Source organism: Neorhizobium sp. P1_A6 (assembly GCF_056406795.1).
On the sequence record NZ_JBFTZM010000012.1, the window covers coordinates 103,371 to 158,229 of the forward strand.

52 protein-coding genes (1 of these 52 running past the window's edge) are annotated in these 54,859 nt (G+C 62.5%); 23 read left to right on the forward strand and 29 right to left on the reverse strand.

The features are described 5' to 3' along the window. From AC1D3C_RS22715 to AC1D3C_RS22770, 12 genes are all read left to right on the forward strand, one after another. Nucleotides 1–467 carry the 3' portion of a response regulator transcription factor gene (locus tag AC1D3C_RS22715; RefSeq protein WP_046628321.1) on the forward strand. 205 nt of this gene lie to the left of the window's left edge, so 467 of the gene's 672 nt are visible here — the last part of the coding sequence; its start codon lies beyond the left edge, outside the window; its stop codon occupies nucleotides 465–467. Further along, entirely contained in the window at nucleotides 457–1,881 is a 1,425-nt protein-coding gene (locus tag AC1D3C_RS22720; RefSeq protein ID WP_477484441.1) for an ATP-binding protein, read from the forward strand. The genes AC1D3C_RS22715 and AC1D3C_RS22720 overlap by 11 nt, the downstream gene beginning before the upstream one ends. Before the next feature lie 268 nt (nucleotides 1,882–2,149). Further along, on the forward strand, nucleotides 2,150–2,584 hold the full coding sequence (locus AC1D3C_RS22725; RefSeq protein ID WP_038548951.1) for a membrane protein: 435 nt from the start codon (nucleotides 2,150–2,152) through the stop codon (nucleotides 2,582–2,584). 147 nt (nucleotides 2,585–2,731) lie between these two features. Continuing rightward, nucleotides 2,732–3,868 (forward strand): c-type cytochrome biogenesis protein CcmI, encoded by a 1,137-nt coding sequence (ccmI, locus tag AC1D3C_RS22730; RefSeq protein WP_477484442.1) that lies wholly within the window; start codon nucleotides 2,732–2,734, stop codon nucleotides 3,866–3,868. Continuing rightward, complete coding sequence (gene ccmE / locus AC1D3C_RS22735) at nucleotides 3,865–4,365, forward strand: cytochrome c maturation protein CcmE (protein ID WP_477484443.1); 501 nt, start codon at nucleotides 3,865–3,867, stop codon at nucleotides 4,363–4,365. Before ccmI ends, ccmE begins: the two co-directional genes overlap by 4 nt. After that, the gene (locus tag AC1D3C_RS22740; protein WP_477484444.1) at nucleotides 4,362–6,353 is read left to right on the forward strand and encodes a heme lyase CcmF/NrfE family subunit; all 1,992 of its coding nucleotides are present in this window, start codon (nucleotides 4,362–4,364) and stop codon (nucleotides 6,351–6,353) included. Before ccmE ends, AC1D3C_RS22740 begins: the two co-directional genes overlap by 4 nt. Before the next feature lie 194 nt (nucleotides 6,354–6,547). Further along, on the forward strand, nucleotides 6,548–6,982 hold the full coding sequence (locus AC1D3C_RS22745) for a cytochrome c-type biogenesis protein (protein WP_038541338.1): 435 nt from the start codon (nucleotides 6,548–6,550) through the stop codon (nucleotides 6,980–6,982). A 145-nt stretch (nucleotides 6,983–7,127) separates the two neighbouring features. Further along, nucleotides 7,128–8,717: a Do family serine endopeptidase gene (locus AC1D3C_RS22750; protein ID WP_038541341.1), complete on the forward strand. Its 1,590-nt coding sequence runs from the start codon at nucleotides 7,128–7,130 to the stop codon at nucleotides 8,715–8,717. 77 nt (nucleotides 8,718–8,794) lie between these two features. Next, nucleotides 8,795–9,553 carry a response regulator transcription factor gene (locus AC1D3C_RS22755; protein WP_275452108.1) on the forward strand — a complete coding sequence of 253 codons (759 nt, stop codon included), beginning with the start codon at nucleotides 8,795–8,797 and terminating at the stop codon, nucleotides 9,551–9,553. A 27-nt stretch (nucleotides 9,554–9,580) separates the two neighbouring features. After that, complete coding sequence (locus AC1D3C_RS22760; RefSeq protein WP_477484481.1) at nucleotides 9,581–10,972, forward strand: sensor histidine kinase; 1,392 nt, start codon at nucleotides 9,581–9,583, stop codon at nucleotides 10,970–10,972. A gap of 32 nt (nucleotides 10,973–11,004) precedes the next feature. Further along, on the forward strand, nucleotides 11,005–13,956 hold the full coding sequence (locus AC1D3C_RS22765) for a bifunctional [glutamine synthetase] adenylyltransferase/[glutamine synthetase]-adenylyl-L-tyrosine phosphorylase (RefSeq protein ID WP_477484445.1): 2,952 nt from the start codon (nucleotides 11,005–11,007) through the stop codon (nucleotides 13,954–13,956). Between the two features lie 162 nt (nucleotides 13,957–14,118). Then, nucleotides 14,119–14,517, forward strand: coding sequence for a hypothetical protein (locus AC1D3C_RS22770; protein WP_477484446.1), 399 nt, complete (start codon nucleotides 14,119–14,121; stop codon nucleotides 14,515–14,517). 82 nt (nucleotides 14,518–14,599) lie between these two features. Here the strand turns inward: AC1D3C_RS22770 and AC1D3C_RS22775 are convergent, their stop codons facing one another. After that, on the reverse strand, nucleotides 14,600–16,942 hold the full coding sequence (locus AC1D3C_RS22775; protein ID WP_477484482.1) for a PAS domain-containing sensor histidine kinase: 2,343 nt from the start codon (nucleotides 16,940–16,942) through the stop codon (nucleotides 14,600–14,602). Between the two features lie 163 nt (nucleotides 16,943–17,105). Further along, nucleotides 17,106–18,308, reverse strand: coding sequence for an MFS transporter (locus AC1D3C_RS22780; protein WP_477484447.1), 1,203 nt, complete (start codon nucleotides 18,306–18,308; stop codon nucleotides 17,106–17,108). Between the two features lie 120 nt (nucleotides 18,309–18,428). On the opposite strand from AC1D3C_RS22780, the gene AC1D3C_RS22785 reads away from it, so the two are divergent. Beyond that, nucleotides 18,429–18,992 (forward strand): TetR-like C-terminal domain-containing protein, encoded by a 564-nt coding sequence (locus AC1D3C_RS22785; RefSeq protein WP_038541353.1) that lies wholly within the window; start codon nucleotides 18,429–18,431, stop codon nucleotides 18,990–18,992. A 16-nt stretch (nucleotides 18,993–19,008) separates the two neighbouring features. On the opposite strand, the gene pepN is transcribed toward AC1D3C_RS22785, so the two are convergent. Next, entirely contained in the window at nucleotides 19,009–21,648 is a 2,640-nt protein-coding gene (gene pepN, locus AC1D3C_RS22790; protein WP_477484448.1) for an aminopeptidase N, read from the reverse strand. A 339-nt stretch (nucleotides 21,649–21,987) separates the two neighbouring features. On the opposite strand from pepN, the gene AC1D3C_RS22795 reads away from it, so the two are divergent. Continuing rightward, entirely contained in the window at nucleotides 21,988–22,926 is a 939-nt protein-coding gene (locus AC1D3C_RS22795) for a DMT family transporter (RefSeq protein WP_247137329.1), read from the forward strand. 13 nt (nucleotides 22,927–22,939) lie between these two features. On the opposite strand, the gene AC1D3C_RS22800 is transcribed toward AC1D3C_RS22795, so the two are convergent. The 5 genes from AC1D3C_RS22800 to AC1D3C_RS22820 all read right to left on the reverse strand — a co-directional run bounded on the left by AC1D3C_RS22800 (nucleotide 22,940) and on the right by AC1D3C_RS22820 (nucleotide 26,972). Beyond that, nucleotides 22,940–23,089, reverse strand: coding sequence for a hypothetical protein (locus tag AC1D3C_RS22800; RefSeq protein ID WP_157885091.1), 150 nt, complete (start codon nucleotides 23,087–23,089; stop codon nucleotides 22,940–22,942). A gap of 27 nt (nucleotides 23,090–23,116) precedes the next feature. After that, the gene (locus AC1D3C_RS22805; protein WP_038541359.1) at nucleotides 23,117–23,308 is read right to left on the reverse strand and encodes a hypothetical protein; all 192 of its coding nucleotides are present in this window, start codon (nucleotides 23,306–23,308) and stop codon (nucleotides 23,117–23,119) included. A gap of 176 nt (nucleotides 23,309–23,484) precedes the next feature. Then, nucleotides 23,485–24,381: a uracil-DNA glycosylase gene (locus AC1D3C_RS22810; protein ID WP_477484449.1), complete on the reverse strand. Its 897-nt coding sequence runs from the start codon at nucleotides 24,379–24,381 to the stop codon at nucleotides 23,485–23,487. Nucleotides 24,382–24,633: 252 nt separating this feature from the next. After that, nucleotides 24,634–25,926, reverse strand: a complete 1,293-nt coding sequence (locus AC1D3C_RS22815; RefSeq protein ID WP_477484450.1) for an Hsp70 family protein — start codon at nucleotides 25,924–25,926, stop codon at nucleotides 24,634–24,636. Between the two features lie 155 nt (nucleotides 25,927–26,081). Further along, on the reverse strand, nucleotides 26,082–26,972 hold the full coding sequence (locus AC1D3C_RS22820; protein ID WP_477484451.1) for a LysR substrate-binding domain-containing protein: 891 nt from the start codon (nucleotides 26,970–26,972) through the stop codon (nucleotides 26,082–26,084). 104 nt (nucleotides 26,973–27,076) lie between these two features. Between AC1D3C_RS22820 and blaOXA the strand changes: the two genes are divergently transcribed. Next, nucleotides 27,077–27,901, forward strand: a complete 825-nt coding sequence (blaOXA, locus tag AC1D3C_RS22825) for a class D beta-lactamase (protein ID WP_477484452.1) — start codon at nucleotides 27,077–27,079, stop codon at nucleotides 27,899–27,901. A 197-nt stretch (nucleotides 27,902–28,098) separates the two neighbouring features. Here the strand turns inward: blaOXA and AC1D3C_RS22830 are convergent, their stop codons facing one another. From AC1D3C_RS22830 to AC1D3C_RS22850, 5 genes are all read right to left on the reverse strand, one after another. Beyond that, complete coding sequence (locus tag AC1D3C_RS22830; protein ID WP_477484453.1) at nucleotides 28,099–31,224, reverse strand: efflux RND transporter permease subunit; 3,126 nt, start codon at nucleotides 31,222–31,224, stop codon at nucleotides 28,099–28,101. After that, nucleotides 31,221–32,447, reverse strand: a complete 1,227-nt coding sequence (locus tag AC1D3C_RS22835; protein ID WP_477484454.1) for an efflux RND transporter periplasmic adaptor subunit — start codon at nucleotides 32,445–32,447, stop codon at nucleotides 31,221–31,223. Before AC1D3C_RS22835 ends, AC1D3C_RS22830 begins: the two co-directional genes overlap by 4 nt. Before the next feature lie 201 nt (nucleotides 32,448–32,648). Next, entirely contained in the window at nucleotides 32,649–32,852 is a 204-nt protein-coding gene (locus AC1D3C_RS22840) for a hypothetical protein (protein ID WP_038541367.1), read from the reverse strand. Nucleotides 32,853–32,952: 100 nt separating this feature from the next. Next, the gene (locus tag AC1D3C_RS22845; RefSeq protein ID WP_477484455.1) at nucleotides 32,953–33,321 is read right to left on the reverse strand and encodes a hypothetical protein; all 369 of its coding nucleotides are present in this window, start codon (nucleotides 33,319–33,321) and stop codon (nucleotides 32,953–32,955) included. A 126-nt stretch (nucleotides 33,322–33,447) separates the two neighbouring features. Next, nucleotides 33,448–34,236: an SDR family oxidoreductase gene (locus tag AC1D3C_RS22850; protein ID WP_477484456.1), complete on the reverse strand. Its 789-nt coding sequence runs from the start codon at nucleotides 34,234–34,236 to the stop codon at nucleotides 33,448–33,450. A gap of 258 nt (nucleotides 34,237–34,494) precedes the next feature. Here AC1D3C_RS22850 and AC1D3C_RS22855 point away from each other — a divergent pair, with 258 nt between their 5' ends. Then, nucleotides 34,495–36,156 (forward strand): electron transfer flavoprotein-ubiquinone oxidoreductase, encoded by a 1,662-nt coding sequence (locus AC1D3C_RS22855; RefSeq protein ID WP_477484457.1) that lies wholly within the window; start codon nucleotides 34,495–34,497, stop codon nucleotides 36,154–36,156. A gap of 46 nt (nucleotides 36,157–36,202) precedes the next feature. Here AC1D3C_RS22855 and AC1D3C_RS22860 read toward each other — a convergent pair whose 3' ends face one another. Continuing rightward, entirely contained in the window at nucleotides 36,203–36,424 is a 222-nt protein-coding gene (locus AC1D3C_RS22860) for a type II toxin-antitoxin system VapB family antitoxin (protein ID WP_247137906.1), read from the reverse strand. Nucleotides 36,425–36,611: 187 nt separating this feature from the next. Between AC1D3C_RS22860 and AC1D3C_RS22865 the strand changes: the two genes are divergently transcribed. Then, nucleotides 36,612–37,223, forward strand: a complete 612-nt coding sequence (locus AC1D3C_RS22865) for a L,D-transpeptidase (protein ID WP_038541380.1) — start codon at nucleotides 36,612–36,614, stop codon at nucleotides 37,221–37,223. Between the two features lie 76 nt (nucleotides 37,224–37,299). Here the strand turns inward: AC1D3C_RS22865 and AC1D3C_RS22870 are convergent, their stop codons facing one another. Further along, nucleotides 37,300–38,316, reverse strand: coding sequence for a zinc-binding alcohol dehydrogenase family protein (locus tag AC1D3C_RS22870; RefSeq protein ID WP_477484458.1), 1,017 nt, complete (start codon nucleotides 38,314–38,316; stop codon nucleotides 37,300–37,302). Nucleotides 38,317–38,439: 123 nt separating this feature from the next. Here AC1D3C_RS22870 and AC1D3C_RS22875 point away from each other — a divergent pair, with 123 nt between their 5' ends. Next, complete coding sequence (locus tag AC1D3C_RS22875; RefSeq protein WP_477484459.1) at nucleotides 38,440–38,835, forward strand: winged helix-turn-helix transcriptional regulator; 396 nt, start codon at nucleotides 38,440–38,442, stop codon at nucleotides 38,833–38,835. A gap of 194 nt (nucleotides 38,836–39,029) precedes the next feature. Here the strand turns inward: AC1D3C_RS22875 and AC1D3C_RS22880 are convergent, their stop codons facing one another. After that, nucleotides 39,030–40,271 carry an MFS transporter gene (locus AC1D3C_RS22880; RefSeq protein WP_477484460.1) on the reverse strand — a complete coding sequence of 414 codons (1,242 nt, stop codon included), beginning with the start codon at nucleotides 40,269–40,271 and terminating at the stop codon, nucleotides 39,030–39,032. Between the two features lie 271 nt (nucleotides 40,272–40,542). On the opposite strand from AC1D3C_RS22880, the gene AC1D3C_RS22885 reads away from it, so the two are divergent. Then, nucleotides 40,543–41,481, forward strand: a complete 939-nt coding sequence (locus AC1D3C_RS22885) for a diacylglycerol/lipid kinase family protein (RefSeq protein ID WP_477484461.1) — start codon at nucleotides 40,543–40,545, stop codon at nucleotides 41,479–41,481. Between the two features lie 39 nt (nucleotides 41,482–41,520). Here the strand turns inward: AC1D3C_RS22885 and AC1D3C_RS22890 are convergent, their stop codons facing one another. Continuing rightward, a complete protein-coding gene (locus AC1D3C_RS22890; RefSeq protein WP_477484462.1) occupies nucleotides 41,521–42,264 on the reverse strand; it encodes a GGDEF domain-containing protein in 744 nt (247 codons plus the stop codon). A 373-nt stretch (nucleotides 42,265–42,637) separates the two neighbouring features. Here AC1D3C_RS22890 and AC1D3C_RS22895 point away from each other — a divergent pair, with 373 nt between their 5' ends. Continuing rightward, on the forward strand, nucleotides 42,638–42,988 hold the full coding sequence (locus tag AC1D3C_RS22895; RefSeq protein WP_477484463.1) for a hypothetical protein: 351 nt from the start codon (nucleotides 42,638–42,640) through the stop codon (nucleotides 42,986–42,988). Further along, complete coding sequence (locus AC1D3C_RS22900) at nucleotides 42,954–43,352, forward strand: hypothetical protein (protein WP_477484464.1); 399 nt, start codon at nucleotides 42,954–42,956, stop codon at nucleotides 43,350–43,352. Before AC1D3C_RS22895 ends, AC1D3C_RS22900 begins: the two co-directional genes overlap by 35 nt. Nucleotides 43,353–43,361: 9 nt before the next feature. Here the strand turns inward: AC1D3C_RS22900 and AC1D3C_RS22905 are convergent, their stop codons facing one another. Next, a complete protein-coding gene (locus AC1D3C_RS22905) occupies nucleotides 43,362–44,696 on the reverse strand; it encodes a glutamine synthetase family protein (protein ID WP_477484465.1) in 1,335 nt (444 codons plus the stop codon). Between the two features lie 84 nt (nucleotides 44,697–44,780). On the opposite strand from AC1D3C_RS22905, the gene AC1D3C_RS22910 reads away from it, so the two are divergent. Next, complete coding sequence (locus AC1D3C_RS22910; RefSeq protein WP_477484466.1) at nucleotides 44,781–46,148, forward strand: aspartate aminotransferase family protein; 1,368 nt, start codon at nucleotides 44,781–44,783, stop codon at nucleotides 46,146–46,148. A gap of 133 nt (nucleotides 46,149–46,281) precedes the next feature. Here the strand turns inward: AC1D3C_RS22910 and AC1D3C_RS22915 are convergent, their stop codons facing one another. Then, on the reverse strand, nucleotides 46,282–47,781 hold the full coding sequence (locus AC1D3C_RS22915) for a glycosyltransferase family 39 protein (protein WP_477484467.1): 1,500 nt from the start codon (nucleotides 47,779–47,781) through the stop codon (nucleotides 46,282–46,284). Next, nucleotides 47,765–48,784, reverse strand: a complete 1,020-nt coding sequence (locus tag AC1D3C_RS22920) for a glycosyltransferase family 2 protein (RefSeq protein ID WP_038541401.1) — start codon at nucleotides 48,782–48,784, stop codon at nucleotides 47,765–47,767. Before AC1D3C_RS22920 ends, AC1D3C_RS22915 begins: the two co-directional genes overlap by 17 nt. 83 nt (nucleotides 48,785–48,867) lie before the next feature. Here AC1D3C_RS22920 and AC1D3C_RS22925 point away from each other — a divergent pair, with 83 nt between their 5' ends. Continuing rightward, nucleotides 48,868–49,833 (forward strand): lysylphosphatidylglycerol synthase transmembrane domain-containing protein, encoded by a 966-nt coding sequence (locus AC1D3C_RS22925; RefSeq protein WP_477484468.1) that lies wholly within the window; start codon nucleotides 48,868–48,870, stop codon nucleotides 49,831–49,833. Here AC1D3C_RS22925 and AC1D3C_RS22930 read toward each other — a convergent pair. From AC1D3C_RS22930 to AC1D3C_RS22970, 9 genes are all read right to left on the reverse strand, one after another. Continuing rightward, entirely contained in the window at nucleotides 49,830–50,258 is a 429-nt protein-coding gene (locus tag AC1D3C_RS22930) for a type II toxin-antitoxin system VapC family toxin (protein ID WP_477484469.1), read from the reverse strand. The genes AC1D3C_RS22925 and AC1D3C_RS22930 overlap by 4 nt on opposite strands. Further along, nucleotides 50,255–50,533: a type II toxin-antitoxin system VapB family antitoxin gene (locus tag AC1D3C_RS22935; protein WP_477484470.1), complete on the reverse strand. Its 279-nt coding sequence runs from the start codon at nucleotides 50,531–50,533 to the stop codon at nucleotides 50,255–50,257. The genes AC1D3C_RS22930 and AC1D3C_RS22935 overlap by 4 nt, the downstream gene beginning before the upstream one ends. A 48-nt stretch (nucleotides 50,534–50,581) precedes the next feature. Next, on the reverse strand, nucleotides 50,582–52,084 hold the full coding sequence (gene amn / locus AC1D3C_RS22940; RefSeq protein ID WP_477484471.1) for an AMP nucleosidase: 1,503 nt from the start codon (nucleotides 52,082–52,084) through the stop codon (nucleotides 50,582–50,584). A gap of 71 nt (nucleotides 52,085–52,155) precedes the next feature. Beyond that, complete coding sequence (locus tag AC1D3C_RS22945) at nucleotides 52,156–52,326, reverse strand: hypothetical protein (protein ID WP_157885092.1); 171 nt, start codon at nucleotides 52,324–52,326, stop codon at nucleotides 52,156–52,158. A 324-nt stretch (nucleotides 52,327–52,650) separates the two neighbouring features. Further along, nucleotides 52,651–52,947, reverse strand: coding sequence for a hypothetical protein (locus AC1D3C_RS22950; protein WP_247036788.1), 297 nt, complete (start codon nucleotides 52,945–52,947; stop codon nucleotides 52,651–52,653). A gap of 453 nt (nucleotides 52,948–53,400) precedes the next feature. Continuing rightward, a complete protein-coding gene (locus AC1D3C_RS22955; RefSeq protein ID WP_477484472.1) occupies nucleotides 53,401–53,661 on the reverse strand; it encodes a hypothetical protein in 261 nt (86 codons plus the stop codon). An 85-nt stretch (nucleotides 53,662–53,746) separates the two neighbouring features. After that, nucleotides 53,747–54,040 carry a hypothetical protein gene (locus tag AC1D3C_RS22960; RefSeq protein WP_477484473.1) on the reverse strand — a complete coding sequence of 98 codons (294 nt, stop codon included), beginning with the start codon at nucleotides 54,038–54,040 and terminating at the stop codon, nucleotides 53,747–53,749. An 85-nt stretch (nucleotides 54,041–54,125) separates the two neighbouring features. Continuing rightward, the gene (locus AC1D3C_RS22965; protein WP_477484474.1) at nucleotides 54,126–54,392 is read right to left on the reverse strand and encodes a hypothetical protein; all 267 of its coding nucleotides are present in this window, start codon (nucleotides 54,390–54,392) and stop codon (nucleotides 54,126–54,128) included. Between the two features lie 86 nt (nucleotides 54,393–54,478). Further along, on the reverse strand, nucleotides 54,479–54,694 hold the full coding sequence (locus AC1D3C_RS22970) for a hypothetical protein (protein WP_477484475.1): 216 nt from the start codon (nucleotides 54,692–54,694) through the stop codon (nucleotides 54,479–54,481). Nucleotides 54,695–54,859: the final 165 nt, after the last annotated feature.

The following is a 54,859-nucleotide window of genomic DNA, read 5'->3' on the forward strand; positions in this document are numbered from 1 at the left end:
GAGGCAAGGGCATGCCGGTTCTGATGCTGACCGCCCGTGACCGCTGGAGCGACAAGGTGGCGGGCATCGATGCCGGGGCCGACGACTATGTCGCAAAGCCCTTTCATGTGGAGGAAGTGCTGGCCCGTGTTCGGGCGCTGATCCGCCGGGCGGCGGGGCATTCATCCTCCGAAATCGTCTGCGGGCCCGTGCGGCTCGACACCAAGGCTTCCAAGGCGAGCGTCGAAGGCGTCGCCCTGAAGCTCACCTCGCACGAATTCAGGCTGCTGTCCTACCTGATGCATCACATGGGGCAGGTCGTTTCCCGCACCGAGCTTGTGGAGCATATGTATGACCAGGATTTCGACCGCGATTCCAATACGATCGAAGTTTTCGTGGGCCGGCTTCGCAAGAAGCTCGGAGTCGACCTCATCGAAACGGTCCGCGGACTCGGCTACAGGATGCAAGCGCCAAACGATGCGCCCTAAATTCCGGATGATCGGACCAAGATCGCTGACTGCCCGCGTGCTGCTTCTGGCCACGCTATGGTCGGCGCTGGCTCTGGTCGTCATTTCGATCGTCATCTCGCAGCTCTACCGGCAATCGGCCGAACGCGCCTTCACCGACCTCCTGCGCGCCCAGCTCTATAACGTCATCAACTCGATCACGATCGGCGAGGACAACAAGCTCGCCGGCAGTCCGCAGCTCGGCGACCTGCGGTTCTCGCAGCCCGAAACAGGCTGGTACTGGATCATCGAGCCGCTCGGCACCTTTGCGGCGACGCCGCTTTCCTCCTCCTCGCTCGGCACTTCGAACATCAGCGTGCCGTCGATCCTGGCGGTGCCCTTCAACAATCGCTACGAGCGCTTCTACCCGGCCATCGACGCCTACAAGAACCATGTCCTGGTCGCCGAGACGGAGGTCGTGCTCGACGGCGAAGGCCGGGCCGCGCGCTTCCGCGTCTCGGGCAACCTCGCGGTCGTCGAGGAGGATATCCAGGCCTTTACCCGCAGTCTCTACATTGCGCTTGCCGTTTTCGGTTTCGGCAGCCTGGTCGTCAACGGCCTAGCGATCCTTTACGGGCTGCAGCCGCTCGACGGCGCACGGCGCTCTCTCGAACGGGTCCGACGCGGCGAGGCGGAACGGCTGGAAGGCGAGTTTCCGCGCGAGATCATGCCGCTTGCCAGCGACATCAACGCGCTGATCGAAAGCAACCGCCGCATAGTCGAGCGGGCGCGCATGCAGGTCGGCAACCTCGCCCATTCGCTGAAGACGCCGATCGCGGTTCTGCTCAACGAATCGCGCGCCGTCGAAAAGGTGCAGTCGGACATGGTGCGGTCGCAGGCGGAGGGGATGCAGGCGCAGGTGCAATCCTATCTGAACCGGGCGCGCATCGCGGCCCAGCGCGAGTCGCTGCTTGCCCGGACAGAGCTCGAGCCTGTGCTGGAGCGCTTGGTCAGGGTGATGCGCCGGCTCAATCCGGAAAAGGAATTCCACCTCTCGGTTTTTCCCCCGGGCGTGGCGCTTGCCATGGAACAGCAGGACGTCGAGGAGACCATCGGCAACCTGCTCGAAAATGCCGCGCGCTTCTGCGAGACCGGCGTCTGGATCATCGCGACGCCGACATCCGGCCCTCAAGCCGGCGAAGGCGAAACTGCGCGGCGCTCCTGGGTCGAGGTCTCTGTCGAGGACGACGGCCCGGGGCTGGAGCCGGATCAGATCCGCGAGGCGATGAAACGCGGCAGGCGGCTCGACGAGAGCAAACCGGGCGCCGGGCTCGGACTTTCAATCGTGCGCGAGATCACCGGCGAGTATCAGGGTTCGGTCGAGCTGACGCGCGGGACGCGCGGTGGCCTCAGAGCGCAACTTCTGCTTCCGGGTGTCGCCAAGGAAGCCCCCTGATTGTCGCAGGTCTCGTACTTCAGCCCTTCGGGACTGTTGCCGATCGGCAACGCTGGCTTATTCCCTGCCTTTGGTTATGGACGGATGGATCGCCTGCTATATCTTTGCCCGAACGGACCTTCCTATGATCGTCTGCTAATGTGCGGGAGACTGAACGATCGCCGGATTTGTATGTTTTCCCAGTGACGCCATAATGATGCCATGCCGGGACCGGACCAGTCTCGGCACGATTTCCGAAGAAAGCGAGCCGCGACCGGTTTCCGACACGATGCGATTATTGAACCTCCGAAATACCGTTTCATCGCTTATGGTTGCTGGCCTGCTGGCCGGCTGCGGCACGACTTCGGCAACCGGCCCCGGAGGTGCACGCGGCCTGCTTTCGCCGCGGCCTTCGCCTTCGACCTCCTATATTTCTGCTCTTCAGGGGGGCATCGTCGGACGGAGCGGCGCGACGCTTTCGGCAAGCGACCGGTCACGCGCCCTCGAGGCGGAATATCGCGCCCTGGAAGGGGCAACCGGCGGCGAAGCAGTCACCTGGAAGGGTGACGACGCGAACGGCCAGGTGGTCGCCAACGCTCCCTATCAGGTCGGCACCCAGAACTGCCGCCAGTATCGCCACACGGTGACCATGAATGGCCGCGACATGACGGCGCGGGGCGCTGCCTGCCGCAATTCGAACGGCACGTGGACGCCGCTCACCTGATTTCCTCTGCTGCTGTTTGACATGGGTCATGGCCGCCGGATCGGATTGAGCCCATATGAGGCTTGAACTTGCGGCCAAACGCCTCAAATTCGCGTCAACGCCGGCTGCGCTGTTGGAAAGCACGAGCCGTTGCAGTAATGGGCCACTATGGTTTTATGGATCATCCTCGCAGCTCTGACGGCGGCCGTTGCGGCAATCCTCATTCTGCCCTTCGCCCGAGCCACCAAAACAGCGTCTGCTGACCGTGCCGGAGAGGTCGCCGTCTATCGTGACCAGCTGGCCGAACTGGACCGGGACCGAGCCCAGGGCCTGATCGAGCCGCAAGAGGCCGAATATGCCCGCGCGGAGATCGGCCGCCGGCTGCTGGCTGCGGCCGGTGCCGGGCAAGCCGACGGGATTGCCGCTCCGAAGAGGCGCAAACATCGGCTCGCCACCGCCGTCGTAACGCTGGTTCCGCCCGTCGTTGGGCTCTGTCTTTACCTGGCGCTCGGCAATCCAGGACTGCCGGACCAGCCGCTCGAAGCGCGGCTTGCCAATCCCGGCAACAATGTCGCGCTGCTGGTCGCCAAGGCCGAGCGGCATCTCGCCGAAAACCCCAATGACGGTGCCGGCTGGGACCTGCTCGCGCCGATCTATTTGCGCTCCATGCGGCTCGGCGATGCTGAAATGGCCTATCGCAACGCGATCCGCATCCTCGGGGCCAATCCGGTGAGGCTCGCGGGGCTGGGCGAAACGCTGGTCGCATCGAATGATGGGATCGTCACCGAGGACGCGCGTTCTGCCTTCGAGCAGGCCGTGAAGCTCGATCCCGACAATCCTCGTTCCCGCTTCTATGTCGGCCTTGGCTTGGAGCAGGCGGGCAGGGCGGCAGAAGCAAGGGCGCAGTTCGAGACGATCGCAAAAGCCTCGCCGGCCGACGCGCCGTGGATGCAGCTCGTCAACCAGCATATCGCCAAGAACGGCGGCACCATCGTGCCTGGGCGCGACACGGCGCAGGCGCCGGGAAATCCGAACCAGGCGGATGTGGCGGCAGCCGAAACCATGTCGCAGGGCGATCGTCAGGCGATGATCCGCGGCATGGTCGACAGCCTTGCGGAACGGCTGAAGCAGGATCCGAACAATCTCGAGGGCTGGGTGAGGCTGGTGCGCTCCTATTCCGTGCTCGGAGACAAACCCAAGGCAGAAGCGGCGTTGAAGAGCGGCCTCAAGCAGTTCCCGTCATCGGGAGAATTGGTGGCGCTGGCCAACGAGATGGGGCTTGCCGTCGAAGGAGTGGCCCAATGACCCGCAAACAGAAGCGGCTGGCGGTGATCGCGGGCGGCATGAGCTTCATCCTCGTCGCGGTGCTGCTCGTCATGTTCGCCTTCAGCCAGTCGGTCGCCTATTTCTTCATGCCGGCCGACCTTGCCAAGGCGGACATCAAGCCCGGCACCCGCATCAGGCTTGGCGGGCTGGTGGCCGAAGGCTCGGTGAAGCGCGGCCAGGGCTCGACCGTGAGCTTTACTGTGACGGACGGCACCGGCAATGTGCCGGTCACCTATACGGGCATCCTGCCGGACCTGTTTCGCGAAGGCCAGGGCGTGGTGACCGAAGGCGCGTTCGATGCGGCATCCCATGGTTTCGTGGCCGACAGCGTGCTCGCCAAGCATGACGAAAACTACATGCCAAAGGAAGTCGCCGACCGGCTGAAGGCGCAGGGCGTCTGGAACGAGGGCCAGGGGAAGCAGGGCCAGGCCAATCAGGGAAAATCCGGCGGTGCCAAGGGAGCGGTCACGCAATGATCATCGAGATCGGCCATTACGCGCTTGTGCTGGCACTTGCGACTTCCCTTCTCGTCTCCGTCCTGCCGGTGATCGGCGCAAGGCGCGGCGACGTGGCGATGATGGCGCTGGCGCCGACCGGAGCGCTGGTGCTGTTCGCGCTCGTCGCCTTTTCCTTCGGCGTGCTGACCTGGGCCTATGTGGTCTCGGACTTCTCGGTGATGAACGTCTGGGAGAATTCCCATTCTCTGATGCCGCTGATCTATAAATTCTCGGGCGTCTGGGGCAATCACGAAGGTTCGATGTTGCTCTGGCTGCTGATCCTGGTGTTCTTCAGCGCGCTGGTGGCGGTGTTCGGGCGGAATCTGCCCGATACGCTGCGAGCCAATGTTCTGGCCGTGCAGGCCTGGATCTCGACGGCATTCCTGTTCTTCATCCTCCTGACCTCAAATCCGTTCCTTCGCCTCAACCCGGCGCCGGCCGAAGGGCAGGACCTTAACCCGGTGCTGCAGGATTTCGGCCTGGCGGTTCATCCGCCGCTTCTTTACCTCGGTTATGTTGGTTTCTCGGTGTGCTTCTCGTTCGCCGTTGCGGCGCTGATGGAAGGCCGCATCGATGCCGCCTGGGCCCGCTGGGTGCGGCCCTGGACGCTGGCCGCCTGGACCTTCCTGACCGCCGGCATCGCCATGGGCTCCTACTGGGCTTACTACGAACTCGGCTGGGGCGGCTGGTGGTTCTGGGATCCTGTCGAGAACGCCTCCTTCATGCCGTGGCTCGCGGGCACGGCGCTCCTTCATTCTGCGCTGGTCATGGAAAAGCGCGAGGCGCTGAAGATCTGGACCGTGCTACTGGCGATCATGACCTTTTCGCTGTCGCTGCTCGGCACCTTCCTGGTGCGGTCGGGCGTGCTGACCTCGGTGCATTCGTTTGCGACCGATCCGACCCGTGGCATCTTCATCCTCTGCATTCTCGGCATCTTCATCGGCGGCGCCTTCGCGCTGTTTGCCTGGCGGGCGCCGATGCTGAAGGCGGGCGGCATCTTCGCGCCGATCTCGCGCGAGGGCGCGCTGGTGCTCAACAACCTGATCCTGACGGTGGCGACGGCGACGGTGCTGACCGGCACGCTCTATCCGCTGATCCTCGAAACGCTGACCGGCGAAAAGATCTCGGTCGGGGCACCGTTCTTCAACATGACCTTCGGCCTGCTGATGCTGCCGCTGCTGGTCGCCGTGCCGTTCGGGCCGGTGCTCGCCTGGAAGCGCGGCGATCTCCTGGGCGCCCTGCAGCGGCTCTATGCCTTCGCCGGCCTGGCGCTGGCTGCAGGCCTTGCCTTCTTCTATATCCAGAATGGCGGGCCGGTTCTGGCGATCTTCGGCCTGGTGCTCGGCTTCTGGGGTATGATCGGTGCGTTCGCCGCTCTCTGGTATCGCGGCAATTTTGCCAAGGTCGGGCTGTCGGTCGGGCTGAAGCGGCTGGCCGGCCTGCCGCGTTCGGTGTTCGGCACGGCGATCGCCCATTTCGGGCTCGGCGTCACGGTGCTTGGAATTTTCGCGGCGACGACTTTCGGCACTGAAACGGTGGTCGAGATGAAGCAGGGCGCTTCCGTCGATATCGGTGGTTATTCGCTGACCTATGACGGGCTGCGCGATGCGGTCGGGCCGAACTATACAGAACAGCGCGGCCATTTCGCCGTTAGCCGCGGCGGGGTCCAGGTGGCGGATGTCTGGTCGTCGAAGCGGCTCTATACGGCGCGGCGCATGCCGACGACGGAGGCCGGCATCCTCACCTTCGGGCTCAGCCAGCTCTATGTCTCGCTCGGCGACGCGATGGACGGCGGCGGCATTGTGGTGCGCATCTGGTGGAAGCCTTTCATCCTCTGCATCTGGGGCGGCGCCCTGGTGATGATGTTCGGCGGGTTCGTGTCGCTGTCGGATCGCCGGTTGCGCGTGGGTGCGCCGAGCCGGAAGGCGAAGCCGGTCAAGGCGCGGCTGGAGGCAGCAGCGGAGTGAAGAGGAGTTCAAGCACGTCACCCCCCTCTGCCCTGCCGGGCATCTCCCCCTCAAGGGGGGAGATCGACTCGTTGCAACGTCTTGCCCATAGCGAACATAGAGATCGGAGCGATGCCGACGCGTCTTGCCAATCTCCCCCCTTGAGGGGGAGATGCCCGGCAGGGCAGAGGGGGGTATTCTGGGTCGCTCTTGCAATGATTTTGGCTCTCCTAGCCCCCCTCCCGGCCTTCGCCGTCAACCCCGACGAAGTGCTCTCCAACCCGGTGCTCGAACAGCGCGCCCGAAATCTTTCGGCACAATTGCGCTGTATGGTGTGCCAGAACCAGTCGATCGACGACTCCAATGCGGAGCTTGCCCGCGACCTGCGCGTGCTGGTGCGGGAGCGGTTGACGAACGGCGATACGGACGATCAGGTGATCGATTATGTCGTGTCCCGCTACGGCGAATTCGTGCTCCTGAAACCGCGCCTCGGTGCCAAGACGATCATTCTCTGGGCAACACCCATCCTGCTACTGCTGGTCGGTGCAATCGCGATACTGGTCTTCGTCCGCACCCGTCCAAGCCAACGCGCAGTTGCGGTGCTTTCGGCCGAGGAGCAGGCGCGTATTGAAGAGCTTCTGAAAAAGTAGCTGCCTGAAACAGGCACGCTCGAACATTACGAATATTTCATTCGTCCGCCACCTGCAGTTAACCTCAGAGCGCCTATATCTTTGTCATCCACCGCCTGGCCAACCTCCGGCCATCATGACTGAAGAGAAGAAGGTAGCTTAAAACATGCGCAATATCGGACGTCCCTCTCTGAAGACCGTCTTGAAGACCACCACGGTTGCTGGTCTTGCCGCGGTCATGCTCTCGAGCGGCATCCCGGCTCAGATCACGCAGTCCTTTGCTGCTCCGGTCAGCGTCACCGCACCCCAGGCCCCGAGCTTTGCCGATGTCGTTTCGGCTGTTTCTCCCGCCGTCGTTTCCGTCCGTGTCCAGTCCGATGCTCAAGCCGTTTCCGATGACAGCAGTTCGTTCAGTTTTGGCGGCCGCGGCTTCGATCAGCTTCCCGACGACCATCCGCTGAAGCGGTTCTTCCGTGAATTCGGTGGCCAGATGCCGGGCGCTCCGGGTGCTCCGGGCGACCGCAACAACCGCAACCAGGATCGCGCCGATCGCAACGGCCCGCGGGGCCAGGACAGCAATCGTCCGCACCGCCTGCGCCCGACCGCCCAGGGCTCCGGGTTCTTCATCTCCGAAGACGGTTACGTCGTCACCAACAATCACGTCGTTTCCGACGGTTCGGCCTACACGGTCGTTTTGAACGACGGCACCGAACTCGAAGCCAAGCTGGTCGGCAAGGACAGCCGCACCGATCTCGCAGTCCTCAAGGTCGACGCCACCAGCCGCAAGTTCACCTATGTCAACTTCGCAGACGATTCGAAGGTCCGGGTCGGTGACTGGGTGGTTGCCGTCGGCAATCCGTTCGGCCTTGGCGGCACGGTCACCGCCGGCATCGTTTCGGCCCGCGGCCGCGACATCGGCTCCGGCCCCTATGACGATTACATCCAGGTGGACGCGGCCGTGAACCGCGGCAATTCCGGCGGCCCGACCTTCAACCTCTCGGGTGAAGTGGTCGGCATCAACACCGCGATCTTCTCGCCGTCGGGCGGCAACGTCGGGATCGCCTTCGCAATTCCGTCTTCGACCGCCAAGGATGTCGTTGCCAACCTGATGAAGGACGGCAAGGTCGATCGCGGCTGGCTCGGCGTGCAGATCCAGCCGGTCAACCAGGATATCGCCGACTCGCTCGGCCTGAAGGAAGCGTCGGGCGCTCTCGTCGTCGCTCCGCAGGAAGGCTCTCCGGGCCAGAAGGCCGGCATCAAGGAAGGCGACGTGATCACGGCCGTCAATGGCCAGCCGATCAAGGATGCCCGTGATCTCGCCAAGCGCGTCGCCGCGTTCGGCCCGAATACCAAGGTCGAGGTGGATCTGTGGCGTGACGGCAAGGCGCAGAAGATCCCGGTCACGCTCGGCAACCTCCAGAGCGACGAAGCCGCCAAGGCCGAGCCGAAGCAGCCCGACGCTCCGGCGCCCTCCAGCGACAAGGCGCTTGCCAGCCTCGGCATCACCGTCGCTCCGGCCGAGGACGGTTCCGGTCTCTCGGTCACCGATGTCGATCCGGACAGTGAAGCCGCAGCCCGCGGCCTGAAGACTGGGGAAAAGATCGTCTCGGTCAACAACCGCAAGGTCACCAGCGCCGCCGACGTCGGCAAGGTTCTCGACCAGGCCCGCAAGGACGGCCGCACCCGCGCGCTGTTCCAGGTGGCCGGCGAAGGCAATAGCAGCCGTTTCGTTGCCCTGCCGATCAATGAAGGCTGATTTCTAAAAAGTAGGTCGCAAGATCAAGGGCGCCGCCGGCAACGGTCGGCGCCCTTTTTCCTTCCATGGAGCGTGTGATGGAAACGGATACCCGATATTCTGCCGGTACCGCAGATTCCCGTAGTGCAAAGGCGGGCGCGGACGCTATTGTTCCGCACATGAAGATTCTGGTGATCGAAGACGACCTGGAGGCCGCGGCCTATATGACCAAGGCCTTTCGCGAGGCTGGGATCGTGGTCGACCACGCAAGCGACGGCGAGAGCGGCCTGTTCATGGGGACCGAAAATTCCTACGACGTGATGGTCATCGACCGCATGCTGCCGCGCCGCGACGGGCTATCCGTCATCAGCGAATTGCGCAAGCGCAGCATCAATACCCCGGTGCTGATCCTCTCGGCGCTTGGCCAGGTGGACGACCGCGTGACCGGCCTGCGCGCCGGCGGCGACGATTATCTGCCGAAGCCCTATGCCTTTTCCGAGCTGCTCGCCCGCGTCGAAGTGCTCGGCCGCCGCAAGGGCACGCCGGAACAGGACATGGTCTACCGGGTCGGCGATCTGGAACTCGACCGGCTGTCGCACGAAGTGAAGCGCGCCGGCAAGGAAGTGCTTCTGCAGCCGCGCGAATTCCGTCTGCTCGAATATCTGATGAAGAACGCCGGCCAGGTGGTGACCCGCACCATGCTGCTCGAAAACGTCTGGGACTATCATTTCGATCCCCAGACCAATGTGATCGACGTGCATGTCTCGCGGCTGAGATCGAAGATCGAGAAAGATTTCGAAAAGCCGCTTCTGAAGACTATTCGCGGCGCCGGCTACATGATCAAGGACGAGGGGTAAGCCGAGTTGCTGGCACGTGCCCGCCTGATGTTCCGCTCGACGGCCGTGCGGCTGTCGGCGCTCTATATCCTGCTCTTCGCCTTGTGTGCGGCATTCCTGGTCATTTACGTGACGGCGATGTCCGAACGGTTGTTGGCGCAGCAGACGCGCCAGTCGCTGCAAGAGGAAGTGCAGGAGATACAGCGCGCCTATGAACGAGGCGGCGTCAGCCTTCTCCTGCGGATGATGGAGCGGCGAGCCCGCCAGCCGGGCGCCAACCTCTATGTGATCGCGGGGCCAAACGGCGAAATGCTCGCCGGAAACGTCGCCGCGGTGCAGCCCGGCGTGCTCGACGAGCAGGGCTGGACGGAAATTCCCTTCACCTACGAACCCTATACCGAATCGGATCGACCTGGCCGGCATCTCGCCACGGCGAACGTGCTCCGCCTCGACAACGGCCTGCGGCTGCTGGTCGGTCGCGATCTCGGCGACCCGAGCCGCTTCCGCGGTATCGTACGCCGGGCGCTGATGGTGGCGCTGGCCATCATGGGCGTCGGAGCGCTGGTGATCTGGTTCGGCATCGGCCGCAATGCGCTGAAACGCATCGACCGGATGTCGGCGGCGAGCCAGAAGATCATGGCGGGTGACCTTTCGCAGCGCCTGCCGGTCGGCAAGTCCGGCGACGAATTCGATCGACTGTCGGATTCGCTGAACGCCATGCTTGGACGCATCGAGAAGCTGAACGAGGGTCTGCGCCAGGTTTCCGACAACATCGCCCACGACCTGAAGACGCCGCTGACGAGGCTGCGCAACAAGGCAGCCGACGCGCTGGGCGAGGATCGCGCAGATGTGCGCCGGACAGCCCTCGAAGGCATCATTGCCGAGTCCGACCAGCTCATCCGCACCTTCAACGCGCTTCTGATGATCTCCCGTGTCGAGGCGGGATCGATCGCGGCGGAAATGTCGGATGTCGATCTGTCGGCGATCTCCGCCGACAGCGCCGAGCTTTATGAACCCGCGGCTGAGGAAGCGGGCCTGTCGCTGACGACCGAGCTCGAACCGGGGCTCGTGGTCCACGGCAACCGCGAACTCATCGGCCAGGCGATCTTCAACCTCCTCGACAACGCCATCAAATACGCCTCCGAGGCAAAGGACGCGGCGCATATCCGCGTTCGCCTCGCGCGAAGCGACGGCACGCTCAGGCTCTCCGTCTGCGACAACGGTCCCGGCATTCCGGCCGACAAGCGCGGCGAGGTGACCAAGCGGTTCTTCCGGCTGGACGAAAGCCGCTCCAAGCCCGGCACCGGCCTTGGCCTCTCGCTGGTCGAGGCGGTGATGGAACTGCATGGCGGCTCGCTGGAACTCTCCGCCACCGACGAGACGAATACCGCGGCGCCCGGCCTGACGGTCACCATGGTCTTTCCCGTGCCGAAGCCCTAAGTTTCGCCAGGGAAGAATCACGGGAGGTGCCAGTGTCGGAGACCGGAAACCGGCTCGATGCGGTAAAAGCGGAGGTGATCCGCCCGCTGAACCAAGCGGAAGCCAAGGCAGCGATGGCGGCCTTGAAGGATATCGGCAAGTCCGAACCTTTCGTCGCGGAACTGCTTGGTAAGGATAGCGCGCTCAAGGATTTCATCACCGCTGCCTTCACCCTCTCACCTTACCTGCGCGACACGGCTGTCATCACGCCAAGGCTTTTGACGATCGCGGTTACCGAGCCGCTGGAGTCGACGCTGGAGCGATTGGTGGATACGGCCCGCCGGGCCTGGCAGAAGACGGACGGCAAGGCACCCTCCGAAAACGAGGTGATGACTGCGTTGCGCGCCGGCAAGCGGGCCTTGAGCTTCCTCGTCGCGCTTGCTGATCTCGCCCGCATCTTTTCCGCCAGGGACACGACGCGCTGGCTGAGCCTCTTTGCCGAAGCCTCCGTCGCGGCCGCGATCGACCACCTTCTGGTCGCCGGTCACGATAGCGGTAAGCTTAAGCTTGCCGACCTCGAAGAACCGAGCAAGGGCTCGGGCCTGATCGTGCTCGGCATGGGCAAGCTCGGCGGCCGCGAGCTCAACTATTCCTCCGACATCGATATCGTCGTCTTCTTCGACCCCGAAACGGGCATCCTTGCCGATCCGCTCGACGGGTCGGAAGTCTATGGCCGGATGATGCGCCGCCTGATCCGCATCCTGCAGGAACGCACGGCCGACGGCTATGTGTTCCGCACCGACCTGCGCCTGCGCCCGGATCCCGGTTCGACGCCGCTCGCCGTCTCGCTCGACGCAGCATTGATCTATTACGAGGGCCGCGGTCAGAACTGGGAGCGGGCGGCCTTTATCAAGGCGCGGCCGATCGCCGGCGACATTGCCGCTGGTGAAAATTTCATGCGGCTGCTCACCCCCTTCGTGTTCCGCAAATATCTCGACTACGCGGCGATCGCCGACATCCATTCGATCAAGCGGCAAATCCACGTGCACAAGGGCCACGGCGCGATCGCGGTGAAGGGCCATGACGTCAAGCTAGGTCGCGGCGGCATCCGCGAGATCGAGTTCTTCGCCCAGACCCAGCAGCTGATCGCCGGCGGCCGCATGCCGCCCTTGCGGGCGCGCGAAACGGAGGTGGCGCTGAAGGCGCTCGCCGAGGCCCGGTGGATCGCGCCTGACATCGCCGCCGAATTGACCGAGGCTTACTGGTTCCTGCGCGATGTCGAACACCGCATCCAGATGGTCCGCGACGAGCAGACCCATAATTTGCCGGAAACCGAGCCCGAACTGAAGCGCATCGCCTTGATGCTTGGTTTCGCCGATACCGCCGGTTTTTCCGCAAGGCTCGAATATGTGCTGAAGACCGTCGAGAAACGTTATTCGCGGCTGTTCGAGCAGGAGGCAAAGCTGTCCGGTGGCGACGGCAATCTCGTCTTTACCGGGCAGCAGGACGATCCGGGCACGCTGAAGACGCTTGCCTCTCTCGGCTTCGAACGGCCGGCCGACATTTCCCGCGTTATCCGCACCTGGCATTACGGCCGCTATCGCGCCACCCAATCCGCCGAGGCACGCGAGCGGCTGACCGAGCTGATGCCGGCACTGCTGATGGCGTTCGGCGAGAGCAAACGTGCCGACGAGGCGCTGCTGCGGTTCGACAGCTTCCTGAAAGGCCTGCCGTCCGGCATCCAGCTCTTCTCCCTGATCGGTAACAATCCGCCGCTCTTGGCGCTGATCGTCACGATCATGTCCTCGGCGCCGCGGCTTGCCGATATCATCGCCTCAAAGCCGCATGTCTTCGACGGCATGCTCGACCCCGGCCTGATGGCCGAACTGCCGACCCGCGATTATCTCTCCTATCGCCTGGCGGCATTCCTCACCGCCGGCCGGCATTACGAGGAAAAACTCGACCGGCTGCGCATCTTTGCGGCAGAGCAGCGATTCCTGATCGGCATCCGGCTGCTGACGGGGGCGATCTCAGGTGTCCAGGCGGCCCGCGCCTTCACCCATCTCGCCGACCTGCTGATCGACGCCGCCCTGAAGGCGGTGACCGCAGAAATCCGCAGCGCCCACGGCCTCTATCCGGGCGGCCGCGTCGCCGTCATGGGCATGGGCAAGCTCGGAAGTTTCGAGCTGACCGCCGGTTCCGACGTCGACCTCATCCTGCTCTACGACTATGACAATGAAGCCACGGAAAGCGAAGGCGACAAGCCGCTCGATTCCAGCCGTTATTTTACCCGCCTGACCCAACGGCTGATCGCGGCACTTTCAGCGCCAATGGCCGAGGGCGTGATCTTCGAGGTCGATCTTCGCCTGAGACCCTCCGGAAACAAGGGGCCGGTCGCCACCCGCATCAACGCCTTCGGCAAATACCAGCGCGAAGAGGCCTGGACCTGGGAACACATGGCGCTTACCCGCGCCCGGCTGATCTGCGGCGAGGAAAGCCTCGCCGACGAAGCGAAGGGCATGATCGGCGAAGTGCTGTCGACCAAGCCCGATATCGCCAGGATCGCCAAGGACGTGGCCGAGATGCGCGCGCTGATCGACAAGGAAAAGCCGCCGCGTGACATCTGGGATTTCAAGCTCATTCCAGGCGGCCTGATCGATATCGAGTTCATCGCCCAGTATCTGCGCCTGATTGCGCCAGCCAAAGGCGTAGCGCCCGATACCTACGGGTTCAGCACCGAGGAAGCCCTGAAGGCGCTCGGCGAAAAACTGATGAAGCCCGGCGATCTCGATACCTGCATCGAAGCGCTACGGCTATTTACCGAACTGTCGCAGATCGTCCGGCTCTGCGTCGATGGACCTTTTGATCCAGGTGATGCACCCGCCGGGCTTGTCGAGCGCGTCTGCCGGGCAGGGGATTGCCCGGATATCAGGACGCTGGAGGGCGAGGTGAAGCGTCTGTCGAAGGCGGTGCGGGCGGTGTTTCAGACCGTTATGGCAAAGTGAGGGGACGTATTGCTCGGTATTTGGCAGCAACCGCCAACACGACTAACAATGATAGCTCCACAGCAGCCCCGTGGATGTCTCGTTAGCGCCCGCTGCATCGGTCACTTCCTTGTTCTTTACATATGGGGATGCCATATTGAGAAGGAGTAGAGGATTTTCGAAGTGAGTGAAAACGAAGAGACAAAGTTGCTGGCGCTGATGGAAGCGATGTTCAATGGTCAAAAAAGAACGTTGGGCATGGTTGAAGCCGCCATTGAAAAATTTGGCTCGGTTGAGACAGAGATTACCAAGCTCAATCGCAAGATGAATGCTTTGCATGAGCTCGCACTTCGGCAGCACAGTGAGACTTCGGGAAGGCTCGAGGCAATCTCTTCAAGACTGGAAGAAACCGAGAGACTTCTCGATGACCGTGCTCGTGATCTTAGCCGGACCCAAATCGATGTCGTGGGTCAGTACAACGAAGTTTTGACCGCCTTGCAGGACGCGTCACATGCGTCTCGACTCGCCGAGGAGGTCAGTTCGAGGTTGACCGAAGTAGAGAACAAGATCTCCCATATGTAAGAAGATCTTTTTGGCGGTTGATGCCCGATAGCACTTCCTGGCAGAAGGCCGGGGGCGAGCTGAAGGCAAAGCCCTCGGCAATTCACGCCACCCGCTTGCGACTAACCAGCATGGGCTGGTCAGGGATCAGCAGCGAGACGACGGTGCCTTCGCCGACCCGTGAACGGATCCGCATCTTGCCGCCGTGCAGGCCGATCAGCGAGCGGGAAATGGCAAGCCCCAATCCCGAACCGCCCTTGCTCTTGGCATATTGGCTCTGCACCTGCTCAAACGGCTGGCCGATCTTGTTGAGCGCGTCCATCGGAATGCCGATGCCGGTGTCGGCGATGGTCAGCAGCACCCCTTTTTCCAGTTTGCGGGCTCGCAACTCGATCCTGCCGCCGTGGTTGGTGAATTTCACAGCGTTGGAGAGAATGTTGAGCATCACCTGTTTCAGCGCGCGGCGGTCGGCCACCATGTGGAGGCTGTCGCACAGGCGCTGATGGATGGCGATCTCCTTGTCCTGGGCGGAAATCGTGGTCAGCCGCAGGCTTTCCTCGATCAGCGGCTTCAGGTCAACCGCCTCGCACTGAATGCGCATATGGCCGGCCTCGATCTTCGACATGTCGAGGATGTCGTTGATGACATTGAGCAGATGTTTGCCGCTGTCGTGGATGTCCTTGGAATATTCCGAATATTTCGGCGAACCGAGCGGCCCGAACATGCCGTTGGCGAGGATTTCCGAGAAGCCGAGGATCGCATTGAGCGGCGTTCTGAGCTCGTGCGACATGTTGGCGAGGAATTCCGACTTGGCCTTGTTGGCGGCCTCGGCGCGTTCCTTCTCCGCCTGATAGTTGGCATTGGCGACCGAGAGCTCGGATTTCTGGCGCTCCAGCTTCTTCTGCGAGGAGGAAAGGTCGCCGATCGTCGCCATCAGCCGGCGCTCGCTGTCGCGCAGCCGCTCCTGGTGGCGTTTCAGCAGGGTGATGTCGGTGCCGACCGAGACCAGGCCACCGTCGCGGGTGCGGCGCTCGTTGATCTGCAGCCAGCGCTCGTCGGCGAGCTGCACTTCGGTGGTCCGCGAAAGGCCGCTGCCGTCCGGATCGGTGACGCGGCGTTCGATCACCGGGCGGGCGGCAGCCGAATTGACCGCGTGCCGTTCGGTGCCGGGCACCAGCACGCTGTCCGGCAGGCCGTATGCCTGCTGAAAATGGGTGTTGCACATCACCAGCCGGTCGTTCTTGTCCCACAGCACGAAGGCTTCCGACGTGCATTCGATCGCATCCGCAAGGCGCTGGTCGGCTTCGGCGTAACGCTGGGCGAGGCGATGCTGTTCGGTCACGTCCATGGCGATGCCGATGACATGGGTGCGGCCCTGGCTGGTCTTCACCAGCTGGGCGCGGGCGCGCATCCACACGTAATGGCCGGCCGCATGGCGCATGCGAAAAACCTGGTCGACCTGCTTGGCATTGCCGCGGCTGATGGCGCGGGCGAGCGCATAGATGTTGCCGTCGGTCGGGTGCATCATCCGCGCCGCGTCGGTAAACGAGATCACGTTGCCGGCAGGCGGCAGGCCGAGCATCTCGTACATCGATCCCGACCAGAACAGGCGCCGGTTGCTGACGTCGAAATCCCACAGCCCGCAACGGCCGCGCGACAATGCGGTCTCGATACGCAGATTGGATTCGACGAAGGTCTCGTCGGCCTCGCGGGCGCGTTTCACCTGCATGTAATAGGCGTAGAGGATGATCAGCAGGATCGCCGAGATGCCGGTGAAAAGCGTGACGTTGAGCGAGACGTCGTGCCGCCATGCAAGATTGATGCTCTCCAGCGAATAGGCCGCCACGATCAGCACACCTTCGGTGCCGACCGCCTCGATGGCCGCGTAATGCGGAATTTCGCCGAAATAGGTCTCGATCACGCCGCTCTCGTCGCCGAACCGCCTGAGCGCGGCGGTCTCCGGCAGGACGGAGGTCAGGCGCCTGCCGATATAGCTGGTCGCCTGCTTGGTGCCGCCGAAGATACGGCCGGTTTCGTCGACGAAAAGAAAGAACGCGTCCGCCCCCAGCCGCTCCTGCGGCAGGAAGGCGGCGAGGCGTTTTTCCGCTGCAGCGCGGTCGCGGCCGATGAGCGCCGTCGCATCACCGGCAAAGGCAGCACTTGCAGTGGCCGCCATCAGAGCGGTCGATTGCCGAGCGGCGTTTTCCATCCGCGTGTATTCGGAGACGATGCCGAGGACGCGGGAGGCAGCGACAACGGTGAGGAATGCGATGATGAGAAGAGGGATCGAACGCTTGAGAACCAGCTCCACCCGCGGCAGCTGCCGTGCGATGGGTTTAACGGAAAGCCGCGCCTCGTCAGGAATGACCCGCCGCAAATTTCCAAGGCTCGGAAACTTAAGACGCAGCCGCCCCTCGGCCGCGGTTGCCCGCTGCACGTCCGACATGGTTTTCATGGTGTCCCTCATGGTGATTCGGCGCGCCGCTCGCCCGAATCTGCCTTAATGAATCATTAGTGATTCTTCGTGTCCAGAGGCTTGCTAAGGTTTTTTTAACGTTTTGATTCAATTGCGAATCGGAAGAGTCCCGCAGGGCGGCAAACCGGCCGTCTCAGGAGACAGCCGGGCTTTCGGAAAGGCTGGTGCGGGTGGCCGCGATCGAAATCACCGCCAGCGTGATGATTGCACTGCCATAGACATACGCGGTATTGGAGAGGCCGAGCGTAGGCGCGATCAGTCCTGCGGCAATCGCGGGGATCGAGAAAGCGAGGTAGCTCTCGACCAGGAAGGCCGCGAACAGGCCGGCCCGTTCGTGGCTTTCGGCAAGCGGCAGGACGATTTTCAGAATGTTCGAGAAGATCGATCCGAAGCCGAGGCCGGCGGCCGCCGTGCCGAGGAAGAGGAGCCCGACGGCCTCAAGGTATATCCCGGAGAGCGTGATCAGGACGCCGATGATCAGCGTGGTCGCGCCGGTGAAGAGAACCCGCTGGGGCGCCCATGTGCGGAAGATGAAGACCGAGGCGGTGGCGCTGAGCATCAGCGCGGCGACGACCGTGCCGCCGACGAACGGTGAGGTAATGCCGGTCACAACGGCGACCAGCGTCGGCATCAGCGACAGATAGAAGCCCCCGAGCGCCCATCCGGCGATATTGACCGGCGTGACCTTCAGAAGCGTCGCGCGGGCCCGCTGCGGTACGCTGATATGCGGGCGCATGGCGGCGAGCGCTCCTGGCCGTCCGGTGATCGTCTCCGGCATGAAGGCAAGCGCGATGATGCCGGCCACCGTTGCGATGAAAAGAAGCGCGTAGATGAGATGCGTCGGCGCGGGCGCGAAAGCGACGAGCGTGCCGGCGGCAAGCGTACCGACCATCAGGCCGAGAAAGGCGGTGATGCTGTTGAGCGTCGAGCCTCTGCGCTTGTCGGTATCGAGGATCGTCGCCCCGAAGGTCGGAAAGGCGATGCCGGTCGCGAAACCCTGGACGATACGGCCGACGAGCAGCGTCGTGCCCGACTCAGCCAGCATGAAGACGATCAGCGCCGCGGCGTTGAAGATCAGCGCCAGCAGGATCAGCGGCCGGCGGCCGAGATAGTCCGAAAGCCCGCCGACCGTTAGAAGCGCCGCGAGCAGCGCGAAAGAATAGGAACCGAAGATCAGGGTGATCATCGCCGGGGAGAGATGAAAGAGCTGCTGGTAGAGATGGTAGAGCGGCGTCGGTGCGCTGCTGGTCGCGGAGATCAGCACCGCGAAGATGAAACTGTAGACCGTCATCCGGAAAGCGGCTGGGGAATTGGGCGAGGGGAGGATACTGCTCATGGCGGTTCACCTTAACGCAATTTTTTAGCGTTAGCCGGATATAGTTGCATTGCCGGATTAATGCAATATCTTTGCATTAAGGAATTTCATATTCCGGCATTTGCCGGCAAGGAGAACAAAATGGCCAGGGAAATGGTGCGCCAGGGTGGGCGCAGTGCGCGCATCCAGTCGGAGGTGCATCGCACGGTACGGGATATGCTGAAGACCATGGATCGCGGCGCGATCACTGTGCCGATGATCGCCGAAAAATCCGGTGTGACGCCGTCGACCATCTATCGCCGCTGGGGTGATCTGTCCGAACTGTTGGCGGATGTCGCGGTTGCGCGCATGCGGCCGGTTGCCGACCCGGAAGACACCGGCGCGATGGGGTCCGACCTCGAAACCTTCATTCTCCAATATGCCGAGGAAATGTCATCCAAGGTTGGCCGCTCGATGCTGGCGGACGTGCTGGGTAGCATGGAAGGCGCCGCGGCGGGCCGTTGCTGCCAGTTCACCTATGATCACCTGGAGACCTTGCGCGAGCGCGCCCTGACGCGCGGCGAGAAAGCCTTCGACGTGAGCGCAGCGATCGACGCCGTCATCGCGCCGATCATCTACCACATCCTCTTCCGCGACCGCGAACTGACGATCGACTATTGCCGCTCGCTGGTCTCCCGCTTCCTGGAAAAATGCGCCGGCGCTTGAAGCCGGCGCTTCAGGCTCAACCTTTCAGCATTCGCTCGACGATGTCGCGCACGTCGGTCGAAAGTGTTGCGGCCTGTTCGATCGTGGTCAGCGCTGCGCGCGCATGATCGGCGCGCTGCGGTTCCAGCGACCGCCAGGAGCGCATCGAGGTCAGGATGCGGGCGGCGAGCTGGGGATTGCGCGGATCGATCGAAAGGATCTGCTCGGCCAAGAACCGGTAACCTTCGCCGTCGGCCCGGTTGAAGCCGGTCGGGTTGCCGAAGGCGAACGTGCCGATCAGCGACCGCACCCGGTTCGGATTGCTGGCGATAAAGCGCGGATTTTCCATCAGCGCCCTGACGCGGGCAAGCGCGCCGTCGCCGGGAATGGTCGCCTGGGTCGAGAACCACTTGTCGATGACCAGAGCATTGCCGTCGAAGCGGGTCAGGAACGTCGCAAGTGCGCTTGCCGTTTCCGGCGTGTCCGGGAAACGATGGGCAAGCACCGCCAGCGCCTGGGCGAGATCGGTCATGTTGTCGGCGGATGCGAAGGCTGCGGCCGCGCGGGCCGGCGTTCCTTCCGCATAGGTGAGGTAGGACAGCGCGGTGTTGCGCAGCGAGCGCTTGCCGGCACTTGCCGCATCCGGCGTGAAGGCGCCGTCGACCTTCATGTCCTCGAACAGGCGCAGGAAAGTCTTGGTTCCGGCCTTGGCAATCTCCGAAAGAATGGCGTTGCGGCCCGCATGGATCGCATCGGGGTCGTTGTTGCCGCCGAGTTCGCGGGCAATGTCGGCCTCGCTCGGCAGCGCCAGCGCCTGGGCGCGGAAGGCGGGTTCGAGCGTCTCATCGCCGGCGGCTTCCAGAAGGGCCGCGACGAAAGACGGATCGCAGGCGATTTCCTTGCCGTCGCGCGCCGCCTGCATCAGGTTCGGAAGGGCAAGGTCGGTCAGCGCCTGCCAGCGGGCGAAGAGATCGGTGTCGTGGCGGGCGATATGGGCAAGATCGGTCGGCGTCTGGTCGAGATGCAGGTTGATCGGTGCCGAGAACGAACGGTTGAGCGACAGGACCGGGCGGGAGGAAATGCCCGAGAAGGTGAAGGCCTGCCGGCGCTCGGTCAGATGCAGCACGTCGCCGGTGACTTCGCCACCCGCGACCTTGGTTGGCACTGCCGCCGAGCCGTTGTCGAGGATGAGCGCGAAGGAGAGCGGGATGTGCATCGGTTCCTTGGCCGTCTGGCCGGGAGTTGCCGGGATCATCTGCTCGAGCGATAGCTTGAAGGTGCCGCTTGCCTGGTCATAGTCGCTCGACACGGTGACGAGAGGCGTGCCGGCCTGGTGGTACCAGAGCGAGAACTGCGTAAGGTCGCGGCCGCTCGCATCCTCGAACGACTTGACGAAATCCTCGACCGTCACGGCCTGTCCGTCATGGCGTTCGAAATAGAGGTCCATGCCCGCCTTGAAATCGTCACGGCCAAGCAGCGTGGCGATCATCCGGGTGACTTCCGAACCCTTTTCGTAGACGGTGGTCGTGTAGAAATTGTTGATTTCACGGTATTTGGTCGGGCGGACCGGATGCGCGAGCGGGCCTGCGTCTTCCGGGAACTGTTCCGACTTCAGGTGCCGCACCTCGGCGATGCGCTTGACGGCACGCGAGCGCTGGTCGGCGGAAAACTCGTGGTCGCGATAGACCGTAAGGCCTTCCTTGAGGCAGAGCTGGAACCAGTCGCGGCAGGTGATGCGGTTGCCGGTCCAGTTGTGGAAATATTCGTGGGCGATGATCGCCTCGATATTCGCGTAATCCTGGTCGGTTGCGATTTCCGAGTCGGCGAGCACGTATTTGTCGTTGAAGACGTTGAGACCCTTGTTCTCCATGGCCCCCATGTTGAAGTCGGACACGGCGACGATCATGAAAATGTCGAGGTCGTATTCGCGGCCGAATCGCTCTTCGTCCCATTTCATCGAGCGCTTCAGCGCGTCCATGGCATAGGCCGCGCGCGCCTCCTTGCCGTGCTCCACATAGATCTTCAGCGTCACTTCACGCTCGGACATGGTGACGAACGTGTCCTCGACCACGCCGAGATCACCGGCGACCAGCGCGAACAGGTAGGACGGCTTCGGATGCGGATCGAACCAGGCGGCGAATGCGCGGCCCTCGTCGTAACCGGCACCGCCCAGGAAATTGCCGTTCGACAGCATGACCGGATTGGCGACCTTGTCTCCGATGATGGTGATCGTATAGGGCGCCAGCACGTCCGGCCGGTCGGGGAAATAGCTGATACGGCGGAAACCTTCCGCCTCGCATTGGGTGCAGTAGATCCCGTTGGTGCGGTAGAGGCCCATCAGCTGGCTGTTGGCTTCCGGATTGATATAGGTGGTGACGGTGATTTCGAACGGAGATTCGGCCGGCAGGTCACGGATCGTCAGGCTTTCCGGCGTCACATCGTATTGCGCCGCGGGCACTTCGTTCTGGTCGAGCAGCAGTCCAGACAGCGTCAGTTCGTCGCCATCCAGCACCAGCGGCGCCGAGAGGTCGACACCTTCGCGCCGGTGGAAGATCAACCGCGCATCAACCTTGGTGTTGGTGGGGTCGAGTTCGAAGGTCAGATCGACGCGTTCCAGGACGAAGTCGGTGGGGCGGTAATCTGCCAGATGAACGATCTGGCCCGTATCTGTTCGCATGTTGCTTCCTGAACCGGCTCTTCAAATTGGTGTCGGGAGCTTTGCAGCACTCCCGTCGAACTGGCACACACCGTCGCCGCGCGGATAATTGCACGCAATGCTAAACGATTGTTGAAACTCTGGCTAAAATAAAGCGTCATTTCGATCCAGTATATGTCGCGCAACCTTTCACAAGGTCACGGATATTGATCGACCTATCATCAGATTTGATCCCCCTCACGGCACTTTTCCGTTACTTTGCCGCCAAACTGAATCTCCCCGGATTGCCTCTCCAACACGTCCTGTCAGCGCGGATCGGATTTCCGCCAAAATTCCCCCAGAAATCTCCATGAGTTGTTGATGTCCGCCGATGCCCTGAATCCCCTGCGCGGGATCATGTTCAAAGTCACCTCCGTGGTGATCTTCGTGATGATGCAGACCTGTATCAAATCGGCAGGTCCCGATATTCCGGCCGGGCAGATCACCTTCTACCGCTCCGCCTTCGCGCTCGTGCCGATCATGGTCTATCTCGCCTTCCAGGGCGAGTTGCGCGGCGCCTTCCACACGAACAGCCTGACCGGCCATGTGAAACGCGGCTTTCTCGGCATCCTGTCGATGGTTTTCGGATTCTACGGCCTGGTCCACCTGCCTATGCCGGATGCGATCGCGATCGGTTATTCCTCGCCGCTCCTGGCCGTGGTCTTCGCGGCGATCTTCCTGAAGGAGACGGTGCGCATCTACCGCTGGAGCGCGGTCATGGTCGGCATGGTCGGGGTGGTGATCATCTCCTGGCCGAAGCTCACCATGTTCGAGCAGGGCGGCATGGGATCGGAGCAGGCGGTCGGCGCCGCTTCCGTCATCCTCTCGGCAGTGCTGGCCGGCTTTGCGATGATCCAGACCCGCCAGCTCGTGCGCACCGAAAAGACGGCGACGATCGTGCTCTATTTCTCGCTGTCGGGGGCGCTGTTTTCTCTTGCGAGCCTGCCTTTCGGCTGGGCGGCGCTGACGATGCCGGAAAAGCTTTTTCTGATCGGCGCCGGCTTTTGCGGCGGCGTCGGACAAATCCTGCTGACCGAAAGTTACCGCAACGCGGATGTCTCGACGGTGGCGCCGTTCGAATACACCTCGATCCTGCTCGGGATCGGCATCGCCTATGTTTTGTTCGGAGATGTGCCGACGGCGGCCATGTTGGTCGGGACGGCGATCACTGTGTCGGCGGGGATTTTCATCATCTACCGCGAGCACCAGCTGGGGCTCGAGCGGAAGGCGGCGCGCAAGGCATCGCCGCCGGGGGCTTGATCAAGCCGGAGGTTTAGAGCGGAATGGCCGCGGTAACCGGATTGGTCTCGGCGCAGGCGCGGGCAGCACCCGCGCGGCTATATTCGCGCGAGGCGTTCACAGCAGCGCCGATGTGAGAAAAGTTCTCACGCAGGGTGCGGATCGGGTGGAAAATGGCCGTCATGGCTGATGCTTCCTTGAGGCCGCGCGATCAACGTTCGCGGAAATCGGCGAAGATCGAAGCGGGACGGGTGATGCCGACCGGGCGCGCCATGGCGCAGGAGGTCAGCTGTTCGTTCGTCGCAGAGCCGAAATGGTGATAACCCTTCGTCGAGCGCGGCGACAGGCCGGCGATGCGAAGAGTTTCAAAACCCGAATGGATCGGGCGGAAGCGGGTCGTCATTGGCCTTGGTTCCTTAAACCTAGAATTCCTCCCAAGACACACCGCTTATATTGCAGCGCAGCATCGATTCTGCAATGCAGCGAAACGCTGCACTGCCATGCATGGCTTGCATGGCATTCTTCATATTTCCGTAACTTTGCATCAATTGCCGGGAAATTTGCCTGGAATGCGGGCAGTCAGTGCCCGTGAAAACGCATTTTGAACATCAAAAGGTCCTGCCAGGCGAGGGCCTTGTTGGCGGGGGCTGCCAACAGTTCCTGCGGATGCAGGGTCGCGATCGCCGAGCAACTGATTCCACCGAAAGTAATCTCCCGCCATTCGCCGCGCATCGAGTGGATCGTGCCATTGCCGCCGAAGAAGAAGCGGGCGGGAAAATTGCCGAGCAGCAGCAGCAGTTTCGGTTCGGCGAGCGCCACCTGGCGCTCCAGGAACGGCCGGCAGATATCCATCTCGGCCTGCGACGGCATGCGGTTGCCCGGCGGCCGCCAGGGGATCACATTGGTGAGCAGAACGCCGTCGCGGGAAAGCCCGATCGCGCCGAGCATGCGGTCCAGCAACTGCCCTTGCCGCCCGGAGAAGGGAATGCCGTCGCGATCGTCGTCCGCATTCGGCATCGGACCGATCACCATGATGCCGGAAGCTGAGTTGCCGCTCGCGAATACCGTGTTGCGCGCGCCGTTCTTGAGGTTGCAGCCGTTGAAGGCTTCGAGCGCGGTCTTGAGTTCATCGAGCGAGCGGGCGCTTTCGGCCGCGAATCGCGCCGAGGCGACCGCCTGTTCGTCAGGTACCGATACGGGCGCGGAGGCGGGTGGAGGTGCTGCGGCGCGCGCCGTCGGAGCGGTGCGTTTCGGCGTTGCCGCGGCTGCCTGGGAGGTCGGCGCCTGCTCATAGTTCGTCGGCTGCTGCCGGGCAGACGCGGGCGCTTTGGCATCGGCCTGGGCCGCCTTCTGGGCAGCAAACTGCGCGAACCGATCGACCGGTTCATCCTCGACAAGCCATTCGACGCCAGCATCCGCATAGAAATGCAGAAGCGCGGCGAGCTCGGGGGCGTCCATGTCTTTGGCGACGTTCATCTGATTCACACTACAGCATGTGGCGCGGGAGAGGGAACCGGTTTTGGGCTCCAATGGGCGATGGTGTGTGGAAGGAGGCGGTGCGGCTGGCCGATCTCCCCCCTTGAGGGGGAGATGCCCGGCAGGGCAGAGGGGGGTAACCTCTCGGCTTATTCATTGGCCGAATGTTTTGCCGCACCGTCGCCACCCCCCTCTGTCACCTTCGGTGACATCTCCCCCTCAAGGGGGGAGATCAGTGGGAGTATGCCGCCCTCAAGCCGCCCATTGCGCGACATTGTCGCTCTCGCCGATCAGCGCCAGGCCGTGGGMGATCGACAGCAGTTCGCCGCCGGTCTCGATCTTGCCGGCATCGAATCGCTGCGTGAAGATCCGCCGCACCGCCGGCACGAAGGAGGTGCCGCCGGTCAGGAACACCTTGTCGATCTCGGAAGGCGCAGTTCCGGTCTTTTCCAGCACCTCGTCGAGCGCGCCTTCGATGCGGCCGAGGTCCTCGGCGATCCAGCCTTCGAAATCGGTGCGCTTGACCGTCTTGCGGCCGGCCTTGCCGAGCGGGGCAAAGTTGAATTCCGCTTCTTCCGCACCCGACAGCGCCATCTTGGTCGCCGAAATCGCCTGGTAGAGCGGATAACCCTCGTCGTGGTCAACGAGATCGACGAACAGTTCGAGCTTTTCCGGCTCCAGCGCCGAGCGCACCAGCGACTTCAGGTCGGTGAATTCGCGCGTGGTCTTGAAGATCGACAGCTGGTTCCAGCGGCCGAAATTGACGTAATAGCCGGCCGGCACGTCCAGCACCTTGTCGAAACTCTTGAACTTGCTGCCCTTGCCGATTTCCGGCGATACCAGGTTGTCGATCATCCGGTAATCGAAATGGTCGCCCGCAACGCCGACGCCGGAATGGCCGATCGGGGTGGCGGTCAGCTTGCCGGCCCTGGTTTCGAAGCGGATCAGCGAATAGTCGGTGGTGCCGCCGCCGAAGTCGGCGACGAGAACGGTGGCGTCGCTCTTGAGCGTCTGGGCGAAATAATAGGCGGCCGCGACCGGTTCGTAGACATAGTGGATTTCCGGGAAGCCGAGCCGGGTCAGCGCCTCGTTGTAGCGTTCGGTCGCAAGCTTCGGATCCGGATTGGCGCCGGCGAAATGCACCGGTCGTCCGGCGATCACCCGCGACACGTCGGTCGGCCAGCTGTCGTCTGCGTAGATCTTCAGGCGCTTCAGGAAAATTTCCATCAGGTCCTCGAAGACGTGCCGGCGGGCAAAGACGAGCGTGCCCTGGAAGAGCGCGCTTGCCGCAAACGTCTTGATCGACTGCAGGAAACGACAGTCGCCGGGATTGTCGATGAACTGGCGGATCGCCGCCTGTCCGGCCTCGACCTTCAGCGCCTGCGCCCCCATCACCGGATCCTTCATGAAGGAGAGCGCGGTGCGCATCGAATCGCTCTCGCCGGCGCTGCTGGTGAAGCGCATCGAATGCGTGCTGCTGCCGCCATCCGCCAGTGCCAGAACCGTATTGGTCGTGCCGAAATCAAGCCCGAGCGCCCGTGCCATCGCCGTGCTCCTTTTACCCATCGAAAATCATTGAACCGGAACCCCCGGCAATCCGCCGGCAGGTTCCGAATGCGAAAAGGGCGCTTCTGGCACCCCGGAATTTTTGAGAGGGCGCGTGATCGCACAAGGCCGCCGGGATGGCAACCCCGGAAGCCCTAGATTTCCAACTGCCGCCGCGTCTCCGCCGCCTGTTCCGCCAGCCAGTTCCTGAACATTTCCATGGCCGGTGTCACGCTGCGGGATTTGAGCCGCGTCAGCCAGTAGCTGCCCTTGGAAATAGTGATCGGAAACGGCTGTTCGATCATGCCGGCGGCCAGCTGGCGGGAGAACATCAGGGGAGGGGCAAGCGCCACGCCGGCCCCTTGCATCGCCGCCTCGACCATCAGCACGGAGCTGTCGAACACCAGCCCGCGGATCTGCGGCGGGGCGACATGCGCCGCCTCGAACCAGCCCGGCCATTCGTCGGCGCGGTAGGAACGCAGCAGCACCTGGTGCGCGACATCCTCCGGGGTTTTCAGCTGCCTTGCGATCGGCGGAATGCAGAGGACGGAAAGCGGCGTCTCGAATAGTGCTTCCGCCTCGATGTCGTGCCAGGCGCCGTTGCCGAACTTGATCGTGTAGTCGAGTCCCTCGGCGGCAATGTCGACGCGGTTGTTGTTGGTCGAGAGCCTCAGATCGATGAACGGGTATTTTTCCCGGAAGTCGGAAAGCCGCGGCAGCAGCCAGCCGACCGCAAGCGTCCCGACCGCACCGAGCTTCAGCACCTCGCGCACATGTCCGTCTTCGAAGCGTTCCAGCATGGCGGCCATGCGGTCGAAACTCTCTTGCAGCGCCGGCAGCAGCGCCAGGCCTTCCTCGGTGATCATCAGCCCGCGCGGCAGGCGCCGGAACAGCGTCACGCCCAGCCGCTCTTCGAGCAGCTTCACCTGATGGCTGACGGCCGCCTGGGTGACGCAGAGCTCGATCGATGCGCGGGTGAAGGAGAGATGCCGCGCGGCCGCCTCGAAGGCCCGCAGCGCGTTCAGCGGCAAATATGGTCGAACCATGGCCATGCCCTAATCTGATTCATGCCTGACCGCAGATATCATCGTTTGATTGGGGCTTGCAAGCCGACCTAAAAAAGCTGTGTCACCCCAATTGGAGCACCTCGATGGCTTTCAGAAATTCTTTTCTTCTGGCATTTTCTCTCGGAATTACCGTGACTTTTCTCGATTGCGCCTCCGCCGGTGCCGCCGATCCGATCCGCTGCACCGTCATCATCGACGAGGACAGCGGCGACGCGCTTTACCGCCAGGGTACCTGCGATCAGGGCTTTTATCCCCAGTCGACCTTCAAACTGCCTTTGGCCATGATGAGCTATGATGCCGGCATTTTGACCGACGCCCAGAACCCCCGCTGGAAATACCAGGCGAAGTTCGGTGGCCCGGAACGGGTGAAGAAGGATGTCGATCCGCTGATCTGGGAAAAGGATTCGATCGTCTGGTATTCGCAGGAAGTCGCCCGCAAGCTCGGCAAGCCCAAGTTCGCGGACTACATCCAGCGTTTCGGTTACGGCAATCGCGATGTCTCCGGCGGCCCGGGCAATACCGACGGACTGACCGAATCCTGGCTGATGTCGTCGTTGAAGATTTCGGCGGACGAGCAGGTGCGGTTCCTGCGCCGGTTCCTGAATGGCGGCCTGCCGATCTCCGAACACGCCGTCGACATGACGCTGGCGATCGTGCCGCATTTTGAGGCTGGCGACGGCTGGGACATCCAGGGCAAGACCGGTTCCGGTTGGCTGCGCGACAAGGCCGGCAAGGTGGATTACGACCGCCCGCTCGGCTGGTTCGTAGGATGGGCAATGAAGGACGAACGGCGCGTCATCTTCGCAAGGCTGCTGGTCGATACCAAGCGGTATCCGAACGAGCCGATCAGCTTCGTGGTGCGGGATGGGCTGATCAGGGATTTCCCGAAACTGGCGGAAGGGTTCTAGGCTCTCGGCCTGAAGCTGAAAGCGGCCGGGCGACCCCCAAGCCCGACCGCCCAGCGCGTACGCAACACTGCGCTGCGCCACCTATAAGAAGCTTTAGCAGTGACTAATGCAAACGGAGTCGTCCGTTCAGGTTATCGGTTAAGGTTACCTGCGCTGGCGCCCGTCCGCCGTCTCTTTTCGGGCGGCGGTCAGGGGCGTCACTCCGCAGCGATCTGCGTCGGCGCGTCGTCGTTTGCCTCGTGCAGGTCCTTGTCCTTCTTCGTCCAGAGCCTTCCGAGGAAGCGGCCAAGCCTGTCCATCTCCACGAAGATGACGGGCGTGATGAACAGCGTCAGCGCCTGGGAAACGATCAGGCCGCCGACCACCGCGACCCCGAGCGGCTGGCGCAGTTCCGACGAGGCACCGGTGCCGAGCGCGATCGGCAGCGCCCCGAGCAGGGCGCAGAAGGTCGTCATCATGATCGGCCGGAAACGCCGCACGCAGGCCTCGTGGATCGCGACGGCCGCCGTTTCTCCCTTCGAGCGCATCGTCTCCACCGCCACGTCGATCATCATGATCGCGTTCTTCTTGACGATGCCGATCAGCATCAGCAGCCCGATCAGTGCGATGATCGACAGGTCGAAACCGAACAGTTTCAGCGCCAGCAACGCTCCGAAGGCCGCAGCCGGCAGGCCCGACAGGATCGTCAGCGGGTGGATGAAGCTCTCGTAGAGCACGCCGAGGACCACATAGATGGTCAGCACCGCAGCGAGAATCAGCAGCGGCGTATTGCCCTGGCTCTGCTGGAAGATTTGCGCCGTGCCGCCATAGGAGGTGAACACGTCATTCGGCATCTGCAGCTGTGTCTTGATCTGGTCGATCGCCGCCGTCGCGTCCGAGAGCGACACGCCGGCCGGCAGGTTGAACGACACGGTCGTCGAGACCAGCTGGCCGGTCTGGTTGATGGTGACCGGCGCCGTCTGGCGCACGACCGTCGCAAAGTTCGAGAGCGGCACCAGTGAGCCGTTCGAGGACATCACCCTGACACCCTGCAGCATCTGGTCGTTCCACTGCTGGGTATTGTCGAACTCGGTGATGACGTCGTAGCTGTCGCCGGTCGACTGGATTTCGGCGGCCGTATAACCGCCGAAGGCCATCTGCAGCGTCTTGCGCAGTTGGTCGTCGGTAATCCCGAACGACGCCGCCTTTTCCGGATCGACCTTGATATTGGCTTCGATCGCGTTGTTCTGGGCGTCGGAGGTGACGTCGGTGAAATGCGTCCGGTCGGCGCGCATCGCGGTCTGAATCTTGTCCGACCATTCGCTGGTCTGCGAGGCATTCAGCGCCTGAACGACGAGCTGGTATTGGCTGGCCGTCGCGCGCCCGCCAAAGCGCAGGCTTTGCTGCGGCGTGATGAAGGTCTTCATGCCGGCGAACCTGGATGTCGCCTGCCTGAGTTCGCGCAGCGTCTGGTCGAGCGGCGGACGCTGGTCGCGGTCCTTCAGTTCCACCCAGATCGTGCCGTTGTTGAGCGAGCTGCGGCCATTGCTGCCGACGATCGAGGTGACGTGGTTGACCGCCGGGTTCTTCTGCACCGCTGTCGCCACCTGTGCCTGCAGGTCGCGCATCGCCGGATAGGAAATGTCCTCGCGGGCGCGGGTCGAGATCGTCAGGCGGCCGATATCCTCCTGCGGGAAGAAGCTCGTCGGCAGCGTCGTGAACAGGTAGACCGAGGCGCCGACCGAGGCGAGGAAGACAAGGAGGATGACCCCCCGGTTCCTGAGGCACCAGCCGACCGACCGGTCATATCCCTTGAGCGTGCGGCTGAAGCCCGCGTCGAAGATGCGCACCATCAGGCCTGGGTGATGTTCGGCGCCGGACAGACGCGAGCCGAGCATCGGCGTCACCGTCAGCGAGACGACCGCCGAGGCGACGATGGCGAGCGCCACCACCATGCCGAACTCATTGAACAGCCGCCCGACCACCCCGCCCATCAGCAGGATCGGGATGAACACGGCAATCAGCGACACCGACATGGAGATGATCGTCGAGCTGACTTCGCCGGCGCCTTGCAGCGCCGCCTGCATCGGCGGCATGCCGTCCTCGACATGCCGCATGATGTTTTCCAGCATGACGATCGCATCGTCGACCACGAGGCCGACCGAGAGCGTCAGCCCGAGCAGCGATATATTGTCGATGCTGTAGCCGAGCACATACATGGCGCCGAACGTGGTGATCAGCGACAGCGGCACGGCAAGCCCCGGAACGAGGGTGGCGGTGATCCGGCCGAGGAAAAGATAGATGACCAGCACGACGAGGCCGATCGTCAGCATCAGCGTGAACTGCACGTCCGATATCGAGGAGCGGATCGCCGTCGAGGAATCGTTCATGACGCTGATCGACACCGACGCCGGCAGCTCGGCAGAAAGTCCGGGCAGTTTTGCGCGCACCGAATCGACGACATCGACGGTGTTGGCGTCCGGCTGGCGCTGGATGGCAAGGATGATCGACTGGTTGCCGTCATACCAGCTTCCCGCGTCGAGGTTGGCAACGCTGTCCTGAACGTTGGCGACATCGCCGAGATGCACGGGCGCACCGTTCGGACTGGCGATCACCAATGAGCGGAACTGGTCGGCATTGGTGCGCTGTGTGTCGGCATTGATGGTCAGCCGCTGGCTGTTGTTCTGCAGCGAACCGACCGGCGCCTGGCTGTTGGCGTTGGAGATCGCTTTGGTGACGTTGTCCACGCCGAGATTACGGGCCTGCAGCTTGTTGGGATCGACCTCGACACGCACCGCGTAGGTCTGGGCGCCGAAGATCGACACTTCCGCGACGCCTGGAAGCGTGGAGAGGGAAGGGGAGAGCACGTCCTCGGCGATTTCGTCGATCTTGCTGCGCGGCATCGTATCGCTGCGGATCGACAGGAGCAGGACCGGCGCGTCGGCCGGGTTCGTCTTGCGGTAGCTCGGCGGCGTCGTCATGTTGTCGGGCAGTTGCCGGGTCGCATGCGAGATCGCCGCCTGCACGTCGGCGGCCGCCGCGTCGATATTGCGGTTGAGGTCGAACTGCAGCACGATCGAGGTATTGCCGAGCGAGTTGGTGGCGCTGATCTCGCTGATGCCGGGGATCGTCTCGAACTGCTTGATCAGCGGCGTCGAGACCGCCGTCGCCATCGTCTGCGGCGAGGCCCCGGTCAGCTGCGCGGAGACGTTGATGGTCGGGAAATCGACCTGTGGCAGGGCGGCGACCGGCAGCAGCTGATAACCGGCAAGGCCGGCGAGCACGGCGCCGATGGCCAGCAGCGTGGTGGCGACCGGGCGGCGGATGCAGAATTGCGGGATCATTGCGCGGCCCCCACTTCGATCGGCTGGTCACTGCCCTTGGCGCCGGCCGTCTTCTGGCCGTTGCCGAACTGCTCGACGACGGTCGCGCCATCGACGAGCTGCACCTGGCCCTCGACCACCACATGCGCACCTTCGGTGAGCCCGCTGGCAATCGCCGTGTTCGGGCCGTTCGAACGTGCCACCTTGACCGGCATCACATGAACTTTCTTGTCGTCGCCGACCGCATAGACGAACGGGCTGTCGACGCCCGGATTGACCGCCACCGTCGGCACCACGATATCCCTGTCGCCGCTCTCGAAATGCACGGTGACATTCAGCGATTGCCCCGGCCAGAGCGTTCCGGATGGATTGTCGAACCGCGCCTTGGCAAGGATCGTGCCCGAAGCGGGGTCGACGCTGTTGTCGAAGAAGCTCAAGGTTCCCGTGGCCGAGGTACCGCCGCCTTGCGGCACGGCATCGACCGTTACGGCATTTGCCGAAGCGCCCTGCTTGAGCTGGCCGAGATAGGCCTCGGGAAGGTGGAATTTCACATAGATCGGATCGTATTTGGCGATCGTCACCACCGCCGAGCCGGCGCTGAGATAGGCGCCGGTGCTGATGTCGATATCGCCCAGCCTTCCGTCGAAAGGCGCCCGGATGTCCGTGTGGTCGATTGCGATCTGATCGGAGGCAATCGCTGCATTGTCGCTCTGCACGGTGGCGGCCGCGGTGTCCTGTGCCGCCTTCGCCTGGTCCACGGTCTGTTGCGTCCCGGCATTGCCGCGCAGCAGGTCGTTGGCGCGGGAGAGCGCCGTCTGAGCCTGGGTCAGCGTCGCCTGGTCGCGAACGAGCAGCGCCTTGTCCTTGTCGAGCGCGGCCTTGGCGGTGCGGTCGTCGAGCTTGGCGATCAGGTCGCCCGCCTTGACGAAGGCGCCGTCAGTCGCGGTGATGCTGACGACGATGCCCGGCTGCTGTGCGGCGATCGTGGTATTCTGGTCGGCATTGGCCGCGCCCGAGGCGGTCACGTCCATTGGCAGGGCGGTGCGGGTGGCGGCGACGGTCTTCACCGCCGGCGGCGGACCGCCTGCTCCGCGACGCCGCTGCGTGCCCGTCGACTGGCCGTCCCCGGCATCGGCGGATGCCTGCTGGATGAAGGGTGAAAGAAAGGGAAGCCGATCGCGGAACTCCCAGCCCGCAACGCCGGCAGCGACAAGAATGCCAGCAAAAATCCAGATCTTCTTCATGAGGTGACCGCTCGCCTATGGTTGTGCCAATGGTATCGCTCCATCGAGCTGCCCATATTGCGGCGCAAAAAAGACAAGTTTCGTCTGATCGCCTCACTAACCGGTGAAGGTGGATTAAAGGTTTGTAATGAAGGGCTTAGAATGAACTGGAGTTAATCTTTCTCGCCTTCTGGATGCGCTGCCGAACTGCGTTCGCCGCAGCTAGCGCAGAAACCGCCGGGCGCCCCAGATGACCACGACGCCGATGATCGCGACGATCGCGCCCCTGATGATCCAGGGCGTCTGGTTGATCATGAAACTGCTGGCGGGATAGGGGAAGGCGCCGCTGCCCTGGCCGATCCAGATGAGGCCGAGCACGACCAGCAGGGCACCGATGATCGAAAGCGCAAGTCGAGTGAATTTCATGGAAAAATCTCCAAAGGCAAGGTCCGGAGATCATAGGCTTGGGCGAAGGCTCCCGCGAGACGAATTTGCGTGATGTCACATCGTCCTGAACCGTGTCCGGTCAGACGTCTTCGTAATAAGTGGCGATCAGCGAGCGTGGCGCTGGTTCCTCGCCGTCGGCCAGGAAGAAACTGCCGGCGATGCGGCTCGATGGAGACAGGCTGTCGAGCAGGTTGCGGACCACAACATCGTCCACGGCCTCAAGGCTTCGCGCATGCATCATGCCGGGGCGGCCGGAGATCGCCGAAGTCTCGGCTGCGTGCCGGGTTGCTGCTTCCCAGGTGCCTGCATAGGTCGCGACCTGTCCGGCCGCAAGCGTCGCTGAGATCGACGCAGCCGAGGAGGCTGCCGAAGGCGCCGCGACGTGAGGCACGGCGGAGGGGATACTGGGCGATGCAGCTTCGGTCGCCCCCGAAACACTTTCGATCATGCCGGCGATCCTTTAATTTTGGGGGCCGGCTTGCCTCTTAGCTGAGGCGAATTGAGATACCGCCAACAGCGGCAGCTCAATTCGATTTAATGTTTAACGACCTCAGTTTAACGGTCGCTCGGAAGATCAGATCGAACGCGACGCGCCGCCGTCGACCCGGAGCATCGTGCCGGTGACATAGCTTGCCGGGACCGAGCAGAGGAACGCACCGGCGGCTGCAAATTCCTCGACCCTGCCGAGCCGGCCGGCGGGAATGGTCTTCAGCGAGGCGGAGCGGATTTCCTCCACAGATTTGCCGGTGCGCTTGGCATTGGCGCCGTCAAGCTCGTCGATACGGTCGGTATGGATGCGGCCGGGAAGCAGCATGTTGCAGGTAATGCCGAACCCCGCCACTTCGGTGGCGATCGTCTTGTTCCAGCCGACCAGCGCTGAGCGCAGCGTGTTGGACAGAGCAAGGTTGGCGATCGGCTCGTAGACACCCGACGAGGCACAGGTGAGAATGCGCCCCCAGCCCTGTTCCTTCATCTGCGGCAGGAAGGCATTGGTGAGCGTGATGACGCGCAGAACCATGGACTGGAAGAAGATGTCGAGCTTGTCGGCAGTCATTTCTTCCGCGGTACCCGGCGTCGGGCCGCCGGTATTGTTGACCAGGATGTCGATGCCGCCGAGCTTCTCCTTGACCGCGGCCTTCATCGCCTCGACGAAATTGTCTTCGGCGAGATCGCCCCAGACCCAGTCGGCCTTGCCCTTGCCTTCGGCATTGATCGCCTTGCAATTGTCCGCCAGCCGGTCGCCGGAGCGGCCGACGAGGAGAACATGTGCGCCTTCGCTCGCAAGCGCCTTGGCGATGCCGAGACCGAGCCCGCGCGACGAGGCGAGCACGAGGGCGCGTTTGCCGTTAAGACCGAGATCCATGATTCTGTTCCTTCCCCAATTCCTGTAATCGGTTGTCGGGCCTTTATAGCAGCGACAGAAGGCTGCGAAAGGTCGATCTTGCTTTCTGCGGTTCGGTGTCTAAAATTGACGTGAACGTAAACGTAATATGAAAAAACCGAAACACCATTTGCGCGAATGACAAGGCGGAGGACGTTTTCCCGCCTCGACAAGCCGGGGCGGTTTTGTCAAACAGGTTGCCTGAATAAAGCCGGAAGGGGCCGGCGAGCGGAGTTGGATATGAACGAGCAAGAACTGCCAGAACGCGAGAGCATGGAATTCGACGTGGTGATCGTCGGCGCGGGTCCTGCGGGGCTTTCAGCCGCGATCCGCCTGAAGCAGGTCAATCCGGACCTGACCGTCGTGGTGCTCGAAAAGGGTTCGGAAGTCGGCGCCCATATCCTGTCCGGCGCGGTTGTCGATCCGGTCGGCATCGACGCGCTGCTGCCCGGCTGGCGCGACGAGGACGGTCATCCGTTCAAGACCCCGGTCACCGCCGACCATTTCCTGTTCTTAGGCCCCGCCGGCTCGATCCGCCTGCCGAATTTCATGATGCCGCCGCTGATGAACAATCACGGCAACTACATAGTCTCGCTCGGCAACGTCTGTCGCTGGCTCGCCGAAAAGGCGGAAGCGCTCGGCGTCGAGATCTATCCGGGCTTTGCCGCGACCGAAGTGCTCTATGACGAAAACGGCGCGGTCAAGGGTGTGGCGACTGGCGACATGGGCGTCGAGCGCAATGGCGAGCCCGGCCCGGCCTTTACCCGGGGCATGGAACTGATCGGCAAATACACGCTGATCGGCGAAGGCGTGCGCGGATCGCTCGCCAAGCAGTTGATCCTGCGGTTCGACCTGCAGAAGGATCGCGAGCCCCAGAAATACGGCATCGGCCTCAAGGAACTCTGGCAGGTGAAGCCGGAAAACCATCGTCCGGGCCTGGTACAGCATTCCTTCGGCTGGCCGCTCGGCATGAAGACCGGCGGCGGTTCGTTCCTCTATCACCTGGAGGACAACCTCGTCGCCGTCGGCTTCGTGGTGCACCTGAACTACAAGAACCCGTATCTCTACCCGTTCGAGGAATTCCAGCGCTTCAAGACGCATGACGCGATCCGCGGAACCTTCGAGGGCGCCAAGCGCCTCTCCTACGGTGCCCGCGCCATCACCGAGGGCGGATACCAGTCGGTGCCGAAACTGACCTTCCCGGGCGGGGCTCTGATCGGCTGTTCCGCCGGCCTCGTCAACGTGCCGCGCATCAAGGGCAGCCACAACGCCGTCCTGTCCGGCATTCTCGCCGCCGACAACATCGCCAGGGCAATCGAAGCCGGCCGTGCCAATGACGAGGTCGTCGAGATCGAAAACGAATGGCGCTCGACGCCGATCGGCACGGACCTGAAACGGGTGCGCAACGTCAAGCCGCTCTGGTCGAAACTCGGCACCGGCCTCGGCATCGCGCTCGGCGGCCTCGACATGTGGACCAACCAGTTGTTCGGCCTGTCGATCTTCGGCACGCTGAAACACGGCAAGACCGACGCAGCCTCGCTGGAACCGGCAGCCTGGCATAAAAAGATCGTCTATCCGAAGCCGGACGGCGTGCTTACCTTCGACCGGCTGTCCTCGGTGTTCCTGTCGAACACCAACCACGAGGAAGACCAGCCGGTCCATCTACAGGTCAAGGACATGGACCTGCAGAAGCGCTCGGAGCTAGACGTCTATGGCGGTCCCTCGACGCGCTACTGTCCGGCCGGCGTCTACGAGTGGGTGGAGAAGGACGGGCAGGAGGTGTACGTGATCAACGCCCAGAACTGCGTCCACTGCAAGACCTGCGACATCAAGGACCCCAACCAGAACATCAACTGGGTCCCCCCGCAGGGCGGCGAGGGGCCGGTCTATCCGAATATGTGAGGCTCGTACCTGTAGCGGAGTTCGCCAGAGCGAGGCCCCAAGCGGATCACTCCGGATTACCCTCCCAAGTGCCATTCGGGTTCCAGCGTCGGCGTGGCGGAGCCTCCAGATCCGGCGCGCTGCCTCCAAGCATGATCAACCTCTGCGCTGCCTCGTGCTGGACGAGAAGCGTGAGGGCTTTTGTGATCACGTTTGAGGTGTTTTCGATTCCGCTGAATTCCTTGGCGTCTGCAAGTAATTTATCATCGACGGTTATGGTCGTGCGCATATCATAGCCTCCCGATCGCCCACATCAGATGATGCATTTTCCGTTGCACACATGGCAATGTGGCCTCTCTACATCAGCACCCTTCTGACGCGTTCGTGATGACTGCAATAACCGCCCGTTTAGCACTTCATTAACCATAATATTCTTAAATTCAGCGTCATCTTCTCGACGCATCAAGGACACATTCATGACGATTTCCCGTCGCGGCTTTCTTGCGGGCCTGCCGCTTCTGCTTGCCGGTTGCGCTTCCACCATCAATGATCAGACGAATTACGCAGCGCTGCCCAACGAACAGTTCCCGCTGAAGACCGTACCGGTCGAGAACATCAAGCCGGAGCTGCGCCGCACGGAAGTCGCCTATGTCACCCCGCATGCAGCCGGCACCGTGGTCGTCGATACGCCGGCCCGCCGCGCCTATTATATCCTCGGCAATGGCCGCGCGATCCGGTATGGCGTCGGAGTCGGCCGTGCCGGACTGGCGCTTGCCGGCAATGCCTATGTCGGCCGCAAGGCCGAATGGCCGACCTGGACGCCCACCGAAAACATGCAGCGCCGCGAGGAGCGATACAGGAAACTCGCGGGCGGCATGCCTGGCGGCCCGAACAATCCGCTCGGCGCCCGCGCCATGTATCTCTATCGCGGCGGCAACGACACGCATTTCCGCATCCACGGCACCAACCAGCCGCAATCGATCGGGCTTGCCATGTCGAGCGGCTGCATCCGCATGATGAACCATGACGTCGTCGATCTCTACAGCCGCGTCAATGTCGGCGCCAAGGTCGTTGTCATCCAGGCCTGATCCACCGCCAGGCCGCTAAGAAAGCCCGCCGTTTCAGCCACGGCGGGCTTTCTTTGTTTCTTGTCACAGGACCTCGTCAGAAGCCCGAAAGCACCAGCTTGCCCTTGGTGCGGTTGCTTTCGACCATCGCATGCGCCTTCTTCAGGTTTGCGGCGTTGATCGGCCCTAGCGTTTCAGCAAGCGTCGTCCGGATCTTTTTGGCATCGACCAGTTCCGCGACGTGGTTCAAAAGCTTGTGCTGCTCGATCATGTCCGCGGTCTGGAAGACGGCACGCGCGAACATCATCTCCCAATGCATCGACAGCGCCTTGCTCTTGAAGGCGCGCAGGTCCATCGGCTCCTTCGGATCGTCGATCAGCGCCAGCCGGCCCTGCGGTGCGATCAGCTCCAGGATGTCCTGGAGATGGTTTTCCGTATGGGTCGTGGAGAAGACGAAGGCGGGTGCGCCGATCGCCATCTGGGCAAGTTGCGGCGCCATCGGCTTCGAATGGTCGAGCACGTGGTGGGCGCCGAGTTCCTTGATCCAAGCTTGCGTTTCCGGCCGCGAACCGGTGCCGATCACTGTCACGTCTGACAGTTCGCGCAGGAGCTGGATGGTGATCGAGCCGACCCCGCCGGCGCCGCCGATGACCAGCACCGCGTTCCAGGCGCCGGTTACCTTGTCCTGCACCTTCATGCGGTGGAACAGCGTCTCGTAGGCGGTGATCGCCGTCAGTGGCAGGGCGGCTGCTTCCTCGAAGCTCAGGGTCTTCGGCTTGAAGCCGACGATGCGCTCGTCGACCAGATGGAATTCCGCATTGGTGCCCGGCCGGTTGATCACGCCGGCATAATAGACCTCGTCGCCCGGCTTGAAGAGTTTGACGCCCGGGCCGACCGCCTTCACCACGCCGGCAGCGTCATAACCGAGGATCCGGTGCTGGCCGGGTTCGACCGCGGCCGAGCGGCGCACCTTGGTATCGACCGGATTGACCGAGACCGCCCTGATCTCGACGAGCAGGTCGCGACCCGTCGCCTCCGGCATGGGCAGCTCGATGTCGATCAGCGAGGTTTCGGCAGTAATGGGCTGGGGCGTGTTGAAGCCGACGGCGCGCATGGAACGTCTCCTTGGTTTATGTCCTGTTGTCCGGAGACTAGATGGCGCCTATGTTCAAGGAGCGCAAGAATGCACATTTTTGGTCTATAGTACCGAAAAGTATACCGTGAAAGGACGCTGACCATGTCGAAACCCCGTGCCAAGCTGACCGACAATTTCCCAGGCTGCCCGGTGGAGTCGACCCTGAGTTTCCTCGATGGGAAATGGAAAGGCGTCATCCTTTATCACTTGTTGGAAGACGGCACGCTGCGCTTCAACGAACTGCGCCGCCGCATTCCGGCGGTCACCCAGCGCATGCTGACCAAGCAGCTACGGGAACTGGAAGAGGCAGGCTTGCTGTCCCGCACCGTATTCCCGGTCGTGCCGCCGCGCGTCGATTATGCGCTGACGCCGATCGGCCGCAGCCTGGAACCGGTCATCGCCGCGCTTCGCCTGTGGGGCAAGGAACACGTCATCTGCGAGAATGGCCAGAAATACATGGTGATGCCGGAGGAAGAGGCAGCGTCGAAAGCGGCTTAGTCATTGAAGCGCTGCGTGCTCATACGGAATCTAACTGAGACGGCAGCGCGAGCCACCCCCTCATCCGACCCTTCGGGCCACCTTCTCCCCGCTGGGGAGAAGAGGGAATGTGCCGCGACCTATCGATCATCCTCTCCCCTCGGGGAGAGGTCCGCCGAGCGACAGCGGAGGCGGGGTGAGGGGGAGACTTGCTCTCAGGCCGCCGCGGTCTTCCGGTCGAACGCCGCAGATACCGCAAACACCCCAAAGCCGAGCAGCGACAGCACTGCCCCCACATAACCGGTCGCGGCAAAACCCCAGCCCCAGGCGATCACCAGCCCGCCGAGCCAGGCGCCGAGTGCATTGGCGATGTTGAAGGCTGAATGGTTGGAGGCGGCGGCCAGCGTCTGCGCGTCGGCGGCGACATCCATCAGCCGCGTCTGCAGGGCAGGGCCAGCAGCGAACCCGCAGCCGATCAGGAAGACGCAGAGGCAGAGCACGGCCGGATATTGCGCCCACAGGCCGAAGGCGCCCATGACGACGATGTTGAACAGCATCACGCCGCCGATCGTGCCCTTGAGCGACAGGTCGGCCAGCCGCGAGCCGACGATATTGCCGACATTCATGCCGATGCCGAACAGCGTCAGCACGATCGCCACCATGCTGACCGACATTCCGGCCGTCACCGTCGTGGTCGAGGCGATGTAGCTGAACACCGAGAACATGCCGCCGAAACCGACCGCGGCAATGCCGAGCGTCAGCCATACCTGCGCGCGGCCGAAGGCACTCAGCTCGCGCCAGATGCTGGCGCCCTCATGCACCTTGTCGCGCGGCTGGAAATACCAGAGCAGTGCCACCGTCACGACGCCGATGCCGCCGACCAGGAAGAAGGCGGCGCGCCAGTTGAGCATCTGTCCCATGAAGGTGGCGATCGGCGTGCCGACCAGGGTGGCGACAGTGAGGCCGAGCATTACCCGGCCGACGGCGCGGGCGCGTTTGTTGGGCGGCACCATCGAGGCAGCCACAAGAGCCGCGACGCCGAAATAGGCTCCATGCGGCAGGCCGGTGACGAAGCGCAGCGCAGTAAAGCTCCAGAAGTCCGGGGCCATGGCACTCAAGATGTTGCCGAGCGCGAACACCGTCATCAGGATCAGCAGCAGCGACCGCCGCGTCATCCGGGCGGCCGCAACCGCGATGATCGGCGCGCCGATGACGACGCCGAGCGCATAGGCGCTGATCACGTAGCCCGCCATCGGAATGCTGACCTGATAGGTGGAGGCGACATCCGGCAGCAGGCCCATGATGGCGAATTCGCCGGTGCCGATGCCGAAGCCTCCGACCGCCAATGCGATCTCAATCAGGATGACGGCGAGCCGCGAAAGAGCGGGTGCACTATCAAAGTCTTGGGCTTCCGAACGGTCGCGAGCGGAATCGAAACGGGCGGCAGTATCGGTCATGGCATTGTATCTGCTGGAAAAAGACGCGGGTAGGATGTGGGAGACATCCACCCGCTCTGGAGGTGAGCGGGTCATCGAAATGACCGGTCTTTAGGCTAACATGGCATTGTGCGTTGCGGTAGTATCCGCCATTTATTCAGGCGCGCCTTCACGGGATTGTGAGTTTTTTCCTGAAGCGGCGGCGCTCTTGTTGATAAAGCTCCGGGTCGCAACCATTTCTCTGATGGGCCGTTGTCCCGCGCCAAATCCGCTCCTCTGCAAGCGAGAGCAAATGAACCTCTTTGCCGTCTTCAACCGCGATGGCGGTACCTTCCGAACCACCGACATGGACGCCTATTGTGCTCGAGCAGCCGAGACGTTCAAGGCGGCCGGTCACGAGATCGAATGCCATGTAGTGTCCGGCAAGGACGTGGTCTCGACCATGGAAAAGGCGGCCTCGACGCCAGGCGTCGAAGGGCTGATCGCCGGCGGCGGCGACGGCACGATCTCGGCCGCCGCCGGCATCGCCTGGAAAAGCGGCATCGCGCTCGGCGTCGTGCCGGCAGGCACCATGAACCTGTTCGCCCGCTCGCTGAAACTGCCGCTCGATATCTGGCAGGTGCTGGATGCTTTGGCGCAGGCGCGGCCGGAAAACATCGATATCGCCAGCGCCAACGGCAAGAGTTTCGTGCATCAGTTTTCTGCCGGCATGCATGCGCGCATGGTGCGCTACCGCAACTCGATGACCTTCGCCTCACGGCTTGGCAAGATACGCGCGAGCACGAGGGCGGCGATCGGCGTCATGTTCAATCCGCCGGAATTCGAGGTGGAGTACAATGCGGGCGGCAAGGTCGGGCGCCGCAAGGTCTCGGCGATTTCCGTTTCCAACAACGAGTTCGGCCGCGACCCGCTGATGTTTGCCGACAGCCTGACCGGCGGCCATCTCGGCTTCTATGTTGCCGATCCGCTGACGCCGGCGGGCGTGGTGCGGCTGACTTTCGACATCCTGCGCGGCCGGCTGAAGGAAAACGCCGCCGTCACCGCGATGACGGTGACCGAACTGGAACTGCATTTCCCCCGCGAGCGCCACGATATCCGCTGCGTCATCGACGGCGAACTGCTCCCCATGGACCGCGACGTGCTGTTGAAGATCCATGCGGGTGAGCTGACCGTGCTGGTCAACCAGCCGCAGGAACGCGTGACGCAGGAACGGGACGGCAGCGGCATCTGAGCGGGTTGGCGGCGATATCCGAGCAGTTCGGCCGCCTCTTCAGATGGATGAAACGACCCGATTTCGCCCGAGCGATTTTGCCTCGTATAGATTTACATCGGCGGCTCTGAGACTTTCAGAAGGGTCAAAGCCCGAAGCGCACTGGATAGCTCCGATGCTGGCCGACACCGGGACGCTCGATCGTGAGGCGGAGCGCATGTCCATGCCTTCGATGAGTCCGCGGATATCCTCGCACCACCTCAACATCTCGTCGACGCTCAGGCCGCCTTGAAAGAGAGCGAATTCTTCGCCTCCGAGGCGGCCCGCTATGTTGAATTGCCCGTCATACGTGGCGAGTATCTGCCCGGTGCGGCGAAGGACCTCGTCACCGGCTGCATGGCCGTGGCGATCGTTGATCGATTTGAAGTGGTCGAGATCCAGAAAAATAAGGGCTCCGGTTACACCCTCCCGGCTGAGGGTCTGCAGTTCTTCCATAAAGGCGCTGCGGTTCAACAGCCCGGTCAATCCGTCGTGGCGGGACTGCCGGTGAAGCTCCTCGTAGGCGGCTGCCAGTTTGGCGAGTGCGTCAGAGGCCCTGGCTTCCGCACGCCGGATTCGTTCCGACTGGCTGTAAAGCACGGCCGAGGCGGGGATAGAGATGGCAAGCGGGCAAACGATCGTCATCACCAGGCCGGCACCGGCCACTTCCCCGCCCAACATCGGAACGAAGGTAAACGATATAGCCAGAGAAGCGAGCAGGGACAGGAGGCCAGTGAGGAGTGACTTGGCGATAACAATACGCATCGGATGTGCCGCAAGACTTCAAATATCGAGCTTCCTTAGCCGCCATGAATTTAAGATAGGTTGAAACATTCGCTTAAACATCGATCGTGTGCAGCCGATGGATCGTCCCTGTTTGCGGTGGGGCGATGCTGCCGGTCCGTGCGGGCGAGCCGACGGTGCTAATCAACCGGACGCAGGACCGGGACGGCAGGCGGGATTTGAGCGAGTTCGCAGCCTGCGATACAACCTCTTGCATCCGTCTGTTCATACCTCGTTAACTGGGGAACACTAGATTTTCAACCATTGATAGAATCATTGGTTGGTCTGGCCATGAGGCGCCCGACAGATTGCGGCAATGCCCATCAAGGGTGGTGCGTCGCGGGCGAGGGCCGGCATGACTTCCATCTCCGTTGTTCAACCTGCGGCTTTGCTGATCCTTCAGCAGACGAATGCGCAGCCTGCCCAAAATAGTGAAGACAAGGACAATAAAGCTGATCTCGTTCAGGTGGCGAACGGCATTACCGGCGAACCGGCCGAAGAGACGCTGAAGGCCACCTTTGCGGTCAGCGTCGCTTTTATGGAGTTGGACGCCAAGGGCGAGTTGGCGGCCGAGGCTATGGAGTTTATCGACTCGGACCAGTTCAAGGATCACCGATCCCACCGTCAAGCAGACGTTGAAGCAGGTGATCTCCGAGAAGGGATGGGAATTTATGCAGCTGGTGAAGCAGCAGCAGGAGGCCCATGACGGTGCTATTTCGCGCGAAAACCTCTTCGCAATCGTGCTTCCCCAGATGATCGTCAAGAACCGCGAGCGTTTCACCGAAGACGAGATTKAGCTTTCGGTGAAGTTCGAGGACAAGAGCGGCATCATCGTCTTCATTCCCGACAGCGAAGGGAACAGCACCTATAGCGACCTCATGAAAGCGATGAAGGAAGAAGAGATCAACGCTGCCAAGACCGGCGATGAGACGGCCTTGCGTGAACTCGGCATGGAACTCGGTTCATATATCGCCGCCTGGAGCGATGCATTCGACTTCAAACCGGGCGATGTATTCATGTTCGTGGATGTGAAGGATATTCTCTACGCGGCATGGATGAAAGATGAATAGGCCTGGATCCTAGATCCGCGGCAGATAGGTCTGGTAGTCGAAATCCGAAACCGTGCGCAGGTAGGTGGCCGCCTCCTTGCGCTTCGTGTCGCCAAAGAGCTTCTGATAGCGCGCGCCAAAAACGTCGGCGATGAAGGGGGAAGCGAAAAACTCCTCAACCGCAGTCAGGAAGTCGTGCGTCAGTTTTCTGGTGCCGACCGGAGGTTCCTTGCCGGGTTCGGTAGCGGGACCCGGATCGAGTGTCTCGTCCAACCCTAACAGCATGCCGCCGAGGATGGCGGTCAGCAGTAGGTAGGGATTGACGTCGGCGCCGGCGACGCGGTGTTCGATGCGGGCGGCAGGCCCCTGGGCGTCCGGAATGCGTACCGCAGTCCCCCGATGACCGTAGCCCCAGTCGATGTCGACCGGCGCGAAGGATCCCGGCTGGAAGCGGCGGTAGGAATTGGCGAATGGTGCGAAGATCAGCTGTGCATCGCGCATTGTGTCTAGCATGCCGGCGCAGACGGATTTGAGCCGCACCGGGTCGCCGCCCTTCGCATCCAGCACATTGTTTCCGTCTCGGTCGATGATGCTCGCATGCACGTGCAGGCCGGAGCCCGCATGCTCCGCATAGGGCTTTGCCATGCAGGTGGATTTGAGGCCGTGCTTCTTTGCCGCCTGTTCGGCGATGCGCTTGAGATAGATGCAGTCATCGGCCGCCGCCAGCGCGTCGGCGCGGTGCAGGAGGTTGATCTCGAACTGGCCCGGGCCGAATTCCGCGGTCGTCGCGTCCGCCGGCAGTCCTTGAGCCTTGGCCCAGGTCCGCACCGTCTGCAGGTAGTTGTCGAGCGCATCGACCGCGCTCATGTCATAGAGCTGGAAGCCGTTCGGTTCACCGCGATAGGTCAGCTGTGCCGGCGGGCGTGGCCTGCCGGTCTCGCGCCAGTCGTCCTGCACCACGTAGAATTCGAGCTCGGTCGCCACGACCGGCGTCAGGCCACGCTCCTCGAAGCGCTTGAGGAGGGCCGCGAGAATGGCGCGCGGATCCATGAAGGAAGGCGTGCCGTCGAATTCGTGCATGGTCGAAAGCACCTGCTTCGACCCTTCCGGCGCCCACGGCATTGGCGCAAGGCTACGCTTGTCGGGAATGCACACCCCGTCCGGGTCGCCGACCGACAGCGACAGGCCGGTAATGTCGTCATTGTCGTCGCCCCAGATATCCAGCGACTGGGTGGAGGAAGGCAGGCGCACCGTACCGTCCCAGACCTTCTTTTCCGCCTCGAGCGGAATCTGCTTGCCGCGCAGGTCGCCGTTCATGCCGACGAGCAGGATTTCGATGCGAGGCGGTGCAGAATCGGAAGCCATGAGGAATGTCTTTTGACGGGTGTTGCGGAACTCTGTTCGTAACCGATAAGAATTAACGGCACAATCTAAGGCAGAGAGACAGCCATGACCGATATGCCGCCGCTTTCCAATCTCGCCGCCATCGACGCCGCCCATCACCTGCACCCGTTCTCGGACATGAAGCAGCTGAACGCCAAGGGCGCGCGAGTCATCCAGCGTGCGGAAGGCGTCCATATCTACGATTCGACGGGCAAGAAATATCTCGACGCCTTTGCCGGCCTCTGGTGCGTCAATGTCGGTTACGGCCGCAAGTCGATCGCCGATGCCGCCTACAGGCAGATGCAGGAACTGCCCTATTACAACACCTTCTTCGGCACCACGACGGAGCCGGCCGCATTGCTCGCCCAGAAGATTGCCTCGCACACGGCCGAAAACCTGAAGCGCGTCTTCTTCACCAATTCCGGCTCGGAGGCGACCGACACCTGGTTCCGCATGGCGCGGGTCTACTGGAAGGCTTTGGGTAAGCCGGAAAAGACCTTGGTCATCGCCCGCAAGAACGCGTATCACGGCTCGACGGTCGCCGGCGCCTCGCTCGGTGGCATGAAGCTGATGCACGAACAGGGCAACCTGCCGATCGAAGGCGTCCACCACATCAACCAGCCTTACTGGTACGCCGAGGGCGGCGATCTGACACCTGCCGAATTCGGCCTCAAGGTCGCCCGCGAGCTGGAGGCGAAGATCGACGAACTCGGCGAGGACCGCGTCGCAGCCTTCGTTGCCGAGCCGATCCAGGGGGCAGGGGGCGTTATAATCCCGCCGGACACCTATTGGCCGGAGATCGCCCGCATCTGCAAGGCACGCAACATCCTGCTCGTTTCCGACGAGGTGATCTGCGGCTTCGGCCGACTGGGTACGTGGTTCGGCCACCAGCATTACGGCTTCGAGCCGGATCTGGCCCCGATTGCCAAGGGTCTCTCCTCCGGTTACCTGCCGATCGGCGGCGTGCTGGTCAGCGACCGCGTCGCCGACGTGATGGTCAAGGAGCTGGGCGATTTCTACCACGGTTTCACCTATTCCGGTCACCCGGTCTGCGCTGCCGCGGCGCTGGAAAACATCCGCATCATCGAAGAGGAGGGGCTGGTCGAGCGCGTCCGCGACGATATCGGCCCCTATTTTGCCGCCGCCTGGAAAAGCCTGGAGGATCACGCGGTGGTCGGCCAGGCCGAAAGCGTCGGCCTGATCGGCGGTCTGCAGCTTGCAGCCGACAAGGACACCCGTCGGCGTTATGCAAAGCCCGACGATATCGGCTCGCTGGTACGCAATCACTGCGTCGAGAACGGCCTCATCCTGCGCGCCACCGGCGACCGCATGCTTGCTTCGCCGGCGCTGACCATCAGCCGTTCGGAAGTGGATGAGGTAATCGAGAAGCTGCGGGCGGCGCTCGATCATCTGAAAGATAGCGTTAGGGAGTGAGCCGGTGCGGCACCCTTAACCCTCCCCCTTGTGGGGAGGGTGGCCGGCAGGCGGGAGGGGTTTTGATGCGGAGCGAAGACCCCTCCCCAGCCCCTCCCCACAAGGGGGAGGGGCTCCTCGCCCACCTACGCGGTTATTTTACGGGCTCCACCCAGGCATATCCAAACGTGACGCTGTTCCGCCCACCCGAGAAGAGATAAGGCAGGGCTTTGGTCGCCGGCGCCAAGCCTTCCGCTGCGACTCCGTTCGCCTGCAGATATGGCTTGAGAGAGTCGAGCGTATCACCGCTTTCCTGCCAGAGGATCAGCCCCGGCTGGCGTCTCTCCGCCTCGCCGAGCGGCGGCGTCTGGCCGAAACTCGGTAGCAGCACGCGGGCCTGCGGCAGTTCCAGCCGGGCGCTTCCGGCAAGATAGGGATCGGCAGTGATCACATAGGCGGGCTTTGCGCCGTCATGCTCCGCCACGACCTGTTCGATGAACCGCCCGGACGGCAGGTTTTCCTTGGTATAGTTGCCGAACCTCGGGCCGATGACATTGCCGAGCGCGATATAAACGACGAAGCCGAGCGCCAGCGCCGCCACCGGAAACAGCAGCCGCGGAATGCTGCAGCTCGTCTCCGCATTGGCGGCCTCCAGCTTCAGGCAGAGGTAAAGCGGCAGCAGAACCAGGAAGGGCGACAGCCATTTTTCGCTGATGCTGGTGGCCCCGAAACCGAGCCCGATCAGCCCGACGGCGATCAGGCAGAGAACGACCGTCCGACCGATCACCCGCGTCCACTGGTTCGTCGCCGGCCAGGCATCGATCAGCGGCCGCCGGAAGGCGATCAGGAAAAAGGCGAGCACCGGCAGTCCGCCGGTCAGTATTGCAACGAAAAGCGTGCCGATGCCGGACAGCCGGTCGAGGATGGGGTTGCCCGATGCATCTTCCCGCATCGCCTTGATCGTTCCTGCCGTCGCTTCGCTCAAGTTTCCGAGCACCCAAAGGCCGTGCGGCAGGCAGATCACTACGACGAGGGCAAGCGCCGGGATCGGCCGCCAGTCGAGGATGCGCTTGCGCAGGTCCGGTTCCGGCAGGATCGCGAGGATTGCCGCAACCGGCACGATGACGAAATTATACTTGGCGATCAGCCCGAACCCGACCGCGATTCCGGTCAACAGATAGCTCGACAGGCTCGGCCGCGTCAGTGTCTTGAGAAAACCGTAGAAGAACAGCGCGACGGCAAACAGCGTGGCGATCGCATGCGTCAGGTCCCGCTGCGCCATGACGCTGACCGCCGGCATGGCGATCACGCCGATCATGGCGATGGCGACGAGCCGCGGGTCCTTCAGCAACACCCGCGCCGCCAGCCCATAGACCGCGCAGGTGAGGAATAGCAGCAGGTTCTTGACCAGCGCGATCGCCAGGATCGACGGGCCGATCAGGTGGACGACCCCGTATTGCAGCCAGTTGTAGAACGGCGGCTGACGGCCGTAGCCCATCAGCAGGAACTGCGACTGGTAGAGCTGTTCTGCCTCGTCGCTTTCGAGCGCCTCCGAGCGCAGCACCCGAAGGATGACCGCGAGCACATAGTAGGCAGCGATCAGCCAGAGGATGAGGCCGGGACGGCGGGCAAGCGCGTCACTGATGCGCCGCATCGCCCTCATAGACTTCCCTGACGATGTAGCTGAGCGAGTTGTCATCGCGGTAATAGGTGCGGGCAATCATTTCCGCGATAATGCCGGTGGTGATCATCTGTACCGCCGAGAGGAACAGCATGACACCGATGAGGAACAGCGGTCGCGTGCCAATGTCGTTGCCCATGACGAACTTGTCGATGAACAGGTAGAAGAGGATGATCGCAGACAGCGCCCCGAGCCCAAGGCCGAGCGAGCCGAAGAAATGTCCCGGCCGCGCCTTGAAACGCATGAAGAACATCACCGACAGAAGGTCGAGGATAACCCGGAAGGTGCGGGAAATGCCGTATTTGGAAACGCCGTGCTGGCGGGCATGGTGGGTCACCGGCATCTCGCCGATCCGCGAGCTCGGCACCACGCCTGCGACCCAGGCCGGAATGAAGCGGTGCATTTCGCCCATCAGCTTGACCTGCTTGATCACCGATCCGCGATAGATCTTCAGGGAACAGCCGTAATCATGCAGCCGCACGCCAGTGATCCGCCCGATCAGCCGGTTGGCGATGAAGGAGGGCACCTTGCGCAACAGCAGCCCGTCCTGGCGGTTCTTGCGCCAGCCGACGAGAAGGTCGAGTTCGCGCCGTTCCAGCTCGGCCACCATGCCGGGAATGTCCTTCGGGTCGTTCTGCAGGTCGCCGTCGAGCGTGGCGATCAGCCGTCCTTCGGCCTGGTTGATGCCGGCCTGCATGGCAGCCGTCTGGCCGAAATTGCGCTGCAGCGCGACGATCTTCAGGTCGAGGCCGGGGCGGTTCAGCGCTTCGCGGGCATTGGCGATCGTCGCATCGGTGCTGCCGTCATCGACGAGAATAAGTTCCCATGTCGCAGCATAATTCGCCATCGCCGCGCAGATCCTCTCGATCAGCGGACGCACGCTTTCTTCTTCGTTGAAGAGGGGCACGACGAGGGACAGTTCGATCGGCTCGGCCGTCTCGATGCGGTCCGTCACCGACTCTGCTGTTGTACGCACCTTGCGTTTCTCCTAAACCACGGGCTGGAAAGGCCGCTCAGATAGTGGCCGAAACCGAAATTTCACATGGGGCATCCTACTATATGAAGAATTCTCCGGTTGCCAGTCGCCGGGCGTGGATAATTCGCCACGCGATGACGCTCGGAACGGTGGCGATCATCCTCGTCTACGCCGCTTTCATCCAGTGGGTCTGGGGCTGGCAGAGCGTCGTGTCGCTGTGGAGCAGCGCCGGCTGGGGCTCGGCGGCAATAGCGCTCGTGCTGCTGCTCGGCACCTATGTCCTGCGCACCTGGCGCATCTACGACTATTTCCCGGCCCAAACCGGCGGCCATTTCGGCACGCTGCTGAGGCTCGTCCAGGTCCATAACCTCCTCAACATCATGCTGCCCTTCCGCACCGGCGAGGCGAGCTTTCCGCTGCTGATGAAGCGCGAATTCGGGCTCGGCGTCGCGCGTGGAACCGCGGCGCTGTTCGTCATGCGCCTCTTCGACCTGCATGCGCTGCTCGCCGCTGCCGGCACGGGGCTGGCGCTGCAGACCGGAAAGCTCTGGGCCTGGGCGCTTTGGCTCGCCTTCCTCATCCTGCCGGCCATCGCCTTCGCGCTGCGCAAACACGCCTTCCGTCTTGCGGGTAAGGTTCTGCCGGACAAGGCGAAAAAACTGCTCGACGAAGTCGAAGCCGGCCTGCCGCTCGATGCCAATGCCTTTGCCCGGGCCTGGGGCGCGACGCTGATCAACTGGTTCACCAAGATCGCCGTGCTTGCCTGGGTCCTCGGCCTTTTGGGTGACCTCTCGATCGCCGCAAGCTTCGGCGGCGCCCTCGGCGGCGAGCTCTCTTCGGTGCTTCCGGTCCACGCCCCCGCCGGCGTCGGCACCTATCCCGCCGGCATCACCGCCGGCGCCATCGCCTTCGGTGCCGGCACGGCCGGGCTGCCCTTGGCGGAACTCGGCCAGGCGGCGGTCAACACCCATCTTCTGGTGATCATTTCGTCGCTGGTGGGGACCGCGCTGTCCTTGCTGGTGGCGCGGCCGACGCGTGATCGCAGTTAAGCCAATTCGCTCAGCGATATCGCCGCGTCCCGAAATCTCTTGTCGGCGCTTTGCCGCAGCTTCCGAACGAGGCTTTCATCTGCAGTGACGAAGCGAACATTTTCCTTCAGCGCAATGGCCAGATAGATGCAGTCATAAACCGGATGATCGAGTTCGATCGCGAGTTCGAGGCTGGCGTTCAAGAGCGGTAGCATTTCTCGCAATTGCAAGTCCGAGCCCTCGATCAGCCGGGCGCCGAAATGTGCCTCTACGGCGGAAAGCTCTTTCCGCCGTACTTTCTTCCAGAGGATGTTGGCGCATTCGACAAGGATCAGATCCGGGGCAATCAGTGCATTGCCGTCGAGTAGGGACAGCGCCTCGGAAGTCCCTGTCTCCTGGATGACCCATTTGATGACGACGCTTGCGTCGACGACGAAGGTCGTCACCGTTCTTGGCGTCCTTCGCGCATCAGCATTTCGGAAGGCGTGTGGTCGCGATTGGCGGTCAGGGCTCGAAATTCGGATGCCAGGGTCTCGAAGGTCGGCCGGCTGTGATGAGGGCCATCCCAGCCCATGCCTTCAAGCTCGCTGAAAGCGCGGCGCCGGCGTTCGTTCGTGACCAGATGTTGAAGGATCTCCTCCACGGTTGCCGTGGTCGGCAACCCGGCGATTTCTTTCGCCTCGTTCAAGAGGTCGTCGTCGATATTTAAGGACATGCGCATCGCGAACCCTCCTGAGAGTCCTGAATATAGTCCTAAATCAGGACGCTGTCACTGAAACGCCGTCTCGTAAAAGCTTCTCAGCTTGCGCGAATGCAGCGTCTCGGTCGGCATTGCCGCAAGCTTTTGAACGGCGCGGATGCCGATCTGCAGGTGCTGGCTGACTTGGGTGCGGTAGAAGGCGGTTGCCATGCCGGGCAGTTTCAGTTCGCCGTGCAGCGGCCGGTCGGATACGCAGAGCAGCGTCCCATAGGGCACGCGGAAGCGGAAACCGTTGGCGGCGATCGTCGCTGATTCCATGTCCAGCGCGATGGCGCGCGACTGGGAGAGCCGCTTCACCGGCCCGCGCTGGTCGCGCAGTTCCCAGTTGCGGTTGTCGATCGTCGCGACCGTACCGGTGCGCATGATCCGCTTGAGCTCGAAACCCTGGTAGCCGGTGACTTCTTCAACCGCGCTCTCCAGCGCCTGCTGCACCTCGGCAAGCGCCGGGATCGGGATCCACACCGGCAGGTCGTCGTCGAGCACGTGGTCTTCGCGCACATAGGCATGCGCCAGCACATAGTCACCCAAGCGCTGGCTGTTGCGCAGGCCGGCGCAGTGGCCGACCATCAGCCAGGCATGCGGACGCAGCACGGCGATATGGTCGGTGATCGTCTTGGCGTTCGACGGCCCGACGCCGATATTGACGAGCGTGATGCCCGCATGGCCCTTCTTCTTCAGGTGATAGGCAGGCATCTGGGGCAGGCGGACGACCGCATCGGTTTCCGGTTTGTCGCTGCCGGCAAGCGTGACGATATTTCCGGGCTCCACGAAGGCCGTGTAGCCATCGCCGCCCTTTGCCATCATCTCCCGGGCCCAGGCCGCGAATTCGTCGATGTAGAACTGGTAGTTGGTGAACAGCACGAAGTTCTGGAAATGATCGGCGCTGGTCGCCGTATAGTGGCTAAGCCGCGCCAGCGAATAGTCGATACGCTGGGCGGTGAACGGCGCAAGCGGCGCCGGCTCGCCGGGCACCTGGTCGTATTCGCCATTGGCGATCAGGTCGTCGGTATTGTTGAGATCCGGCGTGTCGAAGAGATCGCGCAGCGAGATGTCGGCGAGCGAACTGGTCGCCGAGGCTTCCACATGCGCGCCTTCGCCGAAAGCGAAATGCAGCGGGATCGGCGTGGTCGATTCGGAAATCGTCACCGGAACGCTGTGGTTGCGCATCAGCAGGCCGAGCTGTTCCTTGAGGTAGTGCCGGAACAGTTTTGGCCGGGTGATGGTCGTCGTATAGACGCCGGGGGACGACACATGGCCATAGGAGAGCCGCGAATCCGCATGTCCGAACGAGGTCGTCTCGATGCTGACCTGCGGGTAGCAGGCGCGGTAGCGGCCGGTCACGGCGGCGCCGTCGGCAAGCGCTCCGAACGCCTCGATCAGGAACCGCGTGTTGCGCTCGTAGAGCTCGGTCAGGGCATCGACCGCCTCGACCGGATTGTCGAAGGCGCGCGGCTCGACCGGGCTCGGGCTGATGAAGGAAAGCGGGGATAGGGAAAAGATTCGTGTGTTCATGCGCTATTATAGTGGGAACTCAATAACAATCAAACGACGTCAGAAGGCTCGTGCGGATTGATTCATGAGTTTTAAAGCGCCGCGACGCAGTTTGGCGTCGCGGGATGGTAACAGGGCACGGTCGTGCCGAGGTGCACGCGCAGATCGTTGCGCGCCGGAGCTGCGACAAGCGCGGCAAAGGCAAATGCGAAAATGGTCATGATCAGCGTTACGATTGTCAGACGACGTGCGAGGGCGGTCATGGTTCTCTCCCCAAAGCCAATGGCGGCAGAATAAAGGCGCGGGGCTGAATGCGTGCTGAGAGAGGGCTTCATCCTGGGTTCAGAATGGTTAACGCCGGCCGAACAGAACGGACGCTTGAAGAGCCGCACATGACTGCGTCCCTGCCGAAACATGGTCCGGCGCAGGCACGAGGTGATCGGAGGTCGCCATGCATCTTCGAAGCCATGCCGATCGCGAAAAAGCCGACCCCTGGGGGCCGGCTTTAAAATTGGTTCTATCGGTGGAGAGGTCATTCCGTGCGCTGGTTGCGACCTGCGCGAGATGCGGTATCTTGAAGCAACTGCTTAGTTATGCGGACGCAACGTTCCGTCATAGTAGTCGCCTTCGTCCTGTCCACCATCCAAGTCGGCATTGCCGCTGGTGTTGTTGTTGTACATGTAGCCGGTGCCCGGATAGATGCTGCCGGTCGACATGGTATCGACGCCCTGGCCACGATCCCGGCCGCGGTCCTGCTGGATGGTCGGCGGCGATTGTGGCAGGCCGTTCGGGTCAGGATAGACGGCATCCTGTGCCATGGCGGCACCAGTATAACCTGCCGTAATGATAAGAGCGGCGATACCGGAAGTCAGATAGGTTTTCATTGTCCTGTCCTTTCCATCTGTTCTTATGGTGCGAAGCGATAGTCGCATCGCTCCGCCGAAGATAGAAATCCCTGGAAGGACGGATCGTTCCAATGGAAATGGAGCGGACTTGCCACTAACGGTTTTTTCTCTGAGCGGCGAAAAAGCCTGGAATACCGCGAAAAACGGGCGGTCCGCTGCCAAATGCAGGAATCTCACGAAGAAGAGCATCAACGTGATTGATTCGTGGAAAAGCTTCACTTAATCTTGAATACGGTGGCGGGTTTCAGAGTCCTGCCATCCACGCACCGGAAAGACGATTGCGACCCGTCTTTCCAATCGGTGTCTTGAATGAACTGCGAATACCAGCCGCGCAAGCGGCTGGTATTTCATTTTTTCCGTATATTTTCTGTCTGTCCGATCCCGCACTGGCCGAGGCTCCGTGCGGCTATCGATCGCGAGCGAACTTAAGAATTAGTTCGGGCGATTTGCGCCGCTGTAGTAGTCGCCGCTGTCCAGATCGGAGATACGGTTATCCCGTCCGCCGCCATTGTTGAACGGAAGCTTGCCGTCCTGGCGATCGATGCTGCCGGTGTTGGTGCGATCGATGGAGGTGGAAACGAAAGGCGCAGTCTTCTGAACGCCCTGGTAATAGTCGCCTTCAGCAAGTGCTGCACCGGCGAACGAAACCGAAGCGATCAGGGCTGCGGCGAGTGCGGAAGTTATCTTGGTCATTGTCTTATGCCTTTCAGAGTTGCCCGCGGCAGTGAGTTTGCGACCCGGCCTGCGGACATATGTTCAGTATCTTGAATAACGGCGGTTAGTTCGGACGAACTGCGCCTTCGTAGTAGTCGCCACGGTTCAGGATCACCGTGCCGTCGAAGCCCTTGCCGGACTGATCGGAGCCAGCGGCGTGCGAGACCGAGCCCGTGTAGCCGTAGCTGACCCGCGGATGCTGGGCCTTGGGAGCAGCCTGATGGCTGGAGGCAACCGGCTGGCTGGGAGCCGGTTCGACGGCGCCTTCGTAATAGGTGCCGCCGCTGGCAAGGGCGGCCGTGGCGAAGGAAGCGGTAGCGATCAGCGTAGCAGCGATCGTCGAAGTGATCTTAGACATGATCCTATTCCTTTTCAGAGTGATCCGCGGCTTCAAAGTTTGCGACCTGGCCTGCGGATGTGTTGTTTCGGTTGATTGAGGGCGGTTAGTTCGGACGAACTGCGCCTTCATAATAATCGCCGTGGTTCAGGATGACCGTGCCGTCGAAGGACTGGTTCGACTGGGCCGAAGCCTTGGCGCGACCGATAGAACCGGTGTAGCCGAAGTTGTCGACGCGAGCGCCCTGAACGGCCTGAGCCTGTTCTGTGGGCTGTGCGCCTTCGTAATAGTCGCCTTCATCGGCAAGAGCGGCGGTGGCGAAGGAAGCCGAAGCGATCAGGGCTGCGGCAATTGCGGAAGTGATCTTGGTCATGATGGTAGTCCTTTCAGAGTGTTCCGAGGCTCATGAGTTTGCGACCTGGCCTGCGGAAATTGTTTCTGTGTCTTGAACGTCTGCGGTTAGTTCGGGCGGTTTGCGCCGTCGAAATAGTCGCCGCTGTTGACGTCTGCCTTCTGGGCTTCGGCCTTCTGACCGATRCTGCCGGTCTGGACCTGGTCGGTCGTGGCGGAARCCTTGGARGCGCCTTCGTAATAATCGCCTTCAGCGAGGGCGACGGAGGCGAAGGAAGCCGAAGCGAYRAGGGCTGCGGCGATWGCGGAAGTGATCTTGGTCATKRTGWTAGTCCCTTCAGAGTGTTCCGCGGCTCATGAGTTTGCGACCTGGCCTGCGGATTGTTGTTTCKGTGTYTTGAACGTCTGCGGTTAGTTCGGGCGGTTTGCGCCGTCGAAATAGTCGCCGCTGTTGACGTCTGCCTTCTGGGCTTCGGCCTTCTGACCGAT

Coding starts and splice junctions, on each gene's coding strand:
- AC1D3C_RS22720 (WP_477484441.1), top strand. CDS start 457: ATGCGCCCTAAATTCCGGATGATCGGACCAAGATCGCTGACTGCCCGC.
- amn (WP_477484471.1), bottom strand. CDS start 52,084: ATGAACACACGAATCTTTTCCCTATCCCCGCTTTCCTTCATCAGCCCG.
- AC1D3C_RS22960 (WP_477484473.1), bottom strand. CDS start 54,040: ATGTCTAAGATCACTTCGACGATCGCTGCTACGCTGATCGCTACCGCT.
- AC1D3C_RS22955 (WP_477484472.1), bottom strand. CDS start 53,661: ATGACCAAGATAACTTCCGCACTCGCCGCAGCCCTGATCGCTTCGGTT.
- AC1D3C_RS22875 (WP_477484459.1), top strand. CDS start 38,440: ATGTCGAAACCCCGTGCCAAGCTGACCGACAATTTCCCAGGCTGCCCG.
- AC1D3C_RS22895 (WP_477484463.1), top strand. CDS start 42,638: ATGACTTCCATCTCCGTTGTTCAACCTGCGGCTTTGCTGATCCTTCAG.
- AC1D3C_RS22925 (WP_477484468.1), top strand. CDS start 48,868: ATGAAGAATTCTCCGGTTGCCAGTCGCCGGGCGTGGATAATTCGCCAC.
- AC1D3C_RS22780 (WP_477484447.1), bottom strand. CDS start 18,308: ATGAGCAGTATCCTCCCCTCGCCCAATTCCCCAGCCGCTTTCCGGATG.
- AC1D3C_RS22855 (WP_477484457.1), top strand. CDS start 34,495: ATGAACGAGCAAGAACTGCCAGAACGCGAGAGCATGGAATTCGACGTG.
- AC1D3C_RS22915 (WP_477484467.1), bottom strand. CDS start 47,781: ATGCGGCGCATCAGTGACGCGCTTGCCCGCCGTCCCGGCCTCATCCTC.
- AC1D3C_RS22910 (WP_477484466.1), top strand. CDS start 44,781: ATGACCGATATGCCGCCGCTTTCCAATCTCGCCGCCATCGACGCCGCC.
- AC1D3C_RS22820 (WP_477484451.1), bottom strand. CDS start 26,972: ATGGTTCGACCATATTTGCCGCTGAACGCGCTGCGGGCCTTCGAGGCG.
- AC1D3C_RS22805 (WP_038541359.1), bottom strand. CDS start 23,308: ATGACGACCCGCTTCCGCCCGATCCATTCGGGTTTTGAAACTCTTCGC.
- AC1D3C_RS22860 (WP_247137906.1), bottom strand. CDS start 36,424: ATGCGCACGACCATAACCGTCGATGATAAATTACTTGCAGACGCCAAG.
- pepN (WP_477484448.1), bottom strand. CDS start 21,648: ATGCGAACAGATACGGGCCAGATCGTTCATCTGGCAGATTACCGCCCC.
- AC1D3C_RS22865 (WP_038541380.1), top strand. CDS start 36,612: ATGACGATTTCCCGTCGCGGCTTTCTTGCGGGCCTGCCGCTTCTGCTT.
- AC1D3C_RS22750 (WP_038541341.1), top strand. CDS start 7,128: ATGCGCAATATCGGACGTCCCTCTCTGAAGACCGTCTTGAAGACCACC.
- ccmI (WP_477484442.1), top strand. CDS start 2,732: ATGGTTTTATGGATCATCCTCGCAGCTCTGACGGCGGCCGTTGCGGCA.
- ccmE (WP_477484443.1), top strand. CDS start 3,865: ATGACCCGCAAACAGAAGCGGCTGGCGGTGATCGCGGGCGGCATGAGC.
- AC1D3C_RS22870 (WP_477484458.1), bottom strand. CDS start 38,316: ATGCGCGCCGTCGGCTTCAACACGCCCCAGCCCATTACTGCCGAAACC.
- AC1D3C_RS22845 (WP_477484455.1), bottom strand. CDS start 33,321: ATGATCGAAAGTGTTTCGGGGGCGACCGAAGCTGCATCGCCCAGTATC.
- AC1D3C_RS22830 (WP_477484453.1), bottom strand. CDS start 31,224: ATGATCCCGCAATTCTGCATCCGCCGCCCGGTCGCCACCACGCTGCTG.
- AC1D3C_RS22810 (WP_477484449.1), bottom strand. CDS start 24,381: ATGAACGTCGCCAAAGACATGGACGCCCCCGAGCTCGCCGCGCTTCTG.
- AC1D3C_RS22850 (WP_477484456.1), bottom strand. CDS start 34,236: ATGGATCTCGGTCTTAACGGCAAACGCGCCCTCGTGCTCGCCTCGTCG.
- AC1D3C_RS22935 (WP_477484470.1), bottom strand. CDS start 50,533: ATGCGCATGTCCTTAAATATCGACGACGACCTCTTGAACGAGGCGAAA.
- AC1D3C_RS22800 (WP_157885091.1), bottom strand. CDS start 23,089: ATGACGGCCATTTTCCACCCGATCCGCACCCTGCGTGAGAACTTTTCT.
- AC1D3C_RS22905 (WP_477484465.1), bottom strand. CDS start 44,696: ATGGCTTCCGATTCTGCACCGCCTCGCATCGAAATCCTGCTCGTCGGC.
- AC1D3C_RS22965 (WP_477484474.1), bottom strand. CDS start 54,392: ATGACCAAGATCACTTCCGCAATTGCCGCAGCCCTGATCGCTTCGGCT.
- AC1D3C_RS22755 (WP_275452108.1), top strand. CDS start 8,795: ATGGAAACGGATACCCGATATTCTGCCGGTACCGCAGATTCCCGTAGT.
- AC1D3C_RS22950 (WP_247036788.1), bottom strand. CDS start 52,947: ATGAAAACCTATCTGACTTCCGGTATCGCCGCTCTTATCATTACGGCA.
- blaOXA (WP_477484452.1), top strand. CDS start 27,077: ATGGCTTTCAGAAATTCTTTTCTTCTGGCATTTTCTCTCGGAATTACC.
- AC1D3C_RS22775 (WP_477484482.1), bottom strand. CDS start 16,942: ATGTCGGACGTGCAGCGGGCAACCGCGGCCGAGGGGCGGCTGCGTCTT.
- AC1D3C_RS22835 (WP_477484454.1), bottom strand. CDS start 32,447: ATGAAGAAGATCTGGATTTTTGCTGGCATTCTTGTCGCTGCCGGCGTT.
- AC1D3C_RS22760 (WP_477484481.1), top strand. CDS start 9,581: ATGTTCCGCTCGACGGCCGTGCGGCTGTCGGCGCTCTATATCCTGCTC.
- AC1D3C_RS22795 (WP_247137329.1), top strand. CDS start 21,988: ATGTCCGCCGATGCCCTGAATCCCCTGCGCGGGATCATGTTCAAAGTC.
- AC1D3C_RS22840 (WP_038541367.1), bottom strand. CDS start 32,852: ATGAAATTCACTCGACTTGCGCTTTCGATCATCGGTGCCCTGCTGGTC.
- AC1D3C_RS22725 (WP_038548951.1), top strand. CDS start 2,150: ATGCGATTATTGAACCTCCGAAATACCGTTTCATCGCTTATGGTTGCT.
- AC1D3C_RS22890 (WP_477484462.1), bottom strand. CDS start 42,264: ATGCGTATTGTTATCGCCAAGTCACTCCTCACTGGCCTCCTGTCCCTG.
- AC1D3C_RS22945 (WP_157885092.1), bottom strand. CDS start 52,326: ATGACCGCCCTCGCACGTCGTCTGACAATCGTAACGCTGATCATGACC.
- AC1D3C_RS22785 (WP_038541353.1), top strand. CDS start 18,429: ATGGCCAGGGAAATGGTGCGCCAGGGTGGGCGCAGTGCGCGCATCCAG.
- AC1D3C_RS22740 (WP_477484444.1), top strand. CDS start 4,362: ATGATCATCGAGATCGGCCATTACGCGCTTGTGCTGGCACTTGCGACT.
- AC1D3C_RS22885 (WP_477484461.1), top strand. CDS start 40,543: ATGAACCTCTTTGCCGTCTTCAACCGCGATGGCGGTACCTTCCGAACC.
- AC1D3C_RS22880 (WP_477484460.1), bottom strand. CDS start 40,271: ATGACCGATACTGCCGCCCGTTTCGATTCCGCTCGCGACCGTTCGGAA.
- AC1D3C_RS22745 (WP_038541338.1), top strand. CDS start 6,548: ATGATTTTGGCTCTCCTAGCCCCCCTCCCGGCCTTCGCCGTCAACCCC.